The organism is Arthrobacter sp. TWP1-1, assembly GCF_049897845.1.
In the GTDB taxonomy this organism is placed as follows: domain Bacteria; phylum Actinomycetota; class Actinomycetes; order Actinomycetales; family Micrococcaceae; genus Specibacter.
In genome coordinates this window covers 480,466-537,487 of record NZ_JAFCXC010000002.1, presented here as the reverse complement: position 1 = coordinate 537,487, position 57,022 = coordinate 480,466, and the positions used below count along the sequence as shown (strand labels likewise).

Genomic DNA, 57,022 nt, shown 5'->3' with positions numbered 1-57,022 from the left:
GCAAGTCCCTCGGCAACGGTGTTGACCTAGGGCAGCAGCTGGACAAGTTTGGCGTCGACGCCGTTCGCTTGACCATGGTCTTCGCCGGCCCGCCGGAGGACGACGTCGACTGGGCGGATGTTTCGCCGTCGGGCTCGGCGAAATTCCTGGCCCGCGCCTGGCGTCTGGGCCGTGACGTTGACAGCGAGCCGGGCACTGACCCGGCCACCGGCGACGCCACGCTGCGTTCACTGACCCACCGCACCGTCCACGAGGCGAAGGCCTTGCTGGAAGGCCACAAGTTCAATGTTGTGGTGGCCAAGCTCATGGAGCTGGTCAACGCCACGCGTAAGGTCATCGATTCAGGCGCCGGCGCCAAGGATCCCGCCGTGCGTGAAGCCGCCGAGGCCGTAGCCATTGTGCTGAGTCTCTTTGCGCCTTACACGGCAGAGGACATGTGGGAAACGTTGGGTCACCCGGCCTCAGTAGCCAACGCGGGCTTCCCCGCAGTGGATGAGGCGCTTCTGGTGGAGCAGAGCGTCACTGCCGTTGTGCAGATCCAGGGCAAGGTTAAGGACCGTCTGGAGGTCTCACCCGACATCTCCGAGGACGAGCTGCGCGAATTGGCCTTGGCCTCTGCCGTTGTCCAGAAGGCACTTGATGGCCGCGGTATCCGCACGGTGATCGTTCGTGCGCCTAAACTGGTCAATATCGTTCCGGCCTAGGAAAAGACAAGCCACAGTAGACGCAGTAGTCAAAGTGCCTTCCTTGCTCTTGGCAGGGAAGGCACTTTTGCGTAATTTGCGTAACAGGGACAGTTCGAGGGGGTTGGTCATGACAGAGCGTGCAGCAGCACGAGAATGGCTGCGCCAACAGGTTCAACGCCTGCGCCCTCACGCTGGCGGCGCAAAGGCCGAAGAACAGGGAGTCCTGCCGCCGCCCAAGCCAACCGTCGCGGTCGTGACTGATTCGGCTGCGGCCCTGCCCCCTGAATGGGTGGCGGAACTTTCGGCCCACGGGTTGCTGACGGTGGTGCCCATGCCGGTCATTATCGGCCAGGACGTTTATTCAGATGACGACGCCGAACTCGAAGCCCATATCTCCCTTGCCTTGGCTGCGGGGAAGTCGGTCAAGACCTCCCGACCCTCGCCGGGCCAATTCGAGCGTGCCTACAAGACTGCCGCCGAGGCAGGCGTCACTGCGGTGGTCTCCTTGCATATCTCAGGAAAGCTATCGGGCACCTTAGAAGCCGCCTTGTTAGCAGCCCAGCGTTCGGCTATCCCCGTTGAAGTGTTTGACACGGGAACCGTGGGCATGGGGCAAGGAGTCGGAGTTCAGGCGGCCGTGGCGGCAGCGTTGCGAGGTGAGGCGGCTGACGAGGTACTCAAGGCGGCCACTCGTGCTGTAAGTAACACGGCCGTGTATTTTTACGTACCGAGTTTGGAGCAACTGCGGCGTGGGGGACGCATCAGCATGGCGTCCTCGTGGCTAGGGACGGTGCTGGACATCAAGCCCATCCTTGGCATCAAGGACGGTGCCGTGGTTCCACTGGAAAGGGTCCGATTTGCGGCCAAGGCCATTGCCAGATTGGAGTCCCTGGCTACCGCCGACATCGGGGCAAGAGGCGCCTCGCGGACACAAGTGAGCGTCCACCATTTCGGCAATGAAGATCAGGGACGTGCAGTTGTTGATTCGCTCAAGGCTGCATCACCAACCTTGGCCGCCTCGACCCTGACGAGACTCCCGGCCGTGCTGGCTGCCCATGCGGGTCTTGGCGTACTGGTCATTGTTGTTGCCGATGCGCTGCATCCGGATCTGCCAGCTTAGTCACGGAGTTCCTCCACAGCAGGAGTGAGGGACTCGGCTCTCCACAATTGGACTTTGGGCTGGTTTCCGCTGGCGCCGAAGGATCTACCGTTGCATTATGAGTGGAGATGGCGGCGAGTGGACGCCGCGAAGGCTGGCGGAAGTTTCCCGCCGCCATGGGCGACTGCAGGGCCCTCGGTGGGTGGTTTCCCTGCGGGCGCTTGTTGTGGTGCTCGCCATGATTGCGGCTGCGTTAGGAGTGCTCTGGGTCGAGGCAGCAGGCGTCCAAGGGGCATCCGCGCAGCTATCAAGCGATGGTGCCGGGAAGGTGGCGGTTCCGCCCGTGGGTGAGGTCCTACCCTCGGTGGCGGTGGCAGCGACGGAAGCTGCGTCAGTACCGGCCAGTCCGGGATCTTCTTTGCCGGGAGACTCTTCGCCGGGATCCAGCGTTGTGGTTCATGTTGTTGGCGCTGTGAAGAACCCTGGTGTTTTCACCTTGGCCCAAGGGAGCCGTGTTTTTCAGGCCATCGACGCAGCCGGGGGAGCCCTGCCGGACGCTGGCCTATCCGCACTGAACCTTGCGGCACCTCTGAGCGACGGCGGGCAAATCCTGGTGCCGACCAAGGAAGAGGCCGCTTCCATGGCCGTGCCCGGTGTCGGGACGGGGCCTGAAAGCGGCGCTGTCCCTGGTGCCCAAGGGGAGGGGCTGGTCAATCTCAATACGGCCACCGCAGCAGATTTTGAAGCGCTGCCCGGAGTCGGGCCCGTTCTGGCCGAACGAATAGTCGCATGGCGCACGGATCACGGCTCATTCTCGTCTGTCGAAGGACTCAATGCGGTGACCGGGATTGGCCCCAAGCTTCTTGCCGGGTTGCGTGACTTGGTGACGGTGTCATGAGCACCAAGAGTCCGAGGTGGGCGCGCTACACACGGGCCGCAGTTGAGGCACCAACGCCCCATCCAACTCCACCCACACCGGTGATCGGCCGGCTTCATCGTTGGCTGAAGTACCACGCACATTCCATCCGTACTCGACTGGCCGCCGTGGAACAGCTCGATGAGGTGGTGCGGCATCGTCCGGATATCAGGCTGCTGCCCGCCGTCGTGGCGACGTGGTCGGCCGCTGCGATCGCCATCACCCAGCCCGAGCGGCGGGTCGTTGCGGCCGCTGCGGGATTGAGCGCCATCATGGCGGCTGCGGGGCTGTGGTGGAGGTTCAGACGCCGCCGCAAGGCTGCCACCGCATCTGGATCCACCCTCATCCTGGCAGCAGCGTGTGTGCTGGCTCTGCTCGTGGCGGTCGCTCTGCAGCTACATGTCGCGGCGGCTTCTCCAATCGCTGCCGCAGCGGCGCAGGGCGAAGACCTGGCGCTGACCCTGGAAGTAACCAGCATGCCGCGGTCCATGGATTCCGGCCACGGACCGCCGCAGGTGGCCTTCGACGCCGTCGTTCTGCAAGCCACTGCCCACGGAAGGCTCTTGACGGGACGGATGAACATCATGGTGTTCGCGAAGCAGGAGTGGGGCGGGGTGCAACCGGGGGATAGTGCGGTTACGGCGGGGAAGATATCGCCCGCGAGTTCGGGAGAGAAGGCTGCAGGTGTGTTGCGGCCCAGCACCGAGCCCATGGAGGTGAGCGCACAGGGCGACAGCTCGCAAAAGGTTGTCACGGCGATCAGAACGTCGTGGGTTGCGGTTGTTCATGATGTGTGGGGCACCAGGTCACTCGACGCGGCAGGGTTGCTGCCCGGTATGGTCATGGGTGATCGCAGCGGCATGGACACCTCGCTCGATGACTCCATGAAGACTGTCGGACTGACGCACCTCACGGCGGTCAGCGGAGCGAATTGCACACTCGTTCTCGCCTCGCTCATGCTGGCACTGCGCACCGCAAGAGCGCCCAGAGCTGTAGCTGTGGCGGCATCAATGCTGGGGCTGGCGGGCTTCGTAATGGTGGTTGGTCCTGATCCCAGTGTCCTGCGAGCCGCCGTCATGGGAACTATCGGGGCTATGGCGATTCTTGGCGGGAGGCCCAAGAGAATCGGAGCCCTGCTGTCGGTGGCCATCCTGGTTCTGCTTCTGAATGATCCGTGGCTCGCGAGGGACTACGCATTTATCCTTTCGGTTCTGGCCACGCTTGGACTGCACCTGGTGGGCCAGCGCTGCGTGAAATGGCTCAGCGCATTGATGCCTCTGTGGCTGGCCCAGGCCGTGGCCATTCCCTTGGCCGCCCAACTATTCTGTTCCCCGGTGATTGTGCTGCTGCAGGCCCGGCTGACCGTGTATACGATTCCGGCCAACATGGTGGTGGCTCCTGTCATAGCTCTGGTGACCACGGTGGGCACGATCGGTCTGGTCATGGCGGCTATCGCCCCGCCCCTAGCCATCCTTTGCGCTGGAGTGAGCGGCGTGGGCGCCTGGTGGGTTTCCGCCGTCGCACGTTTTATGAGCGGCCTGCCAGCGGCGAGTTTGCCGTGGCCCGAGGGTGTTCAGGGCATGCTGCTCATGGCCTTGTTGAACGCTGCCGTTTTGCTCGCCTTGGTTGCCGTCGTGGAGCGGCAAAGAGCTAGTGCGGCTGCCGGTCGCGTGCTGGCGTACCTGCCGGCCCGTTGGCGCCGAGGTTGTGGCTTTGGCGCAATCGTTGTTGTGGCGGGCACCGCCTCAATGTGGTGGACCGCCGCCCTGGTGAAGCTGTGAGACTGTGAAGCTATCAGCTAAGGAGCCATGAGGTGGCCGAGATCTCCCGGTTGGGAATCGCCGGGTGGTGGTGGCACAGTAGAGGACGTGAATAATGCCAGCTGTGAAAGTACATGGACAGGAACGCATCAGTGAGTGCAGCGAGAACTCCCCAGCGGGCAGCCGGGGGCAGTGACTGGCGGGATGTGCCATTGGCGCCGGTGGTGCTGATCTTCGGTCCCGAAGACTTTATTGCGAGCAGGGCTGTCGATGACGTGCGCCGAAAATTGAGGGCACAGAATCCAGAGTTGGAGCTAACGTCCCTCGATGCTGCCCACTACACGGCCGGGCAGCTTGGTATGGTGACCAGCCCGTCGTTATTCAGTGAGCCCAAGCTGATTGAAGTTGCCGCTCTGGCAACCATGAGCGACGATTTCCTGCAGGACGCCCTGGCCTACATCAAGGACCCCGCACCGGATGTAACCCTGTTGCTGCTGCACGCGGGTGGTGTCCGTGGCAAAAAGCTTCTCGATGCGCTGAAGGCACTTGGTGTACCGCGCGTTGAATGTCAACCGTTGAAAAAGGACGCCGAAAAGACTCAGTTCGTCAGCGCGGAATTTACTCTTGCCAGGCGACGGATCGACGCCCAAGCTGTGCGGGCCCTCGTAGCTGCAGTGGGTGCGAGCCTGTCCGAGCTTGCTGCTGCTTGTTCCCAACTCATCGCCGATACCTCTGGGATGGTCAGCTCCGACGACGTCGATAAGTACTATGGCGGCCGTGTCGAGGCTACCGCGTTCCGCGTGGCGGATGCGGCGCTGGCGGGTAATGGACCGGTGGCCCTGTCAACGCTGAGGCACGCACTGGCCACCGGGGTGGATCCGGTTCCCTTGGTCGCGGCTCTTGCCATGAAGGTGCGCCAAGTGGCAAAGGTGTTCTCGCTACGAGGCAGCTCGGCGCAATTGGCTAGGGATCTGGGCATGTCGCCTTGGCAGGTGGACGCAGCCCGGCGCGACGCCGGACACTGGACTGGGCCGGCACTCGTCACGGCCATCAAGGTCTTGGCCGAAACGGACGCCCAGGTCAAGGGTGAGGCGAAGGATCCCGTGTATGCCGTGGAGCACGCCGTGACAGTGATCGCCACGGCCGCTCGGCGCTAGACGCCACCGCCGACCAGCGCTAGCCCGAAAACTGCGCCTTGAGTTCTAGGCCAAGATTTCAGTTATTAAAGTCGTTTCAGTTATTAAAGACGTTGGGCCCCCACTTTGCAGTGGGGGCCCAACGTTGAGTTGCGAAGCGGGTCGGCTTCTCCTAGAGGGCGTTAACCTTCGCGGCGAGACCTGACTTGCGGTTGGCAGCGTTGTTGGCGTGCAAGACGCCCTTGCTGACAGCCTTGTCCAGCTTGCGGCCGGCATTTACAAATGCGGCTACTGCTGCATCCTTGTCGCCTGCGATTACTGCCACGTTGACTGCACGGACAGCGGTCTTGACGCCTGAACGAACGGCGAGGTTGCGCTGACGCGACTTCTCGTTGGTCAGGATGCGCTTCTTCTGAGACTTGATATTAGCCACGATGTATAACTCTCTTTTGATACGTAAATTCGGTCGTAGAGGGCGTAGCTTGACCGTTGACAGCGGCGTGGGGATGCTCGAATTATGGTGAACGTCAGGTCAAGCTGCTGCATCCGCCGACCTGCACGGATACACACTGTTCACCAGTCTATCAGAAACGAACCTTCGAGGAACTGGATTATTTCCAGCCGTGTCGGCTCCGCAGACCGCTGGCAACGAACGCGAAACGCTGGGCATCCAGGACAGCTCCCTCGCGACGCAAATCGCCCGGAGAGACCTGCAAGATCCTGTCCAGCTTGACCTCGCTGGGCCGCCCCTGTCGGTCCCAGGGGCCCGTGCCGATGTCGATGTAATCGTTGTCGCCGCGGTGGTCGCTGCTGTGGTCCTTGCTCGTGAGCATGAGCGCCAGCAGCCGTTTGCCGGAACGGCCAACAATCAGAACTGGCCGATCCTTGCCCTGGCTGTGGTCCTCTTCGTAGGGGACCCATGTCCAGACGATTTCGCCGGGGTCGGCGGCGCCGTCGGGCTTGGGAGCGTACGACACCGTTGAGGTGCCGGAAAAGTCTCCCGGATAAGGCGAGCTCAGGCCGGTTGTGCCAACGCCAGTGCCACTGCCCGACGTCGAACGGGTGCCGGAGCGCGAATTGGACGGCTTGGTCCGAGGTGCCGTGCCCTTGGGTTGTGTGGTCTTGCCAGGGGTCAGCAAGGCCCCTACCAGGGAGCGAAGGAGCTTGAAAATGCGGTCGGATGTAGAAGACATGGTTCCCAGACTAGCGAAGAGTGCCGGGAAACGGGTCCGCCGGTTCTCGACCGGGCACCTATTCGTGGGAGACTTGGAGGCAATGAGTGACCGTGCGCGTAATGCACGGACACAACCTCCTGCACGGTTCGGCGCATCAGCCGTTATCCCTGCGTTCATGCAACAGTAAGGAACCCTAGTGTCACCCATGGCCCGCACTGCCCCGGTGCCCGCCGCGACTGATCCGGCGATCATCAGGAACTTCTGCATCATCGCGCACATTGACCACGGTAAATCAACCCTGGCCGATCGGATGCTCCAACTTACTGGAGTGGTTCAGCAGCGTGACATGAAAGCGCAATACCTTGACCGCATGGATATTGAGCGCGAACGCGGCATCACCATCAAGTCCCAGGCTGTTCGAATTCCGTGGGAACTCGATGGCACGGCTTACTGCCTGAACATGATCGACACCCCGGGCCACGTTGACTTCACCTACGAGGTCTCCCGTTCGCTCGCCGCGTGCGAAGGCGCCATCCTTTTGGTGGACGCCGCACAGGGTATCGAGGCTCAGACGTTGGCCAACCTGTACCTGGCCATGGAAAACAACCTCACCATCATCCCGGTGTTGAACAAGATTGACCTGCCGGCCGCGCAGCCCGAGAAGTATGCCGCAGAATTGGCCAACCTCATCGGCGGTAAGCCTGAAGACGTCCTGATGGTTTCCGGTAAGACCGGCGCCGGCGTTGAAGAGCTGTTGGACCAGATTGTTCGTGAGCTGCCGGCGCCTGTTGGCGATCCCAACGCCCCGGCCCGCGCCATGATCTTCGATTCCGTGTATGACACTTACCGCGGCGTTGTCACGTACGTTCGTGTCATTGACGGCAGCCTGAGCCCGCGCGAAAAAATTCAGATGATGTCAACCCGCGCTACGCATGAGCTGTTGGAAATTGGTGTCAGCTCACCCGAGCCCAAGCCCTCCAAGGGTCTCGGCGTCGGCGAAGTTGGTTACCTCATCACGGGCGTGAAGGACGTGCGCCTTTCAAAGGTTGGCGATACCGTCACCACGTTCAACAAGCCCGCCACGGAGGCCTTGTCCGGGTACCACGACGCCAAGCCCATGGTCTTCTCCGGCCTGTACCCCATGGACGGCACCGATTATCCGGTGCTGCGTGATGCGCTCGAAAAGCTCATGCTCAATGACGCCGCGCTCATCTACGAACCCGAAACCTCGGCGGCGCTGGGCTTTGGTTTCCGTGTGGGATTCCTTGGCCTTCTGCACCTTGAAATCACGCGTGAGCGCCTGGAGCGCGAACACAACCTTGACCTGATCTCCACTGCCCCCAACGTGGAGTACGAGGTCACGCTGGAAGATAAAAAGGTTGTCCACGTAACCAACCCCAGCGAATACCCCTCGGGCAAGATCGCCGAGGTGCGCGAGCCCATGGTTGCGGCCACCATTCTGGCCCCGACCGAATTTGTTGGCGCCATCATGGAACTGTGCCAGACCCGTCGAGGCATCCTCGGTGGCATGGACTACCTCTCCGAGGACCGGGTGGAGATCCGCTACCGCTTGCCGCTGGCTGAGATTGTCTTTGACTTCTTCGATATCTTGAAGTCCAAGACCCGTGGTTACGGTTCGTTGGATTGGAAGGCCGACGGCGATCAGGTCGCCGATCTGGTCAAGGTCGACATCCTGCTCCAGGGTGAGCAGGTTGATGCTTTCTCCGCCATCACCCACCGCGACAAGGCTTACGCCTACGGTGTCATGATGACCGGCAAGCTGCGCGAGCTCATCCCGCGCCAGCAGTTTGAGGTGCCCATCCAGGCCGCCATCGGTGCACGCATTATTGCCCGCGAAAGCATTCGCGCCATCCGTAAGGACGTCTTGGCCAAGTGCTACGGCGGCGATATCTCCCGTAAGCGCAAGCTGCTGGAGAAGCAGAAGGAAGGCAAGAAGCGCATGAAGATGGTGGGACGCGTAGAAGTCCCGCAGGAAGCCTTCATCGCTGCCTTGACCACCGCGGAAGCGCCAAAGGACAAGTCAAAGAAGTGACCCCGAGCGCTCTGCCCCTCGGGGATCCGGCCCCGGCCGACGGTATCCTGCCCGCGCAGGCTGCCGTCGGCGCGGCGGACCGCAAGTTCAGCCTGTACGCGCACATCCCGTTCTGCGCTGTGCGCTGCGGCTACTGCGACTTCAACACCTACACGGCCACGGAGCTTGGCGGCGGTGCCTCTCAGGACGCCTACGCGGCCACCGCGGTGCGCGAGGTGGAGTTTGCCGCCCGCGCCATGGTGGCCTCTGGCATGCCGCCGCGCAAGCTCAGCACCGTGTTCTTTGGTGGCGGTACGCCCACGCTCCTGCCGGCCAGCGACCTCACCAGCATTCTCGGTGCAGCCGTGAAGCAGTGGGGACTTGAGGACGGCGCCGAGGTCACGACTGAAGCGAACCCGGACTCGGTCACGAAGGAATCCCTGCAGGAACTGTTCGACGGCGGCTTCACCCGTGTGTCGTTCGGCATGCAGTCGGCGGTGCCTCATGTTTTGAAGGTTTTGGATCGGACTCACAATCCCGATCGGGTCCCGCAGGCTGTTGCCTGGGCGCGTGAGGTTGGGCTCAATGTGAGCGTTGACCTCATCTATGGCACGCCGGGGGAGTCCATCGCGGACTGGGAAACTTCCGTGCGGACGGCGCTGAGCTACGAGCCGGACCACATTTCGGCCTATTCGCTCATCGTCGAGGATGGCACCAAGCTGGCGGCCCAGATTCGCCGCGGCCAGGTGCCCAATATTGACGACGACGATCACGCCGTGAAGTACGAGCTTGCCGACGCCCTGTTCCAGGAAGCCGGCTTGTCTTGGTATGAGGTCAGCAACTGGTCGCGGACACCCGAGGATGCGTGCCAGCACAATCTGGCCTACTGGCGCGGGGACGACTGGTGGGGGATCGGGCCCGGCTCGCACTCCCATATGGGCGGCGTGCGCTGGTGGAACGTCAAACACCCCACCGCTTATGCGAACCGCCTGGACAAGGGCGAATCGCCGGCAGCCGGACGCGAAACTCTGGATGCCGATACCCGGGAGATGGAACGCATCATGCTCACGTCTCGGCTCGTTGAAGGCTTGGCCATCAACGAGCTCAGCCCCGCTGCCCGCAAGGCAGTGGCCGGGCTGATCGCGCAGGAACTTGTGGATCCACTCAAGGCTTTCGCCGGAACCCTGGTTCTGACCCTGAAGGGCCGCCTCCTTGGCGACGCCGTTACCAGGGCGCTGCTGGATTAGGTTTTCACACAAAGGTCCGACGGCGTTCCACCCACCTAGGTGGGTGGAACGCCGTCGGACTTTTTGCTTTAAAAAGTTACTTGAAGTAGCGCATGTTCCAGGAGTACCGGTGCGGCTGGCCGCGGTTGACGCGGATGGCGGCGATGACCGAGAACACCGTCAGGAAAATCCAGACGAGCAGTGCCAGCATGGACAAAACCGAGCCGAGTGCCGGAATGAAGAAGGAAAAGATCAGGGCCAGCACGTTGAGGAATATGGCGATGATGGTCGGCGGCAACGTGAAGTTGAGCGCTTCCAAGGATTCCTGCGCCGTGAAGCGGCCACGCGGGCCCAGCAGCTTGTAAATCAAAAGTGACGGGACACAGCCAAGAATTCCGCCGCAATGGGAGATGAACGCCCACTGCTTGTCCTCGGAAGGTGTAAGGGGCTGTTGGGGTGCACCGCTGATTCGGTTAACAGGATGACTCACAATGACTGGCCTTTCACCAAGCGAAAACTGCGGGCCGGAACAAAACCAACCTCTGTCACTAGGATACGGGTGCCGTGAGGAAGTCGATGACCTCTTCCACCCTGCCCAGGAGCGATGGCTCCAGATCTGAGTACGAATTGACGCGTGAAAGCAGCCGTTGCCAGCCAAGTCCGATGTCCTCCGCGGTGGTGTGCGGCCAACCGAAAGCCTTGAGGATTCCCAGCTTCCACTCCATGGATCTCGGGACAACAGGCCATGCCGGGATGCCAAGGGTGCCGGGTTTGATGGCCTGCCAGACGTCTACATAGGGGTGGCCAACCACCAGCACATTCTTGCTCATGCCGGGCGTGTTCATGAGATTGGCCACAATGCGGGTTTCTTTGGATCCGGGCACAAGATGGTCCACCAAAATTCCAAGCCTTCGGGTGGGGCCTGGGGAGAAATCGGCCACGGCGGCAGTCAGGTCGTCGATGCCGCGTAGGGGCTCAACGACAATGCCTTCCACCCGGAGATCGTCTCCCCAGACCTTCTCGACCAATTCGGCGTCGTGCTTGCCCTCGACCCAGATACGGCTGGCCTTGGCCACCTTGGCCCGAACATCAGCGACCTTCACCGAGCCGGATGCCGTGCGCATCGTCGTCTTGGGAGCGCTCAGAACCGGTGCGATGAGTTCGATCGGCTCCCCTTCGAGGAGGAAGCCGAAGCCCAGCGGGAAGGCACGTACCTTGTTTCTGCGATCGGCCAACTCCACGATGTGCATGCCGCCGGACTTCTCCAGTCGCACCACGGCACCTACCCAGCCGGTCTGCACCTCTTCAACAACCAGCCCACCGCGGGCCTCAACCTTGCGCAGCGTCCGCTGGGCGGGGGCACTGAGATCCTGGGGTCCCCATTGCTCGTATTGCACGAAAAAACCTTAACTATCCGAACTCGTGGCAACGCTCATGGCGAACACTACCGGGTGAAAACCCATGCTAACCGGTCAATGTGTTCAATTCCGTGCATTGGTGCAGCTTGCAGCCACGGGTCGGCCTGTCGAAAAAGTATTAGACTTAGCACTTGATTGGGTAGAGTGCTAGAGGCCATTGACAGGAGGTGCCGGGCGTGAGTGAACCACGGAAGTTGGAAGTCCTTCGGGCCATAGTCGAAGACTATGTACATACACGTGAGCCCGTCGGCTCCAAGGCTCTGGTTGAACGGCACCATTTGGGTGTCTCGAGCGCCACGATCCGTAACGACATGGCCGCATTGGAGGAGGAGGGGCTGATCACCGCACCTCACACCAGCTCCGGGCGCATTCCCACCGACAAGGGTTACCGAATCTTTGTCGACCAAATTTCCTCCGTCAAGCCGCTTTCGGCCGCCGAGCGCCGAGCAATTTCGGTGCTCCTTGAGGGATCGACAGATCTTGACGACGTCCTCGAACGGACGGTCCGCGCACTGGCCCACCTGACCAACCAGGTCGCCGTGGTGCAGTACCCCCGTTCTGCTGCGGCAACCGTGCGGCACATTGAGTTTGTGTCTTTGGCCGCCCGCCAGGTTCTGATCGTCTTGATCTTGGCTTCGGGAAAAGTTGAGCAAAATGTCATCGACGTTGGTGCAACGCTCGATGATGCAGCGTTGGCCGGGCTCCGCCAGGTGTTCCTGGCCGGCCTGAGCGGACTCGCTGTCTCCATGCTCCCCGACGCAGTCATCAGGATCCCCCTCACGGTGCCGCATGCGGAACAAGGGCCCGCCTCACGGCTGGCCCAGGGGCTGGCCTTGTTGGCCCGCAACGCTAGGGAAGACCGGATCGTCATGGCCGGAACGGCCAACCTTGCCCGTTCCAACAATGATTTTCCTCTGAGTATCGGTCCCGTCCTTGATGCCTTGGAAGAACAGGTGGTGCTGCTGCGCCTCCTTGAAGCCATGGCTCAGGATTCGCTCGGCATGGCGGTAGTGATCGGCCGGGAAAACCCCCATGATTCGCTGTCAGAAGCGTCAGTCGTGGCGGCCGGTTACGGTCCTGGGGAAACCGCCAAGTTGGGCATAGTTGGCCCCACTCGGATGGATTACCCCAACACCATGTCCAGCGTGCGCGCAGTGGCACAGTACCTTTCTAGAATTTTGGCCGGCTAAACGGCCACCGTTTCCACGTAAAGAGAGCAACATTTTGAGCAATCACTACGACGCATTGGGCGTCACCCGCGACGCAACAGCCGAGGAAATCAAGAAGGCGTACCGCAAGCTCGCGCGTAAGCTGCACCCGGACGTCAACGACGAACCAGATGCGCAAGACCGTTTCAAGGTGGTCACCCACGCCTATGAGGTCCTTTCGGATCCACAGAAGCGCCGCGTCTATGACACCACCGGCAACGAAAATGGCAACGACAACGGTGGCGGCGGCGGCAATTACGGTGGCGGGGACGGATTCGCTTTCCAGGACATCTTCGAGACCTTCTTCGGTGGCAGCGGAGGAGGTGGCGGCCGCGGTCCGGCATCGCGTACCCGTCGCGGCCAGGACGCGCTCATCACGGTCCGGGTTGAGCTGCGCGAAGCAGTCTTCGGCGTCAACAAGAAACTTGAAATCGATACCGCTGTCATCTGCCCCACCTGCGACGGCAGCTGCTGCCGCCCGGGCACCTCACCCACCACCTGCGATATTTGCCACGGCAGCGGCCAGGTCCAGCGACCCATGCGCTCCATCCTTGGCAACGTCATGACGGTGGCCACATGCAACTCCTGCCAGGGCTTCGGCACCATGATCATTGACCCCTGCAACGAATGCATGGGTGACGGCCGCGTGCGCAACCGCCGTGCCTTCACCATCAAGGTTCCCGCAGGTGTCAGCACCGGCACACGCATCCAGCTCGGTGGCCAGGGCGAAGTGGGCCCCGCAGGTGGCCCGGCCGGTGATCTCTATGTTGAGATGAAGGTCAACAACGATCCCGCTTTCCTGCGTGAGGGCGACGATCTGCACGCCACGCTCAGCGTCCCCATGACCGCCGCGGCACTTGGCACCGAGCTCACGTTCGAGACCTTCGACGGCGAGCAGCCCATCAGCATCAAGCCCGGCACCCAAGCTGGGGAAACCATCAATCTGCGCAACCTGGGCGTGACCCACCTGCGTGGATTCGGCCGAGGTGATTTGAAGGTGCACATCCACGTCGAGACGCCCACCAAGCCGGACGCGGCGCAGGAAGAGCTCCTTAAGCAGCTCGCCGCCCTGCGCGGTGAAAGCTACACCGAGGGCAAGCTGGTCACCAGCGGCGGCATGTTCGCCAAGCTCCGCGACAAGCTCGGCAACCTCTAAAGATCATGAGCAACCCGGTCTTTTATGCCACCCCGGAACAACTCGCCGGCCTGGTCCCCGGTGTGCACTTCACCTTGGACGGCGCCGAGGGGCGCCATGCCGCGACCGTCAAACGCCTGAGCGCAGGAGAGCCGGTTGACGTGTGCGACGGCGCCGGAGTGCGGTTAGTCTGCACCGTCACCAGCGCTGACAAGGCCACTTTGACGGTACTGGTTGAAACAGTGGTCCAGGAAGGTGCACCTGCTATCGGGTTCACCCTGGTCCAGGCCTTGGCTAAGGGTGACCGCGACGAGTTGGCCATCGAGATGGCCACCGAGCTGGGCATTGATGCCGTTGTGCCGTGGCAGGCGGAGCGCTCCATTGTCCGCTGGAAGATGGACAAGGTACTCAAAGGCGCAGAGAAGTGGCGTCAGGTGGTGGCCGCGGCAGCCAAGCAGGCCAGAAGGTCAACAGTTCCCCAGGTTGGTTCACTGGTGGGCACCGCGGGCGTCTGTGATTTGATTGCCGACGCCGGGCTGGCGTTGATCCTGCATGAGGATGCGGTGGATTCGGTGGCACAAGTTGCCCGCGACTGGCTGGCCAGCAACAGCAGCGATACCAGCGAGCTTGTCCGGCAGCGCGGTGTCCTGATGATCGTGGGACCGGAAGGTGGCATGAGTTCAGCCGAGGTAGAGGCCTTCATAGCCGCCGGGGCGCGTACGGCGCTCTTGGGCCGGCATGTTCTGCGTTCCTCAACGGCCGGGCCCGCCGCCGTCGTTCTTCTCAGCCAGGAACTTGGCCGCTGGGAGTAAGTCTGCTGGCAGCAGGCCAGCCAGCGGTAAATCGGCGGGGGACTGCTCAGCGCCTACTTTGTGCTGGGTTCTGAGATGGTGACAAGCTTCGTGTCCAGTCCGAGCTTCTTGCCCGGGACCGTAGAGTCCTCCACGTAGACCGAAAGCTGGTACTCGCCGGGCGGCGGGACAAGGTTGAAGCTGAATTCGCCCAATTCGTTGGGTCCTTGCGGGATGGTGACCGTGCCGCTGAGATACTGCTCGCCGACGGTGTCACCGACAACGTGGGCCAGGGACCATGCCAGGTTCCCGGTGGGGGAGACGGCCTGGCCGCCCACCTTTAGCGGGAGCGTGTTGAAGCTGCTGTTATTGGCCGGGTCGATGATCCACACGGGAGCAATAAAATCTGCGTCTCGGGTGAGTGGCTTGTCGAGCACTACATGGCCAAAGGCGTTATAGCCTGTGTGCCCGTCAACCAGCACGGACACCTGGATGGACGTTGTGGTGTCAACGAGTCCGGACATGGCCGCGGCCGCCGTTGCTGTATAGACCAATTGGGAGATGGAACGCGAGGCGATGCCCTCATCGACCTTGTTGCCAAAAGCGTCGGCCGAGATGTCGATGGTAATGACGTTCTTGGCCGAGATGGAGGCGCCGAGCCTTGACGGGTTGTTCCAGATGGAGAAATAATCCGGGTCGAGCGCTTCGCCTCCCATCATGACGCGCAGTGCGGCCACGATAGGATCATCAGAAGTTTGTGCAGGGAAAAATTCCCGATAGAGGAAAACATCATCACTGCTGGTGCCGAGCCAATAGACGGGCAGGGTCTGCGAAGAGGTTGCGGTTTCCAAAGGTGCGTTGGTGACCAATCCCGACGTCACTGAAGAATTACTCGTGGGCATGGACACACTTGGTTGGTTCAAACCTTGTGACGTGCAGCCGATGAGGGTCAAGGACACGGAGAGTCCCAGAATGGCAAACTTGTCAACCAAACGCATTCGAGTCACGGCGCGGTTTTGCCGAAATGACGCATCAGCAGCGGCGCCGGGGCGTCGCGTTGCTGCGGATTTGACGGCAAACATGGGGCAGATCACTCGCTAATCTTGGCTGTTGGAAGGCGATCGGCATCAACCGACGCCGCGCTTTGGTAATAGTTCCAAGCATCCCCACAAGACTTTGAACTCAACCAGCTTGGCATAAAACATGATGACAATGCCGCGGAAATGGGGGTCCGGCAGCGAACTGAAACCGTATCGAAACACTTCTGCCAAGATGTGACTAAAAGATGCGCTCACGGCAGAATTTCTATTTGATCGCTGCCACGGAGCTGTGCATTAGAATTGGGTAACAGGTTTACATATTAACTATCCGGTGGAAGTCACCGGAAAACCCAAGGAGAGATTTCAGGCCAGTACGGCCGAGGCTATGGCAGACACAACAGGGAACCGGCATGATCCATATGCTGCTCAGGGACCCGGGCAGCACTTTCCATATTCAGTTGATGGAACACGCACAGAAGTTGTGCACTTTCTTTCTACTGAGCAAATGGTTGCGGCACTCGGCGCAGAAGATGAAGGCCTGCGAATTATCGAAAGCCTCTACCCGGATGTGAGCTTCCTGGCCCGCGGGAATGTGTTGACCATTTCCGGCCCGGTAGCTGTCGTGCCCCGCATCATGCACCTGATCGAAGAAGCCCGCGGCATGGTGGCTCGCAACAATCCCATGAGCGCAAGCGTATGGGAGCAACTGGTGGCCATGCTGCACACCCGCCCTGAAACCTCCGTTGTTGACATCCTTAGCTATGACATTCTTTCCAGCCGAGGCCGGACCATTCGTCCCAAGACGGCGAACCAGAAGGACTATGTCGATTCCATAGACCGCAACACAGTGGTTTTCGGCATTGGCCCGGCGGGAACCGGCAAAACGTATCTGGCCATGGCCAAGGCTGTTCAGGCACTTCAGCGCAAAGAAGTTAGCCGAATTATTCTGACCCGCCCCGCCGTCGAGGCTGGGGAACGTCTTGGCTTCCTGCCGGGCACGCTGAACGACAAAATCGACCCGTATCTGCGCCCGCTCTATGACGCCCTGCATGACATGATGGATCCGGAAACCATTCCGCGGCTCATGGCGGCCGGAACCATTGAAGTTGCCCCGTTGGCTTATATGCGCGGACGCACACTCAACGATGCCTTCATCATTCTTGACGAGGCGCAGAACACCACGCCTGAGCAAATGAAAATGTTCCTCACCCGATTGGGCTTTGGCTCGAAGATCGTCGTCACCGGCGATGTCACCCAGATTGACCTGCCGTCCGGAACGAAGTCCGGGCTACGTGTCGTCAGGGAAATTCTAGAGGGTGTCGACGATATCCACTTTGCCCTCCTGGACGCCACGGATGTGGTCCGGCACCGTCTCGTGGGGGCCATAGTCAGCGCCTACAACAATTGGGATGATGCACATCCCAGTCCCACAACTCACAAGGAAAGCACCTCGCGATGAGCATCGAAATCAATAATGAATCAGGCGTGGAGGTGCGCCAAGAAGAGCTTGTCAGGCTCATCAAGCATGTTCTCAACGCCATGTTCCTTCATCCCCAAACCGAGGTATCGGTAATCTTGGCCGACTTGGAAACCATGGAGAAGCTCCACATCGAGTGGATGGATGAACCGGGCCCCACCGATGTCTTGTCCTTCCCCATGGATGAACTACGTCCCGGAACCGCTTCCATGATCACCCCGGCAGGCCTGCTGGGTGACATCGTGCTGTGCCCCGTAGTGGCTCAAGAGCAGGCAGTTGCCGCCGGCCACTCCATGGAAGAGGAATTGCTTCTACTCTCCACTCACGGCATGCTCCACCTCATGGGTTACGATCACCGCGAACCAGAGGAAAAGGAAGAGATGTTCGGGATTCAGCGTGAACTCCTTTCCAGCTTCCTCGGTAGGGAAGCTCCCCGGGAGACAATGAAGTGACGCTTGTCGCCTTACCGGTCATGGGGGTTCTCTTCACGGCCATCGCGGCCTTCCTTGCCGCCGTAGAATCAGCTTTGAATTTCTTTCCGCGCCACGATCCTGAAACAGTTGCGGCGCACGGACGCGGGACATCGCTGGAAAAAGTTTTAGCCGAACCGCTTGCCCATTTGAACGCAATACGCTTCTGGCGGGTTTGGTCCGAAATGGCCGCCGCCGTGGCCGTAGCCATATTCCTCGTTGGCCTCTTGGGCAACGAATGGATCGCGGGACTCATCGCAACAGTCGTCATGGCTGTGTTGGGCTTCATGATGGTGGGAGTGTCACCGCGCCGGCTGGGACGCCTCTATGCAGCTGCGCTCGTTGGCCGCTCGGCGTGGATCATTCACCTGTTGCGCCAGGTCTTGGGCCCAATTCCGGAATGGCTTAATCGCCTCGGCGCGTCATTCACCAAGAACGTTCCGACCGGTGACGACAGCTTCGTCACTGAGGAGGAATTCCGCGAATTTGTTGACCGTGCCAGTGAGTCAGAAATGATCGAGGACAACGAAGCCGAACTCATCCAGAGCGTGTTTGATCTGGGTGAAACCATGGTGCGCGCCGTCATGGTGCCCCGAACCGACATTGTCGGCATTGATCACGAAGACACCCTTGAAGAGGCACTCGAGGTCTTTCTGAGTTCCGGATTCTCACGAATTCCGGTTATGGGGGAGAGCGCCGATCACATACTGGGCATCCTGTACCTCAAGGACGTTGTGGCCACCTTGCACCGTCTGGCCGATGGCGAAACCAGCCCGCAGGTGGAGCACCTCGCGCGCAGCGTACGGTATGTGCCGGAATCAAAGCCCGTCGATGACCTGCTTAAAGAACTGCAGCTGGAATCAACCCATGTGGCCATTGTGGTCGACGAGTATGGGGGCACGGCCGGACTCGTGACGTTGGAGGACTTGATCGAGGAGATCGTGGGCGAAATTGCCGACGAGTACGACTCGGTTTCCCCCGATGTCCAGGGCTTGGGCGAGGGCCGATACCGGATCCGTGCGCGCATGGCTGTTGACGAACTTGGCGAACTCTTTGGCAAGGACCTCGACGACGACGAGGTTGACACCGTAGGTGGCTTCCTTGCCAAGCATCTGGGCAAGATTCCATCCGTGGGCAACAGCGTGGAGGTCAACGGCATCCTGCTGGTGGCCGAGCGGATGGAACCCTCGCGCAACAGAGTCAGCCACGTCATTGCCAGTACCACCGAAGCAGTCGAGAATGACAGTAAGTCCGGGAACGGCAGTACTGAAGGCACCACCCCCACCGAACAGCATCACAGGAGCGATCATGAGTAAGTCAAAAGCCAAGTTAGGCCTCATAACGGCCAAGGGTGAGGGGTTCCGCGCCGGCTTTGCTGTACTTGCCGGGCGCCCCAATGCCGGAAAGTCAACACTGACGAACGCCTTGGTGGGCCAAAAGGTGGCCATCACCTCGGCCAAACCGCAGACCACCCGCCACACGATTCGTGGCATCGTCCACAAAGAGAACTATCAGCTGGTCCTGGTGGATACGCCCGGGCTGCACCGCCCCCGCACCTTGCTGGGCAAGCGCCTGAACGATTTGGTGGCGGACACGCTTTCCGAAGTTGACGTGATTGGTTTCTGCCTGCCGGCCAATGAAAAGATCGGTCCCGGCGACCGCTACATTGCTACACAGCTGGGACAGGTTGGCAACAAGCCGGTCGTTGCCATCGTGACAAAGACCGACACCGTGGATCGACAAGCTGTCACCGATCAATTGATTGCCGTTGAGAAGCTGGGGCGTGAGGTGATTGGCGAACGTGGCTTTGCCGCCGTCGTTCCCGTCTCTGCCGTGGAGGATTTCCAGGTGGAAACCTTGGGAAAGGTCTTCGCAGATTTCTTGCCGCTTTCACCGGCCCTCTATCCAGACGGTGAATTGACCGACGAGCCCGAGGCCGTCATGGTTGCGGAACTGATCCGTGAGGCCGCCCTTGAGGGAGTCCGCGATGAACTTCCCCACTCTCTGGCCGTGGTGGTTGAAGAGATCCTGCCGCGTGAAGGCCGCACGGAGGACAACCCCTTGCTGGATGTCCGCGTGAACCTTTACGTTGAACGCCCTTCGCAGAAGGCCATCATCATTGGCAAGGGCGGTGTCCGGTTGCGGGAAGTTGGCACGAATGCCCGGAAGGGCATCGAGGCGCTCCTCGGAACCAAGATCTACCTTGACCTGCACGTGAAGGTGGCCAAGGATTGGCAGCGGGACCCGAAGCAGCTCGTCAAGCTCGGCTTCTAACAAGCCCGGATTCACGCAAAATGGCGGCCCCTGTGGGTCGCCATTTTGCGTCGTATAAGAATGTAACTTCAAGGTACTTATCAGTTGCCGTGTGGCTTGGGGGTTGTTCCCAGCCTTCACGACTAAACTCTTGAGAGTTAATATTCGCAGTGAAAGGTTGGAACATGGGGCGACGCCGTGCTGAAAAGGGGGCAGTTGAAGCTGCCAATACCCCACGCGGTGGCGCGCACAGTGACAACGAGCCTGTAGGTCGGCACTTTCGGCCCCGGGCCAAGGCTCCCCTATGGTTGCGCATCACCGCGCTCAGTCTTGCAGCGGTGCTTGTTCTCGGCGTAGGCGCCGCGGGACTATTGGTCTTCAAGCTGCAGAACAATGTCACAACATCCCCCTTGAATGCGGGTGTAGGGAACAAATCTTCCGGGCAGTCCCAGATTGAGGACACCGGATCCTTGCAGGTTCTCATCTTGGGCACCGACACACGGGATGGTGCTAACAGCGCATACGGAACGGAAGAAGACTCCACCGGCGAAGGCAATTCCGATGTCATGCTACTGATGGATATTTCGGCGGACAACAGCCACGTTTCGGTGACGAGCTTTCCGCGCGATTTGATGGTTCCCATTCCGGACTGTAAGCCGGCCGACGGCGGAGACACCGTTGCGGGGTCTCCTGCGGGACAGCTCAATACGGCTCTGCAAGTAGGGCCCGGTTGCACGGTAGCCGCCATCAACGACCTGACCGGCTTGACCATCGATCACTTCATGTTGGCCGACTTCACCGCAGTCAAGGAGCTCTCCAACGCCCTAGGCGGCGTTGAGGTCTGTGTTGACCATGCCTTGTACGACACCGACGGATCCGGCCTCAAGTTAGATGCTGGCAAGAGCCTGGTCCAGGGCGAACAGGCACTGGCTTTCGTACGCACCCGCCATGCCTTTGGCGATGCCAGCGACCTTGCCCGCATCAAGGCACAGCAGTACTTCCTTGGCTCCATGGTTCGCAAGGTCAAGAGCGAAGGAACGCTAACCAACCTGCCCAGGCTGTACAACCTGGCGGATGTGGTCACGAAGAACTTGACCATTGATGAGGGCCTGGCCAATATTCCATCCATGGTCACCATCGCCAACCGCTTGGCGAAGATTGACTTGGCCAACGTTGCTTTTGTCACTGTGCCCTACGAAGAGTATGTGGCGGACAACGCCCGTGTTCAGCTGAAGGAGCCCGAGGCTGGCCAGTACTTTGCTGCGTTGCGCGAGGGAACGGCATTGACGGGAACTTCCACGGCCGCTCCAACGGACAGCGCCAGCACGGCCGCCAGCGGCACGCCGTCGGACGCCGCTCCAGTGGTCCCCACCACCGAGGCGCCGGTCTATGACAAGGCAATCCAGTCGGTCAGCGTCGCCAATGCCTCAGCTGTTGTGGGTCGCTCCATCGAATTGCTGCAGGCGCTGTCAACGGCCGGATTTACCGGTGCGTGGCAGGCGGGGGATGTGCCGGCCGTGAACGAAACCCAGGTACTCTACGGTGCGGACATGGCTGATGTTGCGGCTGATGTTGCCGCCGTGTTCAATCTCCCAGCGAGTGCGGTGAAGTCAGATCCCACGATCACCGGTGTGAGCCTTGTAGTTGGCACCGACTGGGTTTCAGGTACAGCGTTTGGCGCAGTGGTGGTGCCGCCGGACATCGTTGCCAGCACCGCGGATGACAGCGGTGGATGCCTCACGGTGAACCCGCTCAAGTACTTCCCAACGCCCTTCGTGGAATAGCTCCTTCTTAAAGTAATGGCGGGAGCAGGTGCGGGGCTTCCCCCGTCCCTGCTCCCGCCATTACTTTAAGGCGTGGCTACCAGATGCTCACGCGCTCGGCAGGATCCCGCCACATCTTGTCCCCGGCCGCCGTGGCGAAGGCGGTATGGAAGACGTCGAGGTTGCTGGCCACGGCGTTGCATCGAAGCTCCGAGGGGGAGTGCGGGTCAATGGTCAAGCGCCGGATGGCTTCCTCTGGACGGATCTTCGCACGCCAGCATTCGGCCCAGGAGAAGAAGAAGCGTTGTGCGCCGGTGAGTCCGTCAATGACCGGGGATTCCCCGTCAGTGAGGCTGAGCTGGTAGGCCTTGAATCCGATGGCCAGCCCGCCAAGGTCACCGATGTTTTCTCCGAGGGTCAGTTCCCCGTTGACAAACTCATCAGGTGCGGCGGTGGGGGACAGTACGTTGTACTGATCCACCAACTTGGCGGTGAGCTTCACGAATGCCTCACGGTCCTCGTCGGTCCACCAGTTCCGCAGGGCGCCGCTGCCATCAAATTGTGAGCCTTGGTCATCGAAACCGTGGCCAATTTCATGCCCAATCACGGCACCAATACCGCCGTAGTTGGCCGCGTCGTCGGCGTCGGCATCAAAGAACGGGGGCTGCAGGATGGCTGCGGGGAAAACCACTTCATTCATGGTGGGGTTGTAATAGGCATTGACGGTCTGCGGGGTCATGAACCACTCCTCGCGATCAATGGGTGCGCCAATCTTGGCCAGTTGCCGGGCCAGTTCAAAAGCATTGCTCCGCTCCATGTTGCCCAACAGATCCCCAGCAACAAGTTCCAAGGTGGAGTAGTCGCGCCACTTAGCCGGATAACCGATCTTTGGCGTAAAAGCGGCAAGCTTTTCCAGCGCACGGATCTTGGTTTCCTCGCTCATCCACCCCAATTCCACAATACTGATGCGGTAGGCCTCAATGAGGTTGGCTACGAGCTTTTCCATATGGATCTTATGGGTTTCGGGGAAGTGCTCGGCTACGTAAAGCTGCCCCACTGCCTCGCCCAAAACGCCCTCGACCAATCCAACGCCACGCTTCCAGCGTTCCCGGATGACGGGCGTGCCACTGAGCGTTGTGCCGTAGAAGGCAAAGTTCGCGTCGACAAAGTCCTTGGACAGATAGGACGCCAAGCTTGAGATGGTGCGCATTGCTAGCCACGCCTGCCAATCGGCGCAACGGTCCTGAGTGAGCAGTGCCCGTTGCCCCGTGAAGAATTCGGGCGTGGCAACAACCATTTCGGAGCTTTGCTCGGCCGAGACGCCTAGCGCATCCAGCCATATTTCCAATTCCGGAAGTAGCAGCAAAACCTCGCCCCGGTTCATCAGATTGTAGGTTTTCTGGGGGTCACGCAGGGAGACCTTGTCCAGATGGGTTGCGGCAATTTCGCCTTCCAACGCCATGATTCGTGGCGCCTTGGCCGCGGCGTCGGCAACGCCGGCCAATTCCAACATTTTCTGTACATGGGCCACATAGGCGGTACGGATGGAGTCGAACTTTTCCTCCCGGTAATAGGACTCATCCGGGAGCCCAAGACCGGCCTGGAAGAGATGCAGGAGCGCGCGGTCCGGATTTCCGGCGTCGTTATTGACATAGGCACCAAACAAGGTGCTGCCACCCGTGCGGTCCAGATCGCCCATGAGGCGAACCAAGGACTCGATCGAGTCGGCGGCGTCGATCGCCGCCAGTTTCTCGGTCAACGGTGTTGCCCCGGCGGCCTCGATGGCCTCTTCATCCATGAAGTCTGCGTACAGGGCGCCGATCTTCGCGGAAAGTTCTGGATTGGCGGCGTCAGGATTGGCGTGCTCGGTTCCCGCGTGTTCAATGATGGCCTTGACCGCAGACTCGGAGTCGTCGCGCAGGGTGATGAAGGAACCGGTGAGTGCACGGTCCTCGGGAATCACCTCCGCCTCCAGCCAAGCGCCATTGACATGGTTGAACAGGTCATCCTGGGGCCGTACGCTCTGGTCAATGTTGGTGAGATTGATGCCGGAATGTCGCAAGTGGATCGGTACCCCTTCGTTAGGTGAGTTGGTTCACTATCATCCTACGTGCCGTGCTAATCTAAAAAAGTGCGCACTGGAATGCTTCTTCTTAGCTGCCGCGGCGAGGCCTCGAACCCGTTGAATTGATCAACGCGGATGATGGCCACCCTCGCTGCGGTGTTTGTGTTGCCCGGCCGGCCCACTCGTTGAACAAGATTGAAGGTCACCTCCAATGCGAAATGCGCAAAAACCCTCTGGAATGCCCGTACACCGGTACATCCCGTTTCAGGATCAGATTTCGGTAAGTTTGCCTGACCGTACCTGGCCTGACAAGGTCATCACGAAAGCCCCGCGCTGGTGCGCCGTGGATCTGCGTGATGGAAACCAGGCCCTGATCGATCCCATGAGCCCCGGACGCAAGCTGAAGATGTTCCAGCTGCTGGTGAAGATGGGCTTCAAGGAAATTGAGGTTGGTTTCCCCTCCGCCTCCCAAACAGATTTTGACTTTGTGCGCCAGCTGATTGAGAGCGGACATATCCCCGAGGATGTCACGATCCAGGTCCTGACCCAGGCCCGCGAGCACTTGATCGAGCGGACTTACGAGTCCCTGGTCGGTGCAAAACAAGCCATCGTTCACCTGTACAACTCCACGTCGGTGCTGCAGCGTCGCGTCGTGTTCAACCAGGATGAAGACGGCATTTTGGATATTGCCTTGCAAGGGGCCCGCCTCTGCAAGAAGTACGAAGAGACCTTGGTCGATACGCAGATCACCTACGAGTACTCTCCCGAGTCCTTCACGGGTACGGAACCGGAGTATGCGCTGCGCGTATGCAACGCGATCGCCGACATTTTTGAGGCGTCTGCAGACAACCAGGTCATCATGAACCTGCCGGCCACGGTCGAAATGGCCAGCGCTAACGTTTACGCCGATTCCATCGAGTGGATGAGCCGAAACCTGCACCCGCGTGAAGGCATCATTCTCTCCCTGCACCCGCACAATGACCGCGGCACCGGTGTTGCCGCCGCTGAGCTGGGCTACCTGGCTGGCGCTGATCGCATTGAAGGCTGCCTGTTTGGCAACGGCGAACGTACAGGCAACGTTGACCTGGTGACGTTGGGTCTGAACATGTTCACTCAGGGCGTGGACCCCATGCTGGACTTCTCTGACATTGATGAGATTCGCCGCACGGTTGAGTACTGCAACCAGCTTCCCGTTCCGGAACGTTCCCCCTACGGCGGCGATCTGGTGTTCACCGCCTTCTCCGGCTCCCACCAGGACGCCATCAAGAAGGGTTTCGATGCCATGGCCGCTGACGCGTTGGCTGCTGGCGTTGACGTTGACCAGCACACCTGGGCCGTGCCGTACCTGCCTGTTGACCCGAAGGATCTGGGACGCAGCTACGAAGCCGTCATTCGTGTCAATTCCCAGTCCGGCAAGGGCGGGGTGGCCTACCTGCTCAAGAACGAGCACAACCTTGACCTGCCGCGCCGTGCGCAGATCGAGTTCTCCGGCGTCATTCAGAAGCAGACAGATACCGTCGGTGGCGAGGTCAGTGCCGCGGAGCTGTGGACCATCTTCAAGGATGAGTACCTGCCCGGCGAGAGTACTGACGAGCAGTGGGGCCATTACCGCATCGGCCCGTTCACAACCTCCGCCGACGACGATGGCGAGGTGACCCTGACCGCCAAGTTGACGATCGACGGCGTCGTCCAGAGTCGTACGGGAACCGGCAACGGTCCCATCGCAGCGCTGCTGGCCATCCTGTCCGAAGACGGCATGGACGTTCGCGTCCTTGACTACACCGAACATGCCCTGTCCGAGGGTGGCGACGCCCGTGCCGCAGCGTTCGTCGAGTGTGCCGTGGGTGAACGCGTGCTGTGGGGCGTGGGTATTGACGCCAACACCGCTACGTCGTCGTTGAAGGCTGTCATCTCGGCCGTCAACCGCGCTATTCGGGATATTCAGGCAAACTAAGCCCTCTTGTTCCTCCCTTCTTCGCCGTGGCAACCAGTGTGAGCTGGCTGCCACGGCGAAGGCGTTTAAGGCCCACGGTGCGTCCTCCGCCTGCGCAGGAGCCTAAAGGTGGGAGAATAGAGGAGTGTCCAATCAATCCTTTGCCGCTCGCACCTACCGTGATGACGCCGTGGTGCTGCGTACCCACAAGTTGGGTGAGGCGGATCGGATCATCACCTTGCTCACCCACCGGCACGGCCAGCTCCGTGCCGTGGCCAAGGGCGTGAGGCGCACTAGCAGCAAGTTTGGTGCCCGGCTGGAACCCTTTATGGTGGCAGATCTGCAATTGGTCAAGGGCCGATCCCTTGACATCGTGACCCAGGCCGTGGCCAGGGCCAGCTACGGGGATGCCATCGCGGCCAATTACGATCGCTATGTGGTGGCCGCCGCCATGACGGAAACGGCCGAACGGCTCACAGATGTTGACGGGGAAACGTCGACAGCGCACTATCTTCTTCTTGTGGGTGCGCTGGCCTCCCTGAGTCGAGGCGCACACGCTGCTGAGTTGATCCTTGATTCGTACCTGCTGCGGGCAGTCTCGATTGCAGGGTGGGCTCCCAGTTTTTCGGACTGTGCCCGCTGTGGCGAGCCGGGCCCGCACAGCGCGTTCAACGCGTCACTGGGTGGTGCCGTCTGCCATGACTGCAGGCCGCCGGGTTCTGCGGCACCTGCCCGTGAAACCATGAGCCTGTTGGGCAACCTCCTGAGTGGCGATTGGGCGGGGGCTGATGCCTCGATGAATATTCACCGACGTGAGGCCGCCGGTCTGGTGGCAGGATACGTGCAATGGCATTTGGAACGCACAGTGCGTTCCCTGAAACTTGTGGAGCGTGTGTAGGAAAATGGTGTTACAGAGCAGTAGCGTGAAGCGGCGTGGCAGGAACAGCAGCACTCGGAATAAGTCAAAACCGCCCGTGGTGGCACCGTGGTCACATGCGGGCGGGGCGGTCATGCCAGCCATTCCGGCCGAGCTCATTCCACACCACGTCGCAATCGTCATGGATGGCAATGGCCGGTGGGCCAATCAGAGAGGGTTGCCACGCGTAGAGGGTCACAAGGCAGGCGAGCCAGCGTTGTTGGATGTCATGGCAGGTGCCATAGAGATGGGCATCAAGCACGTCAGTGTCTATGCGTTTTCAACAGAGAACTGGAAGCGGTCTCCTGAAGAAGTTCGCTTCCTGATGGGTTTTAACAAGGATGTATTAAGACGTCAGCGCGATCAGCTCGATGCCTGGGGTGTTCGGATCCGCTGGGCGGGCCGGCGGCCCAAGCTTTGGGGCTCCGTTATCAAGGAACTTGAGGCGGCACAGGAGCACACGAAAGACAACGACGTCATCACTTTAACCATGTGTGTTAATTACGGGGGCAGGGCAGAAATTGCCGACGCCGTTGCCGAGTTGGCCGCCGATGTTGCTGCTGGGCGGCTCAATCCGAAATCCGTCAACGAGAAGACCGTTCAGAAGTACATGTACATTCCGGATATGCCGGATGTTGACTTGTTCCTGCGGTCAAGCGGCGAACAGCGGCTCTCCAATTTTCTGCTCTGGCAATCGGCTTATGCGGAGTTCGTTTTCATGGACACGCTGTGGCCTGACGTTGACCGCAGGACATTATGGGCGGCCGTGGACGATTATGCCCGCCGTGACCGCCGCTATGGCGGGGCCGTGGATGCGGCTGCGCAGGCCTAACTAATCCGCATACCCGCGGAGCCAACGCTCCAGCCGCTCGTAGGCATGCGTGCGGACCGGGGCGCTGGAGAGGAAGACCTCGTGCAGGGCGTCATCAATACGTTCAAGGGTCACGCTGTTGCCCAGGGACAAGGTGCGCAGCGCCAGTGAGCGCACGTCAAGAACCACATCCGCACGCAGCATTGCATCGCTCCATACAGGTCCCAGCATGCTCTTTGACGAGAGCATGACGAGTATGGGCATCGGTAGCCTGAGCCCTGCCGCGACTTCCTGCTGGGCAGCCAGGATGGCCCTCATCCAACCTGCCCGCACGGGAAAGGCACGTGGCGGGCGTAGCTTCTTATCCACGGGCCATTCGCCGTACGCGTCAGAGCTGATGCCGCGCCAATAGAAGGAACGTTCCGGCACTCGCATGCGCATCAGGGGACGCAGCTCAGCAAGCTGCACGAGGGGAGTGGCCGCACGTCGAATGGCCGGTCCTCCCTGGATCTCCAGCCAGGGACTGTTGAGGACTAGGTGGCTAACCAACCCGGGATGGTGGTGTGCCCATAACGTGGCCGTCAGCCCGCCGGTTGAATGACCCATTAAGATGACGGGGTGATCCGCGCCTGCCGACCCGGCGCCGCCTGACTCCTGGGCGATGACTGTGTGGGCGGCCATGATTTCGGCATCGTAGTCTGACAGATCGGCCACGTACCCGCCCAGTTCCGGTGAACCAAGGCTGCGGCCGTGGTTATGCAGGTCCACGGCGTAAAACGGGTGGCCCCGGCTCGTGAAAAACTCGGCCAGCCCGGTGTTGTAGAAGTAGTCACTCCAGCCATGGATATACAGTACGGGTTGGCGCGTAAGTGGCACGCCTGTGCCATAATCGGCGGGCCGGTGCCTGACCAACGTGGCCTGATAGGCGGCGTCGGCAGGGACATCGGCGATGCCGGGGACGGTGCCGCCGGGGACAACGCCTCCGGGGACATTACCGCCGAGGCGACCGCCAGCACGTGCGCCTCCGAACGGAGGGAGGACCAGCCTTGTCGCTTGGTAGTCGGGGCCCAGGATGTCAGGTACCCATTCGACGGCGTGAGGTGGCTGGGTCCGCTTGGGGCTCATGAGCTAGTGGCTCCGCCCGCATGGCGCCCAGCCGTGCGGCCGGAAAACAGGCAGCCGCCAAGGAAGGTTCCTTCAAGTGACCGGTATCCGTGCATGCCGCCACCGCCAAATCCGGCGGCCTCGCCTGCCGCATACAGTCCTGGGATCGGAGCGCCATCGGCGCCAAGGACCCGAGCCGACAAATCCGTGGTCAGCCCACCCAGACTTTTCCGCGTGAGTGTTGTCAGACGTACGGCAATAAGCGGGCCATGTTCGGCGGCCAACATGGGGTGTGGAGGGACCACACGCATTAACTTGTCCGTTGCGAAGCGGCGGGCCTCACGGATGGCATTGAGTTGGGAGTCTTTTCCCAATCCGCTATCCACCTGCCGGTCACGGGCCGCGAGGGTCTCATGCAGGCCCGTGGGATCGATCAGCTCGGTGCCAACCAGTGCGTTCATCTTCACGGCAAGTTCCTCCGCGGTGGCGGCTTGGACAAAATCGATGCCGGCGTCAAGAAACTTTTGCACGGGACCCGTGGCACCCGGGAGTGCACGCTTGGCAAGGAGCTTCACGTCCTTGCCCGTGAGATCGGGATTCTGTTCGGAGCCGGACAGGGCAAATTCCTTGCTGATAATGGTCTTGTTCAGCACAAACCAGGAGTGATCGTGTCCGGTGGTTTCCAGATGCCGGAGTGTGCCGAGAGAATCAAAGCCAGGAAAAAGGGGTACCGGCAGCCTGTGCCCGGTGGCATCCAACCAGAGGGGGGAGGGGCCGGAAAGAATGCGGATGCCGTGATTGGGCCAGACCGGATCTGGGTTGTGGATGCCCTCGGGGTAGTGCCACATGCGGTCCGTATTGATCAAGGCGCCGCCGGCACTGGCCACCGCCTGCTGGAAGTGGCCGTCCACGGATGCTGGTACACCCGTGAGCATGTACTCTGGGCCGGTTCCGCCTGGCCACTGCTCTCGGACCATGGGATGGTTGCCGCCAATCCCACCCGTCGTCACAATGACAGCGCCCGCGCTTACGCTGAAGTCGCCCACTACCTCCCGGCTGCTTTCGACCCCGCGTTCGACGGCGGATGGCGCCAAACGCTGTCCCCGCACCCCCGTGACCGAACCGGCGTCGAACATTAATTCTGTGGCACGGTGCCGAAACGCGTACTGGACCTTGCCGGCCTCGACGCCTTCTTGAAGCTTTGCAATGAACGGGGCAAGGATTCCGGGGCCGGTGCCCCAAACAACGTGGAAGCGGGGGACTGAGTTGCCGTGGCCTTGAGCGTCGTAGCCGCCGCGCTCGGCCCACTGCACCAAGGGGAAGAAGCGGACGCCAAGGGCGTGGAGCCAGGCACGTTTCTCGCCAGCGGCAAAGTCAACATAAGCCTCGGCCCAGCGGCGCGGCCATTCGTCCTCGGGGCGGTCGAAGGCGGCCGAACCCATCCAGTCACTGAGCGCCAACTCGGCCGAGTCCTTCACTCCGAGGCGGCGTTGCTCGGGAGAATCAACAAGGAAGAGGCCGCCAAAGGACCAGTGTGCCTGGCCACCAAGAGACGCCTCCGGCTCCTGATCAAGGATGAGTACCGTCCGGCCAGCGTTGTAGGCCTCCGCTGCACTAACCAGCCCGGAGAGACCAGCTCCGACCACCACAACGTCCGCGTGCTGCCACATTTCACCATCATTGGTTTCCATGTGGTCATGCTAACCCGCTTTTCGCACTCGAGTATGTCGGCAAATCACAGTTGGCGTTTTGCAGATGTGGCGCGGAACCGGAAAACTAGAGGTATGCGCATATATCCCACATTTTTCCGTGTCTGTTTTGCTTGGATGGACGCCGAAAAGGCCCACAAGATCGGGTTTACCATGATCAAGGCGAGCCATGCGGTGGGAGCCGGTGCGGTTCTGCGCCGCATGTTCGCACCGCCGTCGTCGCTGCAAACTGAAGCTTTCGGCCTCACCTTTCCCACTCCGTTCGGCCTGGCCGCAGGATTCGACAAGGAAGGCAAGGGCATCAACGCCCTCGCCAATCTGGGTTTTGGCCACGTTGAAGTGGGCACGATTACCGGCCAATCGCAGGCCGGGAACCCTCAGCCGCGGCTGTTCCGCCTCGTGGAAGACCGAGCCGTGATCAACCGCATGGGCTTCAACAACGACGGCGCCGCAGCCGTTGCGCCCCGCCTCAAGCAGGCGCTGGCCGGCTTGGCCAAGAGCTATTCCGGCGTGCGTCCCATTGTCGGCGTAAATATTGGCAAGACCAAGGTCGTTGAGCTTGAGGACGCGCTGGGGGATTACCTCATCAGCGCCCGCACGCTTGCTCCGTCGGCCGATTACCTTGTTGTTAACGTCAGCTCGCCCAACACCCCCGGACTGCGTCTCCTCCAGGACGTGGCCACGCTGCGTCCCCTCTTGGCGGGCGTTCGTGGGGCCGCCGATGGCGCCGCCGGCCACCATGTTCCACTCCTGGTCAAGATCGCCCCCGACCTAGCCGACGAGGACGTGGCGGACGTTGCCGCACTGGCGCTGGAACTGGAGCTCGACGGAATTATCTGCACTAACACCACCATCAGCCGTGATGGCTTGAGCAGTCCGGCCGCCATGGTCGAAGAGAAGGGGGCAGGCGGACTCTCCGGCGCGCCTCTCAAGGCCCGCTCACTTGCCGTGCTGCGCCAGCTCAAGGGCATCGTGGGCGACAAGCTCACGCTTATCTCGGTGGGCGGCGTGGAAACCGGCGCCGAGGTCCAGGAACGGATCGACGCCGGGGCCACCCTGGTTCAGGGCTACACCGCATTCCTCTACGAAGGACCCTTCTGGGCAGCCCGCATTAACAAGGAACTGGCCGCCCTGCGCAAATAGCTGTCCCGTGGCTGGCTCCGGCGCCGGACCGCCGTTTTCCGCCCGGCTATCCGACGATCGGCCGCGGGCGGCCTCCGTCTCCTTTACGCCGGGCTATAAAAACGCTGGCTCCGTCGCCTCTTCTGCCAAGGTCCCGTGCAGACAGGGGCAGGAGCTGGCATTTTTTGTAGGCGACGTAAAGGAGACATCTAAGGCCGCCCGCGGCCGTGGTGTCGGATAGTCGCCGGAAAAATGGCGGGCCTGCCGCTGTAGGTGACTACGCCACTCGCGTGGGCGGGCTTTGCGTTTTGGCTGGGTCGTTGACGATGCTCGAGGCCAGGGCCGTGTCGATGGCGGCCATGAGTTCGGCCGGAATCTTTACACCTGAGGCCTTGACGTTTTCGGCAACCTGCTCGGGCCGTGATGCGCCGACGAGGGCCGTGGCCACGTTCGGATTTTGCAATACCCAGGCGATGGCCAACTGGGGCATGCTCAGCCCGAGTTCCTCGGCGATGGGACGCAGCTTTTGGACGTTGCTCAAGATATCGTCGTCGAGGAAGGCCGCAATGGTGTTCTTGCCGCCTTGCTCGTCAGTTGCGCGCGATCCAGCCGGAAGCGGCGCACCCGGAAGGTACTTTCCGCTGAGGACGCCCTGCGCCATGGGGGACCAGACAACTTGGGACATGCCAAGGTCAATGGAGGCCGGGATGACCTCGGGCTCGATCACTCGCCACAGTGCTGAGTACTGCGGCTGATTGGAAACCAAGGAAAAGCCTGCTTCTCGCGCCAATTCCTGGCCTGCACGCAGCTGCTGGGCGTTCCATTCTGAAACACCAATGTAGAGTGCCTTCCCGGACCGGACCACGTCAGCAAAGGCATGGATGGTTTCTTCCAGAGGTGTTTCGTAGTCGTACCGGTGTGCTTGGTAGAGATCGACGTAATCCATGTTGAGGCGGCGCAGGGAGTTGTTGATGCCCTCCATGATGTGCTTGCGCGACAGGCCGGTATCGTTCGGCCCCTTGGGGCCCACAGGCCAGTAAACCTTCGTGAAAACCTCCAGCGATTCGCGGCGCTCTGAGGCGAGGGCGGCACCCAAGACCTCCTCGGCCGCGCCGTTGGCATAGGCATCAGCCGTATCAAAAGTGGTGATGCCGGCGTCCAAGGCGGCACGAACACAGGCGGTGGCGACGTCGTTCTCCACCTGCGATCCATGCGTGAGCCAATTGCCGTAGGTGATTTCAGTGATTTTCAGGCCGGACCGGCCGAGGTAGCGATATTCCATTCCTCCACCCTAGTCATCATGAGAGCTGGATCACGTCAAGGCAACGTTCGGTTAAACGACCGTGCCGGCCGCTTCCGAAAGGAAGCAACCGGCACGGTTTGAAATTTGGGAGGGTGTTGGTCAGGAAGGCCATTCTCCGCGCTTGACCATGGGCTTGGGTAGGCGCAGGCGGCGGAACTGCATGGACCGCATGCTGCCGTACCAGACAACGCCGGGGTCAACAGATCCGAACTTGGCCGTGATCTGTCGCTTGAGCTTGCGCGACATCAGCCACGTGTCGATGGCCACGAAGGCCACCATGACCCAGAATAGGCCGAACACGATCAGCTGGGAGTCGTTTGCACTGCCATCTGCATTACGGGTGGGGATCACGACGGTCAGCAGAACAATGGCCAATGCCGCGAACATGACGAACTCACCCAGACTGAACCGAGCGTCGACGAAGTCGCGGGCATAGCGTTTCTGGGGCCCCTTGTCGCGGATCGGCAGGAAACGTTCCTCGCCGGTGTCCATGGCACGCCGCATGCGGGCCTGCTCTTCGCGCCGCGCATCACGAGCGATAACCTTGGCGGCCGCACGATCGTTCGGAACCAGGGGGCGCTTGCGTGCCTCTTCCTGGTCCTTACGCGAGGGTGTGGGCACACCTTTGGCTGATCGCGGGTCCTTGGACCGGGCAATCTGCTCGTCGGAGGCAGGCGTTACCTGCGGGTCAGGGGCTTGATCTTTCTTACGTCCAAACACCCGTACAGAATACCCTGTGCCGGGCCTGCGCCTTGACCGCCGTCACTTTTTCGGCGGTAGTCTGGAAAACATGACCCCTCAAGATTCATCCGCCACAACTTATGGCGCAGAACTAACAAACATCACCGCAAAGCTCCCCACCGCGGAGCTGCGCCAATCCGTAGCGGCGAACTTCGCTGCAACTGTTGGCGAACTGGTTGACCTCGTGGCCATTCCGGGCATCGCATGGGAAGCCTTCGACGCCAGCCAGCTCGAGCGCAGTGCCGAGGCCGTAGCGGCGCTGATCCGTTCCACAGGGCTTGACGACGTCCAGATCCTCCGAGTTCCCAATGCCGACGGCGGCCAGGGCGGGCCTGCCGTTGTTGCTAGGAAAATCGCGGCACCAGGCCAGCCTACGGTGGTGCTTTATGCCCACCACGATGTACAGCCTCCCGGAGACAATGGACTCTGGGACACCGAGCCATTCACGGCCGTTGAGCGCAACGGCCGCCTGTACGGACGCGGCGCAGCGGACGACAAGGCCGGCATCATGGCCCACATCGCCTCTTTCCGTGCCATCACCGAAATCCTTGGTGACACCTTTGGTGTTGGCGTTACCTTCTTTATCGAGGGTGAAGAGGAAGCCGGTTCCCCCACCTTCGACACTTTCTTGCAGACGCACCGGGAACTCTTGGCGGGCGATGTCATCATCGTGGCCGATTCGGCAAACTGGAAGGTTGGCGTTCCTGCGTTGACTACCAGCCTGCGAGGTCTCGTCGACGGCACTGTCGAGGTGCGGGTGAGCGATCACGCCGTTCACTCGGGCATGTTCGGCGGACCCATCTTGGACGCACCTACTCTTCTTGCCCGTCTCATTGCCACCTTCCACGACGAACGCGGTTCCGTCGCCGTCGACGGCCTGCACCATGGTGGGGAAACTGTGGTGGATTACCCCGAGGACAGCTTCCGTGCCGACGCTGCCGTGCTCGACGGCGTGCAGCTTGCCGGGCAGGGCAGCATCACCTCACGACTGTGGACCCAGCCGGCCTTGTCCGTTATTGGTATGGACATCCCCTCGGTCGATATGAGTTCAAACACATTGTTGGCCTCGGCTCGAGCAAAGATCAGCCTTCGCATTGCACCCGGTCAGGAACCTGCGGCCGCGTTGGCCGCCCTTGAGGCGCATGTGATCGCCCATGCACCCTTCGGCGCACAAGCCACCTTCACGGCCGGCGAGGCTGGGCAGCCGTTTGCCACGGATACGCATGCACCGGCAGCTCAGGCAGCGCTTTGGGCCTTGGGGGAGTCATGGGGCGTGGACGCCGTCGAAACCGGCATGGGCGGATCCATTCCCTTTATTGCCAATTTGAAGGCAACCTACCCGGACGCCCAAATTCTCGTCACGGGCGTCGAAGATCCCGATTCCAGAGCGCACAGCGCCAATGAATCGCTGCACCTTGGCGATTTTGAGAAGGCCATCGTTGCACAGGCGATGCTCCTTGCTGCCATCAACAACGGAGCACTTGGGTAGGTGCGGGAACACAACCCCGCATCCGCCTGTTGTCATTAGTTAGCGCCCGTGCCGGGCTCGACGTAGCATTGTTGTAGTACCCCCACGTTAGGAAATGCCATGACTGCAAATGTCCACGAAGAAACCTCAACGCCTGCCTCGGCAGAAGCTGAGCTGCCCACCCATGGTGTGCTGATCACTGATGTTGCTGCCGGTAAGGTCCGCAGCCTCTTGGAGCAAGAAGGCCGCACGGACTTGCGCTTGCGCGTAGCCGTCCAGCCCGGTGGCTGCTCGGGCCTCATCTACCAGCTGTACTTTGACGAGCGCATGCTCGACGGCGATGCTGTGCGTGACTACGACGGCGTTGAAGTTGTCATCGACAAGATGAGCGTGCCGTACCTCGATGGTGCAAGCATCGACTTTGAAGACACCATTTCAAAGCAGGGCTTCACGATCGACAACCCGAACGCCGGCGGCTCTTGCGCCTGCGGCGATTCGTTCCACTAACCAAGACTTCTACTCGATGTAGAGCTGCGCGGAGAAGTTTCTCGATGGACATTCGACGCACGGAGGGTTTGGTGCGCTTTTTGCGCGCCATAGCGGTAAGCTCTACATCGAGTAGTAAAACCCATTGAGCTCCAGCGGTCCCAGAGGCCGCCGCTGAGCGTAGTAACAAGAGGAAGGGCCGTCTGTGAGTTCGCAGGACCGAACCGGCAGCCGACGCGCAAAAGTCATCCCCATAGCTGGGTTGTCTATTGCCGGAGCGTTAGCTTTGTCAGGATGCACGGCAGAGAGTAAGAATGGCTGGTTGCCATCTACGCCTGATATCACCAATCACACAGCAGGAATCATTGACCTCTGGGTCAACTCCTGGATCACGGTTTTGATTGTCGGCCTGATCACCTGGGCCTTGATTATCTGGTGCATCATTGCTTACCGTCGTCGCAAGGGTGCCACTGGCTACCCGCGGCAGACAAGCTACAACCTCCCGTTGGAGATTTTTTACACGTTGATTCCGCTGTTCATGGTGCTGGTGTTCTTCCACTTCACCAATGTTGAGCAGGAATCGATCAACGCACGCGTTGACAACCCGGATGTCACGATTGACGTCCGCGCCAAGCAGTGGTCTTTTGACTTCAACTACTTGGAGGGCAATGACATCAAGGAATCCGTGTATTCCGTAGGTGTCCAGGCTGAACTGGACGGCAAGCCGATCGACAAGTCGACGCTTCCCACCCTGTACCTGCCCATCAACCGTACGGTTGAGCTTCAGCTGAACTCACGCGAAGTGATTCACTCCTTCTGGGTTCCGGCATTCCTCGATAAGAAGGACATGCTCCCCGGCAAGACGAACTACATGACCCTGACGCCGACGGCGCTGGGCGAGTACGACGGCAAGTGCGCCGAACTTTGCGGTGAGTACCACTCGGAAATGCTGTTCAACGTTCACGTTGTGACGCAGGAAGAGTTTGATGCTCGTCTCGCCGAGTTGAAGGCCAAGGGCCAGACTGGCTCCATCGGCCAAGAGTATGACCGTAATCCTAACCTGAACGCAACGAAGTAGGGGGGAGAGGAAAGTGTCTACGCTCGAGTACTCGGCGACCGAAGTGAATTCGGCCGCACCTAGGGTTGTTCCGGTATCCAAGGGACGCATTGTCGTCAACTGGATCACCTCAACAGACCACAAGACAATCGGTTACATGTACCTGATTGCATCATTTATTTTCTTCTGCCTCGGCGGCGTTATGGCGCTCGTCATCAGGGCGGAATTGTTTGAACCCGGTATGCAGATCCTGCAGACCAAGGATCAGTACAACCAGCTGTTTACTATGCACGGCACCATCATGTTGCTCATGTTTGCAACACCGTTGTTCGCAGGCTTCGCCAACGTCATCATGCCTTTGCAAATTGGTGCACCTGACGTTGCCTTCCCGCGGTTGAACGCGTTGGCCTTTTGGTTCTTCCTGTTCGGCAGCACGATTGCCGTTGCCGGCTTCATCACCCCTCAGGGTGCTGCAGCCTTCGGTTGGTTTGCCTACGCACCGCTGTCCAACACAACGTTCAGCCCCGGTGTGGGCGGTGACTTGTGGGTCTTTGGACTTGCACTGTCAGGTTTCGGAACCATTCTCGGTTCGGTCAACTTCATCACCACCATCATCTGCATGCGCGCTCCGGGCATGACCATGTGGCGTATGCCGATCTTCACCTGGAACACCCTGGTGACCGGTATCTTGGTCCTCATGGCGTTCCCGCCGCTGGCAGCAGCCCTGTTCGCACTCGGTGCAGACCGACGGTTCGGTGCACATATCTTTGACGCAGAATTTGGTGGGGCCATGCTGTGGCAGCACCTGTTCTGGTTCTTTGGCCACCCAGAGGTTTACATCATTGCTCTGCCGTTCTTCGGCATTGTCTCGGAGATCTTCCCGGTCTTTAGCCGCAAGCCGATCTTTGGTTACAAGGGTCTTGTGTTTGCAACCATCGCTATTGCGGCCTTGTCCGTAACTGTATGGGCTCACCACATGTACGTGACCGGCCAGGTTATGCTGCCGTTCTTCTCGTTCATGACGATGTTGATCGCAGTACCCACGGGTGTGAAGTTCTTCAACTGGATCGGTACCATGTGGCGGGGCTCGCTGACATTCGAGACTCCCATGCTCTGGAGCCTCGGCTTCCTGATCACCTTCCTGTTCGGTGGTTTGACCGGCATTATCTTGGCCTCACCGCCATTGGACTTCCATGTTTCGGATACGTACTTCGTGGTTGCACACTTCCACTACGTGGTCTTTGGCACCGTGGTGTTTGCAATGTTCGCTGGCTTCTACTTCTGGTGGCCTAAGTTCACCGGACGGATGCTTAACGAGCGCCTTGGCAAGATCCACTTCTGGCTCTTGTTCCTCGGTTTCCACGGAACCTTCCTCATTCAGCACTGGCTGGGTGTCTTGGGTATGCCGCGTCGTTACGCCGATTACATGATTGAAGACAACTTCACCTGGATGAACCAGTTCTCCACGATTTCCTCGTTCGTACTTGGCGCCTCGATGATTCCGTGGTTCTGGAATGTCTACATCACCTGGCGCAGTGGCAAGAAGGTCGAAGTTGACGATCCTTGGGGCTTTGGTGCCTCACTGGAGTGGGCAACATCCTGCCCGCCGCCGCGTCACAACTTCACCTCGCTGCCCCGCATCCGTTCGGAGCGTCCGGCCCTGGATCTTCACCATCCAGAGCTTGCCCCGCACTACGTGCCTGCACCGGTCGCCGCATCCTCGAAGGGAGCTAAATAGTGAAAATCGAAGCATGGTTGTTCTTGCTGCTCGGCATCTTCTTCGTCCCTGTGGCCACCGTTTACGGCTTCATGGTGAACTGGAATGAGCACGTTGGCTACCTCGCCATCTTCCTAGTTGCAGGCTTGTGCCTCATGATCGGCGTCTACATCTACTACACGGGTAACCGTGTTGGTCCCCGTCCCGAGGATCGTCTGGATGCCGAAGTTCACGAAGGTTCCGGCGAACAGGGGCACTTCAGCCCCTGGAGCTGGTGGCCGCTGGTTCTCGGCTTGGCCGCTGCTACGAGCTTTTTGGGCGTCGCAGTTGGATGGTGGATCTTCCTCGTTGGTGCGGGCCTTGCGGTCATCGCCCTTGTCGGTTGGGTCTACGAGTACAGCCGCGGAGACCACGCACACTAGCGTGATTTAGTTAGCAAAAAGGATGGTCCCTCACCGCTCGGTGAGGGACCATCCTTTTTGTGTTTAAGCCTTGTGATTGAGCTTGACAGATAAACGGCGTGTATTCAGCCGTGTGCCGTCTTAGGCGGGGTCGGACAGATCGGTGTCCAGCAGGACCGCCAAGCTGTCCACGGCGGCCTCTATGGACGCCTCATCGGCATCACAGGAGCTGACGCCAATGACCAGTTCTGAACCGTATTCGAAGTCTGCACTCATGACTGCAAGGAGCGAACGGGCATCGATGGCCGCCATGCCTTCCTTGGCTAAGGTAATGGGAAGGCCGGTGCGATTCACGGCTCGAACAAACACAGCGGCAGGACGGGCATGCAGGCCGACGCTGGCCGCCACTGTGGCTTTCCGGGTGTACATGGGTTGACTCCTTGAGACGATAGATGTGCTGTATAGAGAGTAGTCGTGTTTTAGGCTGGTACTGGCAAACGAAGGAGTTTCATGGGCTATTTGGTACCGCCGGCGAAAGACATCCCGGGGGAGTTGGACAGGAACGCACAGGTGTCCGTCCATATTCAGTTACGAGAGTTGCTGCGCAACTACGTCCAGAACCACAGCAAGGCAGAACGCCAGCTTCCCTCTGAGCGGGACATGGCCGAACATTTTGGTGTTGCTCGCATGACGCTGCGCCACGCCGTCGAGGCCCTCGTTGAAGAGGGGCTGCTGGAACGAGTAGTGGGTATTGGCACCTTCGTGGCCAGAGCCAAGTTGGACGTGACCTTGAAGCTCACCTCCTACTCAGAGGAAATGGCTCGGCGCGGTATGCGGCCGTCGGCAAAGACACTCGCGTTTGAACAAATTCCAGCAACCGCCCGCCTGGCCAGGGAACTGCAGATAGAGGAGGGGCAGCACGTCATCCGTCTGCGTCGACTGCTCCTGGCCGATGAGGAGCCAATGAGTGTTGACGAGAACTTCATCCCCGCCTGGCGCGTACCGGGCATCCTGGATGCCGGACCGCCGTCGTCCCTGTACAACGTGTTGGGGGAGCGTTATGGGCTGGTGATCGAGTGGGGTGAGGACATCATCGAGGCCAATGCTGCAACGCCGTCAATTGCGCGCCTACTTAAGGTTGACGTTGGTGCACCTGTCCTGAGGACAGAACGGCATGCCTTCGTGTCGCGGTCAACCGTTGACTATTCGGTCTCCTTCTACCGGGCGGATCGCTACAAGCTGCGTGTGCCCCTCCAGCGGCCCGGTGTTCGCACCCGGCGCATGTATTAGTCCTTCCCGCGGCAACGCGCACAGGGGCCTGTTGCGCCCTCCCAGCGCGACGTGCTGCGCGCTTCCGGGACTGCCAACATCGCTGGCGCACATGACAGCAAACATGATGGCACAACAAAAAGGCTGTGGCCCGGCTCCCTTTCGGGATGCCGGGCCACAGCCTTTGTCTATGACGCTATTAGTGCATTAGAAGCTATTAGTGCGTTACTGCCTTGTTGTCATCAGTGCCGGCCTCGATGGCTTCGTGATGGTGACCGGCTTCCAGCTCTGAAGGTGTAGCCGGGGCTACACGGTCCTCGAAGAAGAAGCTGCTCAGCTTGGCGCGCAGATTTTCCTTCTTGGTGACAATCCCGTTTTCGTTCGGGATGCCCTCCTCAGCAACGGGAGACTCGTAACCAACCAGCTTGTAGCGCTTGTAGTCATCGAGCTGTGCGTGAATTTCCTGGAACTCACCGTGCGGCAGGCGTACGATTCGTCCAGTCTCACGGCCGTGCAAGGCGATCTCGCGGTCCTTACGCTGCAGCGCCAGGGCTACACGCTTGGTGACGATGAAGCCAAGTACCGGGCCGATGAAGAACAGCGCACGCAACCAGTACGTGACATCGTTCAGGGCCACGTGGAAGTGGGTTGCGATCAAGTCGGAGCTTGCGGCTGCCCACATGACGCAGTAGAAGATGAAACCTGCAACACCAATACCGGTACGGGTCGGCGCGTTACGCGGGCGGTCCAGTACGTGGTGCTCGCGGTTGTCGCGGGTTACCCAACGCTCAATCCACGGGTAGGTGAACAGCAAGGTGAAGACGATGCCTGCAGGGATCAAGGCCGGGCCAAGAACGTTGAAGGTCAACGTGTTGGTGCCCCACGGCAACGGGATGTTCCATTCCATGGGAATGTTGAACAGCCAACCCGGCATCAAGCGCAAGGCGCCATCTACCCAGCCGATGTACCAGTCAGGCTGGGTGCCTGCGGAAACGGGGGAGGGGTCATACGGGCCGTAGTTCCAGATCGGGTTGATCTGGAAGAAGCCTGCGATCAGGGCAATGATGCCGAAGACGATGAAGAAGAAGCCGCCAGCCTTTGCAGCGTATACCGGGCCGAGGGGGTAGCCGACGACGTTGCGGTCGTTGCGTCCCGGGCCGGGGTACTGCGTGTGCTTGTGGACAACAACCATGAACAAGTGGATGGCAACCATCAACAAGATCATGGCCGGAACCAGCATGATGTGCATCATGTACAGGCGGCTGATAATGGCCGTTCCCGGGAACTCTCCACCAAAGAGGAAGAAGGAGATGTACGTTCCAACGATCGGGATGGACTTGACCACACCGTCGATGATGCGCAGACCGTTACCGGAAAGCAGATCATCGGGAAGGGAGTAGCCGGTGAAGCCTGCAGCCAGTGACAGGATGAGCAGCACACCGCCCACAACCCAGTTGAGTTCGCGGGGCTTGCGGAACGCGCCGGTGAAGAACACACGAAGCATGTGCACCGAAACAGCAGCTACGAAGAGCAGCGCTGACCAGTGGTGAACTTGGCGCATGAACAGGCCGCCACGAATCTCGAAGGAGATGTCAAGGGAAGAGCTGTACGCTACTGACATTTCCACGCCCTTGAGGGGAACGTAAACGCCGTCGTAGTGGGTTTCTGCCATGGACGGATCAAAGAAGAACGTCAGGAAGGTACCCGAGAGAAGGAGAATGACGAAGGCATACAGTGCCACCTCGCCGAACATGAATGACCAGTGGTCGGGGAAGACCTTCCGGCCGAATTCGCGCAGGATCCCTGAGCCGCCAACGCGCTCATCAACAAAGTTGGTGATGCGACCAGTGGAGGTCTTAGGTTCGAACGGAGTTTGAGTTGCTGCAGACATGTTTAGCCACGCTCCCAGAAGCTCGGTCCAACAGGTTCGTGGAAGTCGCTCTGGGCGACCAGGTAGCCATCGGCATCTACCGTGATGGGCAGCTGCGGCAACGGACGGACGGCCGGGCCAAAGATGACCTTGCATTCCTGCGTCAGGTCAAACGTCGACTGGTGGCAGGGGCACAGCAGGTGGTGCGTCTGCTGCTCGTACAGAGCAACGGGGCAACCAACGTGGGTGCAAATCTTGGAGTAAGCAACGATGCCGTTGTAGCTCCAGTCCTCGCGACCTTCGGACGGGTTGAGGTCTTCGGGCTTGAGGCGCATCAACAACACAACGGCCTTAGCCTTGGCGTTGAGCTTGCCTTCTTCAAGGTCATTCAGGGATTCCGGAATGACGTGGAAGGCGGAGCCGATGGTGACATCTGAAGCCTTGATGGGTGTTCCGTCAGGATCGCGAGCAAGACGCTCGCCTTCCTTCCAGAGCGTGTGGCGCAAGGTGTCACCCGGCAGCGGGCCGAGGTCGCGGAAGATCGCAATAGCAGGCAAGGGAGCCAGCGCTACTGCGCCGATGAGCGTGTTGCGGATCAGCGGGCGGCGCTTGATGCCAGTCTCATCGATGATGTCATCGATGATCTTGACGGCTGCCTGACGATCTTCTTCGCTACGGATCTCATGACGTTCTTCGGCCACTTCGTGGTCAGGCATGAGGGCGCGGGCCCAATGCACAATGCCCGTTCCGATGCCGAGCATGGCAAATGCCACGCCCAAGCCCAGGAACGTGTTCTGGATACGCAAGGTAGCGATGGTGTCATCGAGACGAACACCAAAGTAGCCAACGAAGAACAACAGCGTGCCCACGATGGAAATAATGAACAGCCATGCCACCTGGCGCTCGGCGCGCTTTGCTGCCTTGGGGTTCGTATCAGCCAGTCGCAAACGATGTGGAGGCAGTCCCGGGTCCTGGAACTTATCCACCTCGTCGTGACCAGCCTTAGCTACGGCGGCCGAGCTTGTCGGCGTGCCGTCACTATGGTTGCCCATAATCCCCTCATCCTTCTCTTATCCCGGGAGTACCGGGGTCGTAATGTATGTTTCTCGCGGCTGCTACTGCAGCCAAAATCTGTAGTCTGCTGGTGCTACGAGGTTCGCGACGTCAGCCAGACGGTGAAGCCGATGATGACACCCAAAACTGCCGTCCAGATGAACAGGCCTTCGGATACCGGACCCAGTGAGCCAAGCTTGGCACCGCCGGGGTTGCCCTGGTTCTCGATGGTGTTCAAGAACGTGATGATGTCGCGCTTGCCATCGGGGCTGATGTTGGCGTCATTGAAGACCGGCATGTTCTGCGGTCCCGTAACCATGGCGCTGTAGATGTGGCTGTTGGACACGCCTTCCAGCGACGGTGCGAACTTGCCACGGGTCAATGCGCCACCGGCGGCGGCAGCATTGTGGCACATGGCGCAGTTCACGCGGAACAGCTCGCCACCCACGGCAGCGTCGCCTTCGCCGTCGATGTACTCTTCGGCCGGCAGGGCCGGTCCGTCACCCAATGTGGCAACGTAAGCAGACAGTTCGCGGGTCTGCTCAGTGGTGAACTGGGCAGGCTTCTTGAGTGCCTGAGGTCCCTGCATTTGCATGGGCATGCGGCCCGTGCCGACCTGGAAGTCAACAGCAGCAGCGCCAACGCCAGCCAAGGACGGTCCTGCGTCCGTGCCGCTAGCGCCAATGCCATGGCAGGTGGCGCAGTTGGCAACAAAGAGCTTTTCGCCCTCTTCTACCTGCTGTGCCGTAAAGGTGGTGGTATCGGCCTTGGCTTCATTCACGGTTGTGACAACGGCGTATAGCCCACCTGTCAACATGAGCCCCAAAACTAGCAGCGCTAGTGCGGCCAGCGGATGACGTCGCTTCTGCGAAAGTGCCTTCACTTGGTGGTTCCTTTGATCTATATCCAGCAGCCCCGGGTGAGGGCCGCAAATGCTAATTCTTACCTTGGGAGAAGAAAGCTCTCTGTCCGGCTTACTTCAGTACGTAGATGACCAAGAACAGGCCGATCCACACGACATCCACGAAGTGCCAGTAGTAAGAAGTCACGATCGCGCTGGTGGCTTCGAAGTGTCCAAACTTCTTGGCCGCGTAGGCGCGTCCGATGATGAGGAGGAATGCGACGAGTCCGCCAAGGACGTGCAGGCCGTGGAAGCCAGTCGTCATGTAGAAGGCAGAGCCATACGGGTTGGAGTTCAGTGTCACGTGCTCGGAGGTCAGCATGGCGTATTCGGTCGACTGACCGGATACGAAGATTGCACCGAGGACGAAGGTCAACAGGAACCACTCCGTCATTCCCCACTTGGAGAACGCGAAGCGACTTCCGGTGCGGCGAGGCCGAAGGTTCTCAGCGGCAAACACGCCCATCTGGCAGCTAAATGAGCTCGAAACCAGGATGAGAGTGTTAACCAGAGCGAACGGGAAGTTCAGCTTGGCCGTTTCTTCAGCCCACATTCCACCTGTGGTGGAACGCAGCGTGAAGTACATGGCAAAAAGGCCGGCGAAGAACATCAGCTCACTGGACAGCCAAACTACGGTTCCTACAGAAACCAGGTTCGGTCGGTTCAGCGTCGGATGCGCCGGGGTACTGGGGGCATGGGTCGCAGTTGTCACATAGACATTATGTCTATAAAACCCCAGAGTTCCCAATGCAAAACTCCGATTCAAGGATCTTTTTCTACAAACTTGCGAAATTCCGGTGTATTCACAGCTTGGATCCAGCTGCCTATGCACAAGGGCGCGTCTTGTGTCAATGGTCACAAATGCCGGACAGGTCTCAGTTTGGACTAACATTTGGAAAGTGAATCCTCTTCCCAACGCCCCAACCGAGACACCCACCTGGCCAAATCTGATCGCTGCCTTGATTGCAGGGGAGAACCTCAGCCAGGAGGATACGGCCTGGGCCATGAACACGATTATGGCCGGGAATGCCACGGATGTGCAGATCGCGGGTTTCTTGGTTGCCTTGCGTGCCAAGGGTGAAACCGTTGCCGAAGTCACTGGCCTTGTTGAGGCAATGTTGTCCAATGCCCGCCCGCTGCACGTTGACCGGGATGCCCTAGACATCGTGGGCACCGGAGGGGACCGGCTCAATACCGTCAATATTTCCACCATGGCAGCCTTGGTCTGTGCGGGTGCCGGTGTCACGGTGGTCAAGCACGGTAACCGGGCGTCATCCTCGGCGGCCGGATCGGCGGACGTGCTCGAGAGCCTTGGTGTGCGCCTGGATATGCCATTGGAGCTTGTGGCCAAGTCGGCAACTGACGTTGGCATCACTTTTTGCTTCGCCAATTACTTTCACCCGTCCATGCGCTATGCCGCGGTGGCGCGAAAAGAAATTGGCGTTCCCACAGCCTTTAATTTCCTCGGCCCGCTGACCAACCCCGCCCACGTAGTCGCCTCGGCCATTGGTGTTGCCGATGCCCGTATGGCTCCATTGATTGCAGGAGTTCTAGCAGCCAGAAATGTCCGCGCACTTGTTTTCCGAGGCAGCGACGGACTTGATGAACTGACGACGACGGGCACCTCCACGATCTGGGAGGTGCGGGAAAACGGGGTTACCGAGAGTCACTTCGATCCCTTGGACCTTGGTATTGCACGTGCCACCATCGAGGACCTTCGAGGCAAGAACGCGGAATACAACGCTGAGGTGGTTCGCAGGATCCTTGACGGTGAGCGTTCACCCATCCGTGATGCCGTCCTGTTGAACGCGGCAGCCGGGCTTGTTGCCTACGACGCCTCCTCGTCCGGGACACTGCTTGAGCGCATGAAATTTGCGTTGGCTCGAGCTGAAGCTTCCATCGATGGTGGAGCCGCCGCCAACATTCTCAAGTCCTGGGTGGAACTCAGCAGGGGCCAGGCCTAGGAAAAGGCCAGCGCGGCCCTTCCGGCTTGATTGACCAAGTCCGGATCCGTCACGAAGTAGCTGGGGTCCTCCATTAGGGTGGCCCCGGTCATGGGGGACGGTGGCGCAACATTGACCGTTCGTTTGGCCGACAGGTGGACATCGCTCAACCCGGCATCGCGGAATAAGGAAAAATCGCCGACGTCGACGCCGCCGCCGGCCATAACGGTCAACCGTCCGGCCGCCACCTGATGCATGGCCTTCAATTGGGACAGGCCGTCGCTGGCTCGTGCTGCTCCGCCTGAGCTCAAGATGCGTTGCACCCCAAGGCTTGCCAGGAGCGGAACGGCCGTGACGGCGTCGTCCAGGGAAAGATGGTCAATCGCCCGGTGGAAAGTAATGTGCATTCCGGCTGCTGCGGCGACAAGAGTCTCCACGGTTGCGAAATCGATGGCATCGTCAGCAGTCAAGGCGCCAATGACAACACCGGTGGCACCGGCGTCGTGCATTTCCTGGATTTCGGCCACCATCAGCTCAACGGTGGCCTTGTCGTAGACGTAATCGCCCGGACGGGGACGTATCAAGGTGTGGACCGGCAGCGCTGGCTCGGCGCGTCGAACGCTTTTCAGGAGTCCCTGCGAGGGCGTCAAGCCGCCGAGCTGCAAGGCGCAGCAAAGCTCAATCCGGGCCGCCCCGCCGGCGGCAGCGAACCGCGCGCCCGGGACATCCTGGACGGCAATTTCCAGCTGCACGAGTGTTTAGTTGTCGATGCCGAGGGAAAATGCGGCGTCGAGGTCATGCTGGGAGTACGCGCGGAAGGAGATCTGCGTTGTGGTGGAGACAACTGACTTGACCTTGGAGAGTTTGTCGGCGATGACATCTGCCAGGTCTTCATGCTTCTGGACACGCGCAATGGCGATCAGGTCCCATTCGCCCGTCACCGAGTAAACCTCGCTGATGCCGGCAAGCTCGGAAATTTCTTGGGCGGATTCAGGGATCCGGGTGGCATCAGTTTTGATCAGTACAAAAGCGGTGATCACAGGAGGGTCCTTATCTTCTGGTGAAGGGTCTTGTGGCGGGAAGGTGGCTCATCTTGATCGTATCCCAAGCCACGCAGGGTTCACGGGGTTTACGGGCGGGACGAGCGCTTCGCCACGAGCCGTGCGATGCCCCGGTGGCCCAGCAGGAAGATCCCTAGAACAACTGTTGCCACGATGACGAACGGGACTTCTGCCGTGCGTCCGGAAAGAATGCGCAAAGCCATGCCGCCGGCCACGGTGATGAGCCATAGGCAGACGCCCTGGGGCCAGATCATCAACGGTGCTTTCCACGTGCGGCACACGAGCCAAGCGATGGCCAGAGAAACCAGGAAGGGCCAGGCCGTCATGAAGACGCCACCTGCCGTGAGGGCTTCGCTGTGGGAGCTGCGTCCGGAGGCGGAGAAGATGATCACCAGCACAATATCGGCAATAGCCGCATAGAGGAGGTGTTGGGGACGGGGTGTAAGTTTCGATTGCGTCACCTAAAGGATTTTAGTCCTAAACCACACAGAGTAAATCTCCAAAGCTACCGTTCGGTAGCCATTGTTGGCCCCGTTCTGGCGTCCTAGGCTTTTGCTCATACCAATGACAATTGCCCCTGGGCTCAAGGATGTGGTGGACATGGCTGGAATCGGCACGTGCCTGTGGTTTGACGGACAGGCAGAGGAAGCAGCAAATTTCTATGTGGGGCTGTTCCCCAACTCGCGCATTCTTGACGCCTCCCGATGGGGTGATGACGGCCCGGGCGTTCCGGGTTCGGTGTTGACCATTTCCTTTGAGTTGGACGGGCGGGGCTTCCGCGGTCTCAATGGTGGGCCGCAGTTCGCCTTTAACGAGGCAGTTTCCTTCGAACTGTTCTTTGACACGCAGGCCGAACTGGATGAGAAGTGGGACGCGCTGACGGCAGACGGCGGCCAGGAAAGTCAGTGCGGCTGGCTCAAGGACAAGTTCGGTGTTTCGTGGCAGCTTATTCCGAATATGCTCACCACCGTTCTGGGTGGTCCCGATCCGGAAGGCGCCGGGCGCGCCATGGCCGCCATGATGGGAATGCAAAAGCTGGATATTGCGGCGTTGCAGGCTGCCTACGACGGCTAGGGGTCCGTCTGGGCGGGTTGGGAATCGGCTAGTGCGGCGAGTGCTGTGAGTGGCCGGTCTAAATGAGTCATCTGCCCCATGTGCATCCGAGGTGCCGGACCTAGGCTCATCTCATAGTGAGAAGGAGCCCACCATGTTTACGCCAACCCCACAGGAATCCGCGGACAAAACCGAACCCACGACAAGCACGACAACTAGGACAACGCTGCCTGATGACCCGGCCGAGCACTTTTCCGGCTATGCACTCATGGGCCTGCCATTCAGCTCGGGCCATTACCTTGCGTTCCGCCGTTTCACAGCCAGTTCCGTTGGCCCCGGATACCATGCCGTGTGGCTGCGCACCCCCGAGGGCCGGTGGACCATTTATGCAGATGTCCCGCCGGAGGTCAGCTGTGCCCGGTACTTCGGGGCGGGAGTGTCGGAGACCAGACAGGTGGCAGTCTCTGCCGTCTGGACCGGACCGTGGCAGCTCTCGGTGCGAGTGCCCGACGTCGTGCAGTGGGAAATTGAGCTGTCGGCTACCTGGGCAACGCGGGTTGCGACAAGCATGGCCCGCCATATGCCGGACGCGGCGTGGCGCAGCGATCGTGTGCTCGGTGCCATGGGGACCATGATGGGCCCCATGCTGAGGGCCGGACGGATGAGCCTGAACGGTAGGGTGCCGAACGGTCAATCGTTCCAGGTCAAGCCCCTGCGCGTTTGGACGGTCGAGGACAGCCAGGCACGCATTGATGGAGTGGACGCCGGCACGCACCGGCCGCTCCGTGTCCAGGAGCGGTTGGCAGATTTCTGGCTGCCGCAACGGGGGCTGTTCGTATCAGAGCTGAGCCTGCGCTTCCCTTCGACGGCGAGTGCGGGTGGGGTGGCGATGGCGACCGAGGCTGCCGAGACCTCCGGGCCTGCCTCATGACCCTGTGCCCTGGGAGGGCCGGACGTAGAATTATGGGGTGAATGACCACGGTCAGTTCATCGACAAGCCGACACCGCCGGGCCTCGCGCCCAGGGGATCCGAGGCGCGGGCCGGGGTGCCCGGACCCACCCGCCCGGAAATCCTCGCCGCCTTGTCACTGGCGATCGATCTTGGCTTGGGGCAGCCCATGGATCACATGCTCCGGGCCACGTTGCTGGGGATGCGCATTGCCGATCTCATGGACGTTGGCCTTGCCGCCCGCGAGCGCATCTACTATGCGAACCTGCTGGCGTGGATCGGGTGCCATGCGGACTCCTTCGAGTTGGCTGCGCTCTTTGGGGACGACATCGGATTCCGCTCCGATTATTACCTCATCGACGCGCATGGGTTCCCGATGCTCACCATGATGCTGCACCGCACAGGAACTGGACTGCCGCGCTTGCAGCGCACTGCTCGGCAAACACTTTTCACGGCGACTGCGAACTCTGTGGTGCGGGAACTAATCCGTTCGCACTGCACTTCAGCTGGTCAGCTGGCCAACAGGGTTGGTTTGGACCAAGGCATTCCGGAGGTGCTGCGCCACACCTTTGAGCGCTGGGATGGACAGGGGCTCCCCGCGGGGAGGACCGGCGTCGAAATTCCCTTGGAGATGCGCATCGCCCAGCTGGCCGACGTGGCAGAGGTTTTCCTGCGAACTGGCGGCGTTGCCGCAGCGGTCTCAACCATCTCCGCTAGGCGTGGCACGCAGTTTGATCCGGAGCTGGTTGACCTTTTCTGTGCCCATGCGCCGGATCTGGCCGCGGGACTGTTTGAGTTGGACCCGTGGCCGGCCACCCTTGCGGCTGCGCCCGAGGCCGGCGTGTTGACTGGTGAGGAACTGGATCAGGTGCTGACGGCCATCGGCGACTTTGCTGACTTGAAATCTCCCTGGACGGCAGGCCATTCACGGGCTGTCGCGGCGTTGGCGGCTGGGGCAGCGGGGGAGCTGGGACTCAAGGCGGTCGACGTCGAACTTCTCCGGCGGGCGGGCTGGGTCCATTACCTGGGACGGATGGGCGTCAGCAACGGAATCTGGGACAAAGATGGGCCGCTGTCGACGTTGGAGCGCGAACGCCTGCAGATGTACCCGTACCTCACCGAGCGGATTCTTGGCCGGGTGCCTGGCATGCGGCGCGTGGCAGCCATCGCGGGGGCGCACCGCGAACGTCTGGATGGCTGCGGGTATCCGCAGAACCTGAGGGGAGCCGAGCTTGATATCTGTCAGCGCATCCTCGCCGCGGCTGACTACTATCAAACATCCTTGGAACCTCGTCCGCATCGGGAGGCCATGTCACCTCCGGACGCAGGACAACGCCTGGCGGCAGAGGTGAAGGCGGGGCGCATGGGTGGGGAAGCTGCCAATGCAGTCCTGGTTGCCGCAGGGCGCCGGGGAGCGCGACGGCGTATCCCGCCGTCAACTCTCACCGACAGGGAGCTAGAGGTGCTCAGGCTCGTGTGTAGGGGAATGAACAGTAAGCAAATCGCCGAGGTGTTGTTCATCGCGCCCAAGACGGCAAGGAACCATATAGAACACATCTATCTCAAGATCGGCGCCACAAACCGGGTCGCAGCCACCCTCTATGCCTTGGATAACGGAATGTGGGACAGAAACGCTTAGTTCTGCCGTGAAAAGGACCGGTTCCGCGCTCGCAGACGTGGTGATCGAATATATGTTCGAACTTGTTTTGACGTGGCGGCATCGACCGGGAGAGACGTTGCAACGGACCTCCGGTAGGTGACTTGATCATGTCTGGGCGTCTTCATACGGTTTGCAGGCGACTTCTGAAAATGACAGTCGCAGTACCGCGGGCTCTGCAAGTCGAGGCGAATAGTCTCTGCTACGCATGGCTCGGCTGTCTGTGGCTACTGGGTTCAGGGGTGGGTATGTGTCATCCAGGCGACGTTTAGTTGACGGACGCTTTGGTGTGGTCATTAGGTCCGGGTCGTGAACTGGATTTGGATGTGACTGAGTTCAGCGCGTGGAAGCACTGCGGTTACGACGCCGCCGCCTGTCAGTTGGGCTCCGATACCGTACACGAACGGGTCCGTATCGACCTCCGCACCGGGCACTTCGACTCCGTTGACGACGGTCCTGGCCTGGCCGTTGACCATCCGGCCGGTTACTGTGGGCGCGTGCTGGTCCCATGGGTTGCTGCCCGGCCAGAGTTCTTGCCGGAAGAGGTTCATGAGGATGTGGTTGACGTGGTCAGCCAGTAGGTAACGAACCGTAAAGCGCTCGGATGGATCGCGGTGCCAGATGGTTCGCACGGCCTCCCATAGCTGCGGATAGCGCAGTCGCTCCACATGCTCGATCAGCCAAGGTGGCCGCGGCCATGGCGGAACTTCCTCGATCGATCTGCGTGTCTTCTCGTCGAGGTCCGCGAGGTTTACCGGATCTGAGCGGTCATCCGGGTTTCGCCAAAGCGCGTAGGTGATGCTCGCCGTCATCTCGCTGTACCCACGATCATCTAGGCCGTAGCTCAGACCCACGGTGTCCGTGTCCTCCAGCGAGGGTTGGGGCATGAGCCCCATCACCGGAATGGGCATGAGTTTTAGCTTCTCGACCCATTCGGCACGAGGATCGGGGGCGTCTTCGGGGAGAATTCCAGCGACTCTCATACCCCCGACTATGAACCAAACAGGGGAGCCTGTAAATGGGAATGTCTTTCAGGCCCCAAATGTCCGCCAGGGTTCCCCTCAGGCCTCACCCACGCCTTGGACCTGAATCAAATGGACTTGCTGCACATTGCGAATGGATCCAAGTTTTCGGGGCAACTTGGATGTGACGGTTCACTTGGCAACCACACTTCGCGTCTGCGCTCGCAGCCGAAAGGAGGATAATTGACGGCAATGGCCATCAGGCTGAAGCATTTACCAGATCTAGGGGAATACATGTCTACGCTAAAGCAGCAACTCAAGACGGATGTCGTCGTGCATATGAAGGCCGGCAACAAGGTTGCGCTGACTACTGTTCGCAACGTTCTGGGCGAAATTGAGACGCGTGAAAAGGGCGGCAAGACTCCGGTGGATTTCGACGATGCCCAGGTCATCACCATCCTGCAAAAAGAAGCAGCCAAGCGCCGCGACACCGCCGGCATCTACACAGAGGCCGGAGAGTCGGATCGTGCCGCGGCTGAGGTCACGGAAGCCGAGGTCATCGAGGCTTACTTGCCGAAGCCGCTGAATGCTCAGGAGGCTGAAGCAATTGTCGATGGCATCATCACGGCCCTCGAAGCTGAGCAGGGAAAATTGTCAATGAAGCAGATGGGGTTGGCCATGAAGCCAATTACTGCTGAAATTGCAGGCCGGTTCGATGGCAAGGCCGTTTCGGAAATGGTCCGCAAGCGCCTGCAGTAAGTTCCAGCATGTTTTCAGCCGCAGTGTGGCGTCGTTTCGGCGGTGTCACACTGCGGCTGGCCAACTTTATGAGAACCTAGGGTTCCACCCCCGTGACGATTCGGGGGATACAACCGCATGCCCATTTCCGTGGGACGTGCACCATTAGAGACGGAACACACATGATTCACCTGAAACAGGATGACGAGGGATTCGTCCGCATGCGTCAGCACTTCACGGCCAAGACCCTGATTTCAATCACCTTCACCGACGGGACGGTAGGGGAGTACACCGGCCGGCGCATGAATGAAATCTATGACCAAGCCCTGGCCGCGTTTAGGTTGGGCAACAACATGGATGCCAAGGGCTTCAACCGAAATGACCCAAGGATTCACCGGCGTAACGGCGTTGAGATCGTTCCGGTGGAGTCTGGCATGGCGCCCTAACGGCGTTTGTGCCGTGTTTGTACCAACTATTACGCCATCATGTGGAGAATTTGCGGAAATTCCGTAGGATCAAAGGTAACCAGGCGGGCTTGCAGTCCCGAAAAGGCCGCCGTGAAACCCGAAAGGTCTCATGTTACCGACCCTGATTCCCCTGATCATTGGTGTAGTGGTGCTGCTGGTGATCGTCGTCATTGGCGCCGTCATCGGCCGCATGGCTCTGCACATTGCCAGCCCCGACCAGGCCTTGGTGATCTCGTCCAAGGACAACAAGAGCCAGCCCGACCCGAACAGCCAGCGGGTTGTTTTTGGTCGGATCTTCATCAACCCCTTCACGCAGCGCGCTTACCCGCTCTCGCTCGCCTCGCGTCAGGTGGCCCTGAAAATTGAGGCCATTTCACAAAACGGCATCAAATTGCACCTCACGGGTGTGGCCCAGGTGAAGGTGGGCGGCGACGCGGATTCCGTCCGCAAGGCGGCCCAGCGTTTCCTTAACCAGCAGGACGCCATCGACCACTACACCCAGGAAACCCTGTCGGGTTCCTTGCGTTCCATTGTCGGTACGCTGACAGTGGAGTCCATCATCAAGGACCGTGCCACATTCGCCAAGAGTGTGAAGGAAGAAGCCGAACACTCCATGCACAACCAGGGCCTGGAGATCGATACCTTTCAGATCCAGTCCGTGGACGACGAGACCGGCTACCTGATCAACCTTGGCCGCCCCGAAGCCGCACTGGCCGAGAAGAACGCCAAGATCGCCGAGGCCCAGTTCCTCCAAGAGGCTGAGCAGGCCAAGGCTCTCGCCGACGAGCAGGTGGCCCTTGCGCAGCAGCAGCTGATCATCAAGCGTGCCGAGCTCAAGGAAGAGGCTGACGCCCGTCAGGCACGCGCCGATGCTGCCGGGCCATTGGCAGCGGCGGAGCAAAATGAGCAGGTCATCATCCGTGATCAGCAGGTTGCCCTGCGTCGGGCCGAGTTGCGTGAACGGGAGCTCGACACTGAAGTTCGCAAGCCCGCAGACGCCGAGAAGTACCGGCTGATCCAGCAGGCTGACGCGAAGCTTGAAGAGCGACGCCGTGCCTCCGAGGCCGCAGAGATCGAAGCAACTGTTGAACTCGCCAAGCGCAAGCTCACGGCCGAAGGTGACAGGGTAGCCGCCGAGGCTGATGCTGCGGCCAACACGGCCCGCGGAAACGCAGATGCGTCGGTGATCGAGGCCCGCGGCCGTGCCGATGCCGCCGTCATCAAGTCGCGCGGTCAGGCCGAGGCGGAGTCCACCCAGGCCAAGGGCTTGGCTGAGGCGGCCGGTATCGCCGCCCAGGCGGAGGCTTATGAAAAGTTCAATGAAGCGGCCATCCTGAGCAAGGTTCTGGAAGTGCTCCCGGCCATGGCCCGTGAAGTTGCGGCGCCCATGTCGGCCATCAAGAACATGACAGTTGTTTCCAACGACGGCGCAAGCCAGTTGAGCAGGAACGTCTCCAACGGCGTCCAGCAGACAACTCAGCTGATCAAGGACCAGACCGGTTTGGACATCATTGGTCTGCTGCAGGGTGTAGTTGGCAGTTCTTCGGCTGCCGTAGCGGAGACTGCCCCGAGCGAAGCAGCTCCGGAGAAATTGGAGCCTGCTGGGTAACATCTCCCATCCAATGCACGACGGCGGCGGCCCACCTTAGGTGGGTCGCCGAAGTCGTGTCTGAACTCCCGCAGTAGTCACGGGCGGGCTGCTAACGTGACTGTCCTGCCTGCCAGGCTGCGATGGCGGCCCGTGACGGCATGTCCAGCTTGCGCAGGACGTTGCCCACATGGCTTTCCACGGTGCGCTCGGAGAGGAACAACGCCTGCGCAATGGACCGGTTGCTTTGGCCGGTGGCCACCAGCGCCGCAACTTCTAGTTCGCGGTCCGTAAGCTTGAGCCCTGGCGTTCTGCGCCGGATCAGTTCCCGCCGGGCCAACTCGGCAAACGGGGACGCGGCGATGCCTTCGGCGAGTTCGAGCGCATCGAGAAAGTGCTGCCGGGCCTTTTCTGGGCGTCCCAGCAGCGCGGAGAGGAGGCCCAGATGATACGAAACCGGCGGGGACGAGGGCGTCAGCGCGTCGGCGACTGCCAGCAGGCCGTCATACGGTAGGAGGTCTGCGTACAGCCGGGCCGCCGTGGGCAGGTCCCGAAACAGCACGCACATTTTCACATTGGACGCAGCGGCAATGATCCATTCCGGTGCCCGGCGGGGGAACTCGTGGATGTGCGGCGCCACTGCCTTCCAAAGCAACTTGGCCTCAGCGGTTTTGCCTCCGGCCGCCAGGATCTCCACCAGCCATCCCCTGGCCGAGAACGGCATCCCGGCGATGCTTTCCCGCACCGCAGCCTCGGCCTCCGCGAGGCCCTGGCCCGTCAGGACAGCGATGCTGGTGGACATCACCAGATGGAGCATTCCGATGGATTCATCTCCGACCATGTGTCCTATTTCTGCGGCCCGGTCGGCCCGGGCCAGGGCATCGGTGTACCGGCCCTCCAGATGCAGCAGCACGGCGTGCAGCAGTTCAACTCGGGCGGCCCACAATGGTTCCTGCATGCGTTCCGCCACGCTGGCCAAGATGCCGCATTCCGCCGTGACGTCAACCACGCGCGCCAGCTGTAGCAGCGCCTCAATGCGCCACAACAAGCCCCAGGCCAGGAATTCGTCGATGCCTTCTCTCCGGCCGAGGTCCACGGCGGCCCCGGCGACAAGCAGTCGTTCGTTCACATGTTCGCAGCCGAGGTATCGGGCGTGCCAGGCCTGCAGTTCCAGGAACCCTCCCAATGGATCCGATTCCTTGCCGGGAACGGAAAAGATGTCGCCCTCAAGATCGAAATAGGGGTTGCTGACCCAGATGCTTCCCGTGGCGCTCAGTTGCGCGCGGACGCGCCTGCTCCTCACGGGATCGCTGTCGTCCAGCATGGCCAGGGCCTCGATGCACAAGGCATGGACCTGGGCCGTGACGGAAGAGGAGCCGGTGCCGCGCAGGACTACGGCGGCATCGGCCATGGCCGCCCAGTCCGCGGTGTCACGAGCCGCGTCGGCCGCCATTCGGCAGGCGTCCCATGCGAGGGCGACATGGCCGGCGCGCAAGTGGCTCCCGGCCAGTTCCAGCAGCACGGCGGTCCTTGCCGCGGGCACTGGATCCAGCCCGTCCAGCAGGGTGAAGGCCGAGGCCAGGCAGGCAGAGGCGGTGGCATGGTCCCGCCGGGCCGAGGCCGTGTGGGCGGTTTGTAGCGCGTGTTCGAGCACTGTTTCACCTGCGCTGCGCCGCGTCGACATATGCACAGCGTATATCGGAAGCAGGTGGTGGAATAGGTGGTTTCACGGATGCATTGGCGCTGCGGCCGGAGCACGATTGATACCTACGGCGGTGCAGCCGCTGTGGCTCGTTCCAGAGGAGGAAGATGCCATGATTATGGATAAGGACCAGAAGAACCAGCCGACGATTGAGACGGTCAGGGTGATCGGTGCGGCCGGCTTCTATGCCGGGCTGGCCGGAGCGGCGGCGGCCGTCGTCATGATCGTCTGGTCCCCGCAGGTCGCGCCGGAAGTCTTCAGCTATCCCTTCGACGCCGTGGGCCTGGCCGTGGCCCAGGTGTTCTTTAGCATCCAGCACCTGTTTCTGGCGGCACTCATTGGGATCCTGCCGTGGACAGCGGCCGTTGGTCGCTCTCGCCTGGCCAGGACCTGGTTAACCGTCGCGGCCTGGGCGCTGGTGGCATTCGCCGTCCTGGAACTCGTAGTGATTCCGGCGGCCGACACCGTTGCGAGTGACCCCGTCAGTGGCCTGATTGGCGCCGGCTACGGAATCCTGTCCTTGCTGGTGGGTGTGGCGCTGATCGTTGGCGGAATCGGCGTCGTCCGCAAGTGCGGATGGACAGGTGCCAAGCGGTACCTGCCGTTGATTTTGGGCATATTCGTCTTCGTCCCGATGCTGCCGTCGCTCATGGGACCCAGCATTCTTGGCCGCCTCAGCATCGGTGCATGGGTGTTGTTGTTCGCGGCTCTGGGCTGGTTTCTGTGGCACAGCGGGAGCCGGGATCTGGAACGTTCCGCAGCCGCCAGCCGGGAAAAGGTGGCCGGGTCATGAAACTCGTGGTGGCCGGTGCGGTCGGAGGCCTGGCATGGGCTGGCGGGCTGCGTGCGTACATGGCCGAGGTCGCAGGTGCCGAATCCAGCTATACGTGGATGGGGACCATGGGCTCCATTGTTGTCCCAGCCGTAGTGGTGGGGTCCCTCCTGGGGTGGTCGGAGGAGCTCCGCCGCCACGGTGGGCACCGCCGTCGCTGGCTGGCCCTGTCACCGTTGCTGTTGCCCCTCGTCACGCTGGCCCAGCCGGGTGCCATCTCCACGTTGTTCAGTACGGGGTTGGGTGGCGGCGCCATTGCGGTACCGTTGATCGGCTTGGCGGGGGCCTGTGCGGTGAACAAGCAAGCGCGTGGTTGGATCCGTGTGGCGTGCGGGGCGGTTGCGCTTTCCATCATCCCGCTGTGGGCTCTTGGCTCGGCCTCGATCGGAGGCAATGACTTGGCGGTCACGACACCGCACGGGGCCATGGTTGCGCTGCACTTTTACGCATTGCTGGCTGTACTGGCAATGGCCGCCGCCTTGCCGCTGCGGCCGACTGAGCCAAGGGGCGGCAGGGGGCGTTCCGAAACAGCCTAAATGCATGCAGCCGGTCCCAAGGC

General features: G+C 60.6%; 54 protein-coding genes (1 of these 54 cut by a window edge). 34 read left to right on the top strand and 20 right to left on the bottom strand.

Going from position 1 to position 57,022, the window contains the following annotated elements:
• The 5 genes from leuS to holA form a co-directional block, all read left to right on the top strand.
• Window positions 1-704, top strand: partial view of a leucine--tRNA ligase gene (gene leuS, locus ACP7B9_RS05785; RefSeq protein WP_425861779.1) — the 3' portion only. It extends 1,801 nt beyond the left edge of the window; the window shows 704 of its 2,505 coding nt (coding positions 1,802-2,505); its start codon lies beyond the left edge, outside the window; it ends in the stop codon at window positions 702-704.
• A gap of 109 nt (window positions 705-813) precedes the next feature.
• Window positions 814-1,806 (top strand): DegV family protein, encoded by a 993-nt coding sequence (locus tag ACP7B9_RS05780; protein WP_425861576.1) that lies wholly within the window; start codon window positions 814-816, stop codon window positions 1,804-1,806.
• Between the two features lie 97 nt (window positions 1,807-1,903).
• On the top strand, window positions 1,904-2,683 hold the full coding sequence (locus ACP7B9_RS05775) for a helix-hairpin-helix domain-containing protein (protein ID WP_425861575.1): 780 nt from the start codon (window positions 1,904-1,906) through the stop codon (window positions 2,681-2,683).
• Window positions 2,680-4,482, top strand: coding sequence for a ComEC/Rec2 family competence protein (locus tag ACP7B9_RS05770; RefSeq protein WP_425861574.1), 1,803 nt, complete (start codon window positions 2,680-2,682; stop codon window positions 4,480-4,482). The genes ACP7B9_RS05775 and ACP7B9_RS05770 overlap by 4 nt, the downstream gene beginning before the upstream one ends.
• A 113-nt stretch (window positions 4,483-4,595) precedes the next feature.
• Window positions 4,596-5,618, top strand: coding sequence for a DNA polymerase III subunit delta (gene holA / locus ACP7B9_RS05765; protein ID WP_425861572.1), 1,023 nt, complete (start codon window positions 4,596-4,598; stop codon window positions 5,616-5,618).
• A 151-nt stretch (window positions 5,619-5,769) separates the two neighbouring features.
• Here holA and rpsT read toward each other — a convergent pair whose 3' ends face one another.
• On the bottom strand, window positions 5,770-6,030 hold the full coding sequence (gene rpsT / locus ACP7B9_RS05760; protein ID WP_425861571.1) for a 30S ribosomal protein S20: 261 nt from the start codon (window positions 6,028-6,030) through the stop codon (window positions 5,770-5,772).
• 178 nt (window positions 6,031-6,208) lie between these two features.
• Window positions 6,209-6,790 carry a type II toxin-antitoxin system PemK/MazF family toxin gene (locus ACP7B9_RS05755; RefSeq protein ID WP_425861569.1) on the bottom strand — a complete coding sequence of 194 codons (582 nt, stop codon included), beginning with the start codon at window positions 6,788-6,790 and terminating at the stop codon, window positions 6,209-6,211.
• A gap of 178 nt (window positions 6,791-6,968) precedes the next feature.
• On the opposite strand from ACP7B9_RS05755, the gene lepA reads away from it, so the two are divergent.
• Both lepA and hemW read left to right on the top strand, forming a co-directional pair.
• Window positions 6,969-8,825, top strand: a complete 1,857-nt coding sequence (gene lepA, locus ACP7B9_RS05750) for a translation elongation factor 4 (RefSeq protein ID WP_425861567.1) — start codon at window positions 6,969-6,971, stop codon at window positions 8,823-8,825.
• The gene (gene hemW / locus ACP7B9_RS05745; protein WP_425861565.1) at window positions 8,822-10,051 is read left to right on the top strand and encodes a radical SAM family heme chaperone HemW; all 1,230 of its coding nucleotides are present in this window, start codon (window positions 8,822-8,824) and stop codon (window positions 10,049-10,051) included. The genes lepA and hemW overlap by 4 nt, the downstream gene beginning before the upstream one ends.
• Window positions 10,052-10,127: 76 nt before the next feature.
• On the opposite strand, the gene ACP7B9_RS05740 is transcribed toward hemW, so the two are convergent.
• Together ACP7B9_RS05740 and ACP7B9_RS05735 are read right to left on the bottom strand one after the other, a co-directional pair.
• Entirely contained in the window at window positions 10,128-10,520 is a 393-nt protein-coding gene (locus tag ACP7B9_RS05740) for a DUF4870 domain-containing protein (protein WP_425861563.1), read from the bottom strand.
• Window positions 10,521-10,578: 58 nt separating this feature from the next.
• Entirely contained in the window at window positions 10,579-11,427 is an 849-nt protein-coding gene (locus ACP7B9_RS05735; RefSeq protein ID WP_425861561.1) for a DUF3097 domain-containing protein, read from the bottom strand.
• A 197-nt stretch (window positions 11,428-11,624) separates the two neighbouring features.
• Here ACP7B9_RS05735 and hrcA point away from each other — a divergent pair, with 197 nt between their 5' ends.
• The 3 genes from hrcA to ACP7B9_RS05720 are packed head-to-tail and all read left to right on the top strand — an operon-like array spanning window position 11,625 to window position 14,603.
• Window positions 11,625-12,638, top strand: coding sequence for a heat-inducible transcriptional repressor HrcA (hrcA, locus tag ACP7B9_RS05730; RefSeq protein ID WP_425861559.1), 1,014 nt, complete (start codon window positions 11,625-11,627; stop codon window positions 12,636-12,638).
• A 34-nt stretch (window positions 12,639-12,672) separates the two neighbouring features.
• On the top strand, window positions 12,673-13,812 hold the full coding sequence (dnaJ, locus tag ACP7B9_RS05725; RefSeq protein ID WP_425861557.1) for a molecular chaperone DnaJ: 1,140 nt from the start codon (window positions 12,673-12,675) through the stop codon (window positions 13,810-13,812).
• Between the two features lie 5 nt (window positions 13,813-13,817).
• Window positions 13,818-14,603: a 16S rRNA (uracil(1498)-N(3))-methyltransferase gene (locus tag ACP7B9_RS05720; protein WP_425861555.1), complete on the top strand. Its 786-nt coding sequence runs from the start codon at window positions 13,818-13,820 to the stop codon at window positions 14,601-14,603.
• 53 nt (window positions 14,604-14,656) lie between these two features.
• Here the strand turns inward: ACP7B9_RS05720 and ACP7B9_RS05715 are convergent, their stop codons facing one another.
• A complete protein-coding gene (locus tag ACP7B9_RS05715; RefSeq protein ID WP_425861553.1) occupies window positions 14,657-15,676 on the bottom strand; it encodes a GerMN domain-containing protein in 1,020 nt (339 codons plus the stop codon).
• Window positions 15,677-16,007: 331 nt separating this feature from the next.
• Between ACP7B9_RS05715 and ACP7B9_RS05710 the strand changes: the two genes are divergently transcribed.
• The 5 genes from ACP7B9_RS05710 (at window position 16,008) to ACP7B9_RS05690 (ending at window position 21,606) form a co-directional block, all read left to right on the top strand.
• Window positions 16,008-17,081 carry a PhoH family protein gene (locus ACP7B9_RS05710; RefSeq protein ID WP_425861551.1) on the top strand — a complete coding sequence of 358 codons (1,074 nt, stop codon included), beginning with the start codon at window positions 16,008-16,010 and terminating at the stop codon, window positions 17,079-17,081.
• Entirely contained in the window at window positions 17,078-17,551 is a 474-nt protein-coding gene (gene ybeY, locus ACP7B9_RS05705; RefSeq protein WP_425861549.1) for an rRNA maturation RNase YbeY, read from the top strand. Before ACP7B9_RS05710 ends, ybeY begins: the two co-directional genes overlap by 4 nt.
• The gene (locus ACP7B9_RS05700; RefSeq protein WP_425861547.1) at window positions 17,548-18,885 is read left to right on the top strand and encodes a hemolysin family protein; all 1,338 of its coding nucleotides are present in this window, start codon (window positions 17,548-17,550) and stop codon (window positions 18,883-18,885) included. Before ybeY ends, ACP7B9_RS05700 begins: the two co-directional genes overlap by 4 nt.
• Window positions 18,878-19,843, top strand: coding sequence for a GTPase Era (gene era, locus ACP7B9_RS05695; RefSeq protein WP_425861545.1), 966 nt, complete (start codon window positions 18,878-18,880; stop codon window positions 19,841-19,843). Before ACP7B9_RS05700 ends, era begins: the two co-directional genes overlap by 8 nt.
• 164 nt (window positions 19,844-20,007) lie before the next feature.
• Window positions 20,008-21,606 carry an LCP family protein gene (locus tag ACP7B9_RS05690; RefSeq protein WP_425861544.1) on the top strand — a complete coding sequence of 533 codons (1,599 nt, stop codon included), beginning with the start codon at window positions 20,008-20,010 and terminating at the stop codon, window positions 21,604-21,606.
• Between the two features lie 76 nt (window positions 21,607-21,682).
• Here ACP7B9_RS05690 and ACP7B9_RS05685 read toward each other — a convergent pair whose 3' ends face one another.
• Entirely contained in the window at window positions 21,683-23,647 is a 1,965-nt protein-coding gene (locus tag ACP7B9_RS05685) for a M13 family metallopeptidase (RefSeq protein ID WP_425861542.1), read from the bottom strand.
• Between the two features lie 214 nt (window positions 23,648-23,861).
• Here ACP7B9_RS05685 and leuA point away from each other — a divergent pair, with 214 nt between their 5' ends.
• The 3 genes from leuA to ACP7B9_RS05670 all read left to right on the top strand — a co-directional run bounded on the left by leuA (window position 23,862) and on the right by ACP7B9_RS05670 (window position 27,331).
• The gene (gene leuA, locus ACP7B9_RS05680; RefSeq protein WP_425861541.1) at window positions 23,862-25,604 is read left to right on the top strand and encodes a 2-isopropylmalate synthase; all 1,743 of its coding nucleotides are present in this window, start codon (window positions 23,862-23,864) and stop codon (window positions 25,602-25,604) included.
• 124 nt (window positions 25,605-25,728) lie between these two features.
• The gene (gene recO, locus ACP7B9_RS05675) at window positions 25,729-26,481 is read left to right on the top strand and encodes a DNA repair protein RecO (protein WP_425861539.1); all 753 of its coding nucleotides are present in this window, start codon (window positions 25,729-25,731) and stop codon (window positions 26,479-26,481) included.
• Between the two features lie 112 nt (window positions 26,482-26,593).
• Window positions 26,594-27,331, top strand: a complete 738-nt coding sequence (locus ACP7B9_RS05670; RefSeq protein WP_425861537.1) for an isoprenyl transferase — start codon at window positions 26,594-26,596, stop codon at window positions 27,329-27,331.
• Here the strand turns inward: ACP7B9_RS05670 and ACP7B9_RS05665 are convergent, their stop codons facing one another.
• A complete protein-coding gene (locus ACP7B9_RS05665) occupies window positions 27,332-28,435 on the bottom strand; it encodes an alpha/beta hydrolase (protein WP_425861535.1) in 1,104 nt (367 codons plus the stop codon). It abuts the gene before it with no gap.
• A complete protein-coding gene (locus tag ACP7B9_RS05660) occupies window positions 28,432-30,105 on the bottom strand; it encodes an FAD-binding dehydrogenase (RefSeq protein ID WP_425861533.1) in 1,674 nt (557 codons plus the stop codon). The genes ACP7B9_RS05665 and ACP7B9_RS05660 overlap by 4 nt, the downstream gene beginning before the upstream one ends.
• A 93-nt stretch (window positions 30,106-30,198) precedes the next feature.
• Here ACP7B9_RS05660 and ACP7B9_RS05655 point away from each other — a divergent pair, with 93 nt between their 5' ends.
• Entirely contained in the window at window positions 30,199-31,266 is a 1,068-nt protein-coding gene (locus ACP7B9_RS05655) for a quinone-dependent dihydroorotate dehydrogenase (protein WP_425861531.1), read from the top strand.
• Between the two features lie 256 nt (window positions 31,267-31,522).
• Here the strand turns inward: ACP7B9_RS05655 and ACP7B9_RS05650 are convergent, their stop codons facing one another.
• Complete coding sequence (locus ACP7B9_RS05650) at window positions 31,523-32,527, bottom strand: aldo/keto reductase family protein (protein ID WP_425861529.1); 1,005 nt, start codon at window positions 32,525-32,527, stop codon at window positions 31,523-31,525.
• Between the two features lie 120 nt (window positions 32,528-32,647).
• On the bottom strand, window positions 32,648-33,268 hold the full coding sequence (locus tag ACP7B9_RS05645; RefSeq protein WP_425861527.1) for a DUF3043 domain-containing protein: 621 nt from the start codon (window positions 33,266-33,268) through the stop codon (window positions 32,648-32,650).
• Window positions 33,269-33,338: 70 nt separating this feature from the next.
• Between ACP7B9_RS05645 and ACP7B9_RS05640 the strand changes: the two genes are divergently transcribed.
• The 5 genes from ACP7B9_RS05640 (at window position 33,339) to ACP7B9_RS05620 (ending at window position 38,439) form a co-directional block, all read left to right on the top strand.
• Window positions 33,339-34,778 carry a dipeptidase gene (locus ACP7B9_RS05640; protein WP_425861526.1) on the top strand — a complete coding sequence of 480 codons (1,440 nt, stop codon included), beginning with the start codon at window positions 33,339-33,341 and terminating at the stop codon, window positions 34,776-34,778.
• A 99-nt stretch (window positions 34,779-34,877) separates the two neighbouring features.
• On the top strand, window positions 34,878-35,264 hold the full coding sequence (locus tag ACP7B9_RS05635; protein ID WP_425861525.1) for a HesB/IscA family protein: 387 nt from the start codon (window positions 34,878-34,880) through the stop codon (window positions 35,262-35,264).
• A gap of 184 nt (window positions 35,265-35,448) precedes the next feature.
• On the top strand, window positions 35,449-36,321 hold the full coding sequence (coxB, locus tag ACP7B9_RS05630; protein ID WP_425861524.1) for a cytochrome c oxidase subunit II: 873 nt from the start codon (window positions 35,449-35,451) through the stop codon (window positions 36,319-36,321).
• A gap of 13 nt (window positions 36,322-36,334) precedes the next feature.
• Entirely contained in the window at window positions 36,335-38,038 is a 1,704-nt protein-coding gene (gene ctaD, locus ACP7B9_RS05625; RefSeq protein ID WP_425861522.1) for a cytochrome c oxidase subunit I, read from the top strand.
• Window positions 38,038-38,439: a cytochrome c oxidase subunit 4 gene (locus ACP7B9_RS05620; protein ID WP_425861520.1), complete on the top strand. Its 402-nt coding sequence runs from the start codon at window positions 38,038-38,040 to the stop codon at window positions 38,437-38,439. Before ctaD ends, ACP7B9_RS05620 begins: the two co-directional genes overlap by 1 nt.
• Window positions 38,440-38,559: 120 nt before the next feature.
• Here ACP7B9_RS05620 and ACP7B9_RS05615 read toward each other — a convergent pair whose 3' ends face one another.
• Window positions 38,560-38,847, bottom strand: coding sequence for an HPr family phosphocarrier protein (locus ACP7B9_RS05615; protein ID WP_425861518.1), 288 nt, complete (start codon window positions 38,845-38,847; stop codon window positions 38,560-38,562).
• Window positions 38,848-38,928: 81 nt separating this feature from the next.
• On the opposite strand from ACP7B9_RS05615, the gene ACP7B9_RS05610 reads away from it, so the two are divergent.
• Window positions 38,929-39,708, top strand: coding sequence for a GntR family transcriptional regulator (locus ACP7B9_RS05610; protein ID WP_425861516.1), 780 nt, complete (start codon window positions 38,929-38,931; stop codon window positions 39,706-39,708).
• A 196-nt stretch (window positions 39,709-39,904) separates the two neighbouring features.
• On the opposite strand, the gene ACP7B9_RS05605 is transcribed toward ACP7B9_RS05610, so the two are convergent.
• The 4 genes from ACP7B9_RS05605 to ACP7B9_RS05590 all read right to left on the bottom strand — a co-directional run bounded on the left by ACP7B9_RS05605 (window position 39,905) and on the right by ACP7B9_RS05590 (window position 44,223).
• A complete protein-coding gene (locus ACP7B9_RS05605) occupies window positions 39,905-41,578 on the bottom strand; it encodes a cytochrome b (protein WP_425861515.1) in 1,674 nt (557 codons plus the stop codon).
• A 2-nt stretch (window positions 41,579-41,580) separates the two neighbouring features.
• Window positions 41,581-42,609, bottom strand: coding sequence for a Rieske 2Fe-2S domain-containing protein (locus ACP7B9_RS05600; RefSeq protein WP_425861514.1), 1,029 nt, complete (start codon window positions 42,607-42,609; stop codon window positions 41,581-41,583).
• 95 nt (window positions 42,610-42,704) lie between these two features.
• Window positions 42,705-43,493, bottom strand: a complete 789-nt coding sequence (locus ACP7B9_RS05595; RefSeq protein WP_425861512.1) for a c-type cytochrome — start codon at window positions 43,491-43,493, stop codon at window positions 42,705-42,707.
• A gap of 91 nt (window positions 43,494-43,584) precedes the next feature.
• Window positions 43,585-44,223 carry a cytochrome c oxidase subunit 3 gene (locus tag ACP7B9_RS05590; protein WP_425861510.1) on the bottom strand — a complete coding sequence of 213 codons (639 nt, stop codon included), beginning with the start codon at window positions 44,221-44,223 and terminating at the stop codon, window positions 43,585-43,587.
• 187 nt (window positions 44,224-44,410) lie between these two features.
• Between ACP7B9_RS05590 and trpD the strand changes: the two genes are divergently transcribed.
• Entirely contained in the window at window positions 44,411-45,475 is a 1,065-nt protein-coding gene (gene trpD / locus ACP7B9_RS05585) for an anthranilate phosphoribosyltransferase (RefSeq protein WP_425861508.1), read from the top strand.
• Here trpD and ACP7B9_RS05580 read toward each other — a convergent pair.
• The 3 genes from ACP7B9_RS05580 to ACP7B9_RS05570 all read right to left on the bottom strand — a co-directional run bounded on the left by ACP7B9_RS05580 (window position 45,472) and on the right by ACP7B9_RS05570 (window position 46,976).
• A complete protein-coding gene (locus tag ACP7B9_RS05580; protein WP_425861507.1) occupies window positions 45,472-46,206 on the bottom strand; it encodes a copper homeostasis protein CutC in 735 nt (244 codons plus the stop codon). The two genes, trpD and ACP7B9_RS05580, sit on opposite strands and share 4 nt — an antisense overlap.
• 6 nt (window positions 46,207-46,212) lie before the next feature.
• A complete protein-coding gene (locus ACP7B9_RS05575) occupies window positions 46,213-46,494 on the bottom strand; it encodes an Lrp/AsnC family transcriptional regulator (RefSeq protein ID WP_425861505.1) in 282 nt (93 codons plus the stop codon).
• A gap of 89 nt (window positions 46,495-46,583) precedes the next feature.
• Window positions 46,584-46,976, bottom strand: a complete 393-nt coding sequence (locus ACP7B9_RS05570; RefSeq protein WP_425861503.1) for a DUF3054 domain-containing protein — start codon at window positions 46,974-46,976, stop codon at window positions 46,584-46,586.
• A gap of 103 nt (window positions 46,977-47,079) precedes the next feature.
• Here ACP7B9_RS05570 and ACP7B9_RS05565 point away from each other — a divergent pair, with 103 nt between their 5' ends.
• From ACP7B9_RS05565 to ACP7B9_RS05555, 3 genes are all read left to right on the top strand, one after another.
• Window positions 47,080-47,589 (top strand): VOC family protein, encoded by a 510-nt coding sequence (locus tag ACP7B9_RS05565; protein WP_425861502.1) that lies wholly within the window; start codon window positions 47,080-47,082, stop codon window positions 47,587-47,589.
• A gap of 133 nt (window positions 47,590-47,722) precedes the next feature.
• Window positions 47,723-48,499 (top strand): hypothetical protein, encoded by a 777-nt coding sequence (locus ACP7B9_RS05560; protein ID WP_425861500.1) that lies wholly within the window; start codon window positions 47,723-47,725, stop codon window positions 48,497-48,499.
• Between the two features lie 37 nt (window positions 48,500-48,536).
• A complete protein-coding gene (locus ACP7B9_RS05555) occupies window positions 48,537-50,156 on the top strand; it encodes an HD domain-containing phosphohydrolase (RefSeq protein ID WP_425861499.1) in 1,620 nt (539 codons plus the stop codon).
• 314 nt (window positions 50,157-50,470) lie between these two features.
• Here ACP7B9_RS05555 and ACP7B9_RS05550 read toward each other — a convergent pair whose 3' ends face one another.
• Complete coding sequence (locus ACP7B9_RS05550; protein WP_425861497.1) at window positions 50,471-51,157, bottom strand: hypothetical protein; 687 nt, start codon at window positions 51,155-51,157, stop codon at window positions 50,471-50,473.
• 273 nt (window positions 51,158-51,430) lie between these two features.
• Here ACP7B9_RS05550 and ACP7B9_RS05545 point away from each other — a divergent pair, with 273 nt between their 5' ends.
• The 3 genes from ACP7B9_RS05545 (at window position 51,431) to ACP7B9_RS05535 (ending at window position 53,950) form a co-directional block, all read left to right on the top strand.
• The gene (locus ACP7B9_RS05545; RefSeq protein WP_425861495.1) at window positions 51,431-51,895 is read left to right on the top strand and encodes a GatB/YqeY domain-containing protein; all 465 of its coding nucleotides are present in this window, start codon (window positions 51,431-51,433) and stop codon (window positions 51,893-51,895) included.
• Between the two features lie 161 nt (window positions 51,896-52,056).
• Window positions 52,057-52,320 carry a hypothetical protein gene (locus ACP7B9_RS05540; RefSeq protein ID WP_425861492.1) on the top strand — a complete coding sequence of 88 codons (264 nt, stop codon included), beginning with the start codon at window positions 52,057-52,059 and terminating at the stop codon, window positions 52,318-52,320.
• Window positions 52,321-52,450: 130 nt separating this feature from the next.
• A complete protein-coding gene (locus tag ACP7B9_RS05535) occupies window positions 52,451-53,950 on the top strand; it encodes a flotillin family protein (RefSeq protein ID WP_425861490.1) in 1,500 nt (499 codons plus the stop codon).
• Between the two features lie 91 nt (window positions 53,951-54,041).
• On the opposite strand, the gene ACP7B9_RS05530 is transcribed toward ACP7B9_RS05535, so the two are convergent.
• Complete coding sequence (locus tag ACP7B9_RS05530; protein WP_425861488.1) at window positions 54,042-55,613, bottom strand: helix-turn-helix transcriptional regulator; 1,572 nt, start codon at window positions 55,611-55,613, stop codon at window positions 54,042-54,044.
• A 130-nt stretch (window positions 55,614-55,743) separates the two neighbouring features.
• Between ACP7B9_RS05530 and ACP7B9_RS05525 the strand changes: the two genes are divergently transcribed.
• Both ACP7B9_RS05525 and ACP7B9_RS05520 read left to right on the top strand, forming a co-directional pair.
• Window positions 55,744-56,424, top strand: a complete 681-nt coding sequence (locus ACP7B9_RS05525) for a hypothetical protein (protein ID WP_425861487.1) — start codon at window positions 55,744-55,746, stop codon at window positions 56,422-56,424.
• Complete coding sequence (locus ACP7B9_RS05520; RefSeq protein ID WP_425861485.1) at window positions 56,421-56,999, top strand: hypothetical protein; 579 nt, start codon at window positions 56,421-56,423, stop codon at window positions 56,997-56,999. Before ACP7B9_RS05525 ends, ACP7B9_RS05520 begins: the two co-directional genes overlap by 4 nt.
• Window positions 57,000-57,022: the final 23 nt, after the last annotated feature.

Excerpts from the sequence above, each read along its gene's own strand:
- era (WP_425861545.1), top strand. The coding sequence starts at position 18,878 with ATGAGTAAGTCAAAAGCCAAGTTAGGCCTCATAACGGCCAAGGGTGAG.
- ACP7B9_RS05520 (WP_425861485.1), top strand. The coding sequence starts at position 56,421 with ATGAAACTCGTGGTGGCCGGTGCGGTCGGAGGCCTGGCATGGGCTGGC.
- ACP7B9_RS05540 (WP_425861492.1), top strand. The coding sequence starts at position 52,057 with ATGATTCACCTGAAACAGGATGACGAGGGATTCGTCCGCATGCGTCAG.
- ACP7B9_RS05720 (WP_425861555.1), top strand. The coding sequence starts at position 13,818 with ATGAGCAACCCGGTCTTTTATGCCACCCCGGAACAACTCGCCGGCCTG.
- ACP7B9_RS05655 (WP_425861531.1), top strand. The coding sequence starts at position 30,199 with ATGCGCATATATCCCACATTTTTCCGTGTCTGTTTTGCTTGGATGGAC.
- ACP7B9_RS05665 (WP_425861535.1), bottom strand. The coding sequence starts at position 28,435 with ATGAGCCCCAAGCGGACCCAGCCACCTCACGCCGTCGAATGGGTACCT.
- ACP7B9_RS05755 (WP_425861569.1), bottom strand. The coding sequence starts at position 6,790 with ATGTCTTCTACATCCGACCGCATTTTCAAGCTCCTTCGCTCCCTGGTA.
- ACP7B9_RS05635 (WP_425861525.1), top strand. The coding sequence starts at position 34,878 with ATGACTGCAAATGTCCACGAAGAAACCTCAACGCCTGCCTCGGCAGAA.
- ACP7B9_RS05690 (WP_425861544.1), top strand. The coding sequence starts at position 20,008 with ATGGGGCGACGCCGTGCTGAAAAGGGGGCAGTTGAAGCTGCCAATACC.
- ACP7B9_RS05640 (WP_425861526.1), top strand. The coding sequence starts at position 33,339 with ATGACCCCTCAAGATTCATCCGCCACAACTTATGGCGCAGAACTAACA.
- ACP7B9_RS05545 (WP_425861495.1), top strand. The coding sequence starts at position 51,431 with ATGTCTACGCTAAAGCAGCAACTCAAGACGGATGTCGTCGTGCATATG.
- ACP7B9_RS05770 (WP_425861574.1), top strand. The coding sequence starts at position 2,680 with ATGAGCACCAAGAGTCCGAGGTGGGCGCGCTACACACGGGCCGCAGTT.
- ACP7B9_RS05560 (WP_425861500.1), top strand. The coding sequence starts at position 47,723 with ATGTTTACGCCAACCCCACAGGAATCCGCGGACAAAACCGAACCCACG.
- ACP7B9_RS05530 (WP_425861488.1), bottom strand. The coding sequence starts at position 55,613 with ATGTCGACGCGGCGCAGCGCAGGTGAAACAGTGCTCGAACACGCGCTA.
- ACP7B9_RS05565 (WP_425861502.1), top strand. The coding sequence starts at position 47,080 with ATGACAATTGCCCCTGGGCTCAAGGATGTGGTGGACATGGCTGGAATC.
- ACP7B9_RS05550 (WP_425861497.1), bottom strand. The coding sequence starts at position 51,157 with ATGAGAGTCGCTGGAATTCTCCCCGAAGACGCCCCCGATCCTCGTGCC.
- ACP7B9_RS05605 (WP_425861515.1), bottom strand. The coding sequence starts at position 41,578 with ATGTCTGCAGCAACTCAAACTCCGTTCGAACCTAAGACCTCCACTGGT.
- ACP7B9_RS05615 (WP_425861518.1), bottom strand. The coding sequence starts at position 38,847 with ATGTACACCCGGAAAGCCACAGTGGCGGCCAGCGTCGGCCTGCATGCC.
- ACP7B9_RS05780 (WP_425861576.1), top strand. The coding sequence starts at position 814 with ATGACAGAGCGTGCAGCAGCACGAGAATGGCTGCGCCAACAGGTTCAA.
- ACP7B9_RS05535 (WP_425861490.1), top strand. The coding sequence starts at position 52,451 with ATGTTACCGACCCTGATTCCCCTGATCATTGGTGTAGTGGTGCTGCTG.
- ACP7B9_RS05660 (WP_425861533.1), bottom strand. The coding sequence starts at position 30,105 with ATGGAAACCAATGATGGTGAAATGTGGCAGCACGCGGACGTTGTGGTG.
- holA (WP_425861572.1), top strand. The coding sequence starts at position 4,596 with ATGGACAGGAACGCATCAGTGAGTGCAGCGAGAACTCCCCAGCGGGCA.
- ACP7B9_RS05600 (WP_425861514.1), bottom strand. The coding sequence starts at position 42,609 with ATGGGCAACCATAGTGACGGCACGCCGACAAGCTCGGCCGCCGTAGCT.
- ACP7B9_RS05710 (WP_425861551.1), top strand. The coding sequence starts at position 16,008 with ATGGCAGACACAACAGGGAACCGGCATGATCCATATGCTGCTCAGGGA.
- ACP7B9_RS05650 (WP_425861529.1), bottom strand. The coding sequence starts at position 32,527 with ATGGAATATCGCTACCTCGGCCGGTCCGGCCTGAAAATCACTGAAATC.
- ACP7B9_RS05610 (WP_425861516.1), top strand. The coding sequence starts at position 38,929 with ATGGGCTATTTGGTACCGCCGGCGAAAGACATCCCGGGGGAGTTGGAC.
- ACP7B9_RS05525 (WP_425861487.1), top strand. The coding sequence starts at position 55,744 with ATGATTATGGATAAGGACCAGAAGAACCAGCCGACGATTGAGACGGTC.
- ACP7B9_RS05775 (WP_425861575.1), top strand. The coding sequence starts at position 1,904 with ATGAGTGGAGATGGCGGCGAGTGGACGCCGCGAAGGCTGGCGGAAGTT.
- leuA (WP_425861541.1), top strand. The coding sequence starts at position 23,862 with ATGCGAAATGCGCAAAAACCCTCTGGAATGCCCGTACACCGGTACATC.
- ybeY (WP_425861549.1), top strand. The coding sequence starts at position 17,078 with ATGAGCATCGAAATCAATAATGAATCAGGCGTGGAGGTGCGCCAAGAA.
- ACP7B9_RS05670 (WP_425861537.1), top strand. The coding sequence starts at position 26,594 with ATGCCAGCCATTCCGGCCGAGCTCATTCCACACCACGTCGCAATCGTC.